The organism is Ensifer adhaerens (genome assembly GCF_002940685.1).
Taxonomy (GTDB): Bacteria; Pseudomonadota; Alphaproteobacteria; order Rhizobiales; family Rhizobiaceae; genus Ensifer; species Ensifer adhaerens_E.
Map to the genome: position 1 here is coordinate 55,982 of NZ_PNFP01000019.1, position 57,671 is coordinate 113,652.

A 57,671-nucleotide genomic window follows, 5' to 3' on the forward strand; every position below is an offset into this window, starting at 1 on the left:
AGGAAGCTGCTTCAAGCGCAGATCGCCGGTGACGAAACGGCCGACGAGGATGGCCGCGACCACGCCCATGGCTGCGGCTTCCGTCGGGTTGGCAATCCCGGTCACGATCGAGCCCACGATAATGAGCGGAATGATCAGTGTCGGCACGGCCTTGAGCGTAATCGCCACGCGTTCGCGTATCGGCAGGCTGTCCCCGCGCGGATAGTTGTAGATGTATCCCATCAGCGCAATCACGATGCAGAAAGCGACGAAGAGAATGACGCCGGGAATAATGCCTGCAGCGAGCATCGTTCCGACCGGCACCTGGGCGATGACGCTGTAGACGACGAACATGATCGATGGCGGGATGATCGGCCCAAGCATGCCGGCATAGGCGGTCAGCCCGGCGGCAAAGGTCTTGTCATAACCCTTCCGCTCCATTTCCGGCACGACCATCTGGGACATCAGGGCGACCTGTGCGGCCGCCGAGCCGAGGATCGAAGCCACGAACATGTTTGCCAGCAGGTTCACGTAGGCGAGCCCACCCTTGAGCGCACCGACAAACGACATCGCCATGTCAATGATGCGTCGGGTGATGCCGCCGCCGTTCATGATCTCGCCGATGAGGATGAAGAGCGGAATTGCGATCAGGCCATAGCTGTCCAGGCCGGTAAACATCTGGGTCGGGAAGGAAGCAAACAGAACCGTGTTGTCGGTCTGCCAGATGTAGGTCGCGGCCGTCAGGCACAGCACGATGGAGATCGGCAGGCCGATCAGCATGAAGGCAACGAATGCACCGAAGGTAAACATCATGCGGCTCCTTCGGCAGTCGTCAGCGAAACCTGCTCGCGCTTGCTGGCAATTCCGAGATCTTCAAGCAGGTTCGCGGCAGAGTGGACCGTCAGGGTGAGCGCGAAGACCGGGAGGATCAGGTTGACGATCCAGGTCGGCCATTCCAGCGTCTGGGTTTTCTCGGTGTAGAGGAAGTTGAAGGTCTCGGCCGCATAACCCTGTGCGTCAAACCCGTGGGAAGCGATGCCGACGGGATCCATCCACAACCAGCACATCACGAGAAACCCGATGGCGAAAGCCAGCGAAATCGCGGTAGCGAACGCCCGAAGGCGTAAGACCCATTTCGGCGGCAGATGATCGGAAAGCAGCGTGACCGCAAAATCGATCCGGAGCCGGGTCATGACCGACGCTCCGAGGAAACCCAGCCAGATCATGGAGAAGATCGAAGCTTCATCGATCCAGTAGATCGGCACTTTGGCAAAGCGCGTGACCACGTTCACCAATATCAGGGCCAAAAGCACCGTTATGAAGACACCGGCCAGGAATTTTTCCCCCCGCAGGACGGCCTGGGATGCCCCCGTAACCTTCTTTGCCCAACCAGGCTGTTTCATCGGCTCCGCCGAAGATGACATCGCACACCCCTCTTATTGCATACTTGTTGTATTTATAGAGTATACAAGAAAGTGCCATGTCAACAGCTTTCCGAAGCGAAACGCGAGAAACCCAACGCCAGGCTGCTTGAGAGCAACGCTCACGACATCGTTCGGCAACGCCGCTCGCGATACCGGGGCACCGACTGCGAGAGACGGCGAGCAGAGCTTGGAGAGGAATGGGAACTGATATCGAGCGGTTTGCCGATCGGGTCGGCCGAGGTGCCCTTGCCGCCCGTCAGGTCGTTGCCGAGATTGGCGCTGAAGGCTAGTTCAACTTGTTGTCGGAGACGAGGCCCGATTAGCCAGGGAGGCCGCCTTTTTCAATCATCCGTGACACGCTTAAATACTGCTCCGGTCACATCTGCCGCCTCGAAACGGCGCTTAACCTCTTCGCTGACGATCACTTCCGACCCGCTCTTAGCCAGCCTAAAGATGTCTTTTCCAGCAGTCCGATTGGGGTCGATGATGAGCTTGAAAAAACTGCTGTAGTGCCCCGCCAGGTCGGGTCGAATTGGATCGTTCGGCTGAAACTTCTCAAATTGTGACTTGTCTTCATCCACGCAGTCCACCTCATCCCAAAAGTGCAGGATGTGATACGAGGTCCTTTGCGAAAAGGCGCGTATCGAAGCCGGAAGAGCCGTAAAGCCATCAAGGCCGGACAACGCGCGCACGACCTCAAAACTTGCAATCGGCACGCTGCGGAAACTTGTCGTGGTGTAGTCCATGGCAGTGCCATCGACCTGTAATTCCACCTCATAGGCGCGCTCACGGACCGGGTCGCCAATTGCAACCATCGGGGGGCGGGCGAACTCAGCACCATCGATCCCCACCAATCTCCGCAGATGCCATCGGTTCGGAAAATTTAGTTCATCCAGAAGTCTGAAATATTGCATCGAGTTGATCTTCTTGGGGAATACTTCGAAGCCCGTTTTCGTCCACACGCGACGAGTCCGACAGGTACGGACAATTGCTTTGCGTTGAGGATGCCAAAGCAATTCCCACCTTATGGACAACACTCAACCGTATAGCTGCTCCCTAATTGATGTTGTATCGATTTCGCCAATTGTTCCCCCTCGGCCATATGTCGAAGCTGCGCCTCAGACGTAGAGAAACCAGAATCGGGCGGGTAGTCGCTGTTGAACGTAGCCTGATACTCACCGTCCCACACGATGATTCTAGCCCTCAGTTCTTGAGAAAGGGGCAAATCTTCGATGTCAACGTGCCCCATTCTGTCTGGATCCGGACCAAATATCGGCCCTGCCAAATACTCACTCGTTAGTCGTAACTTGATCACGACGTCTGCCCCATCTTGGCTGTGGTGGCATCGACCTGGCTCTCGATCTTCAGGCCACCGCCGATGTCTCCGGCGAGCACTCGATCCAGTCATTTCAAATCGGGATAGCCGTCAAACCGGCGTTGATAGTTTGGCGACAAACTAGCCCATATGCCACGAACCTTACCAACGATCCGTGTACGCGCTGTTGGACCGTAAATACGTGCATCAGCTGAATTATCCCGATTGTCACCCATTATGAAGTACTCATCCGGACCCATTGTCTTTGGTTTGGTGTTGTCGAAGCGGGTCTCGTCGACGAGATCGAGTGTTACATAACTGCTGCCCTCAGGAGTGATTTCCCGAAGGAATCGGCACGTCCCGAAGCTGGAGTCCTTCGGGCAGTCTTCATCGGCTCTGGCAAGCAAAGGAGATGTTCCAAACGGTTTTCCATCAACAACCACATTGCCATGGCGCATCTCGATCGTTTCTCTCGGCAGACCGATGATCCGCCCCACGAAGATCACATCGGTCGGTGCGCTTTGCAGCAGTTCCTTTACGCGAACCTCGTAAGCGACGAGATCGCCCCTCTCGATGGGTTCATTAGGGGCATAGGATGCAACTCCGACGGCATCACCTACCTGCAATGTTGGCAGCATGTTTTCACTGCCGATTTTAAAGGATCTAAACTCTGAGTAGGCCGGAGATATCGCCACAGAAACCGTGAGTAATGTGGCCAAAGTAGCCGATCGGAAAAACGGACCGCAAGTGCTCAATGTATAAACCATGATTAGAGGTGTAATTTAGCGGGAAATCGTACCGACAAATCTGCGGAGCGTTAAATTGGTGAAACTATCATTCGACCTGCAAGAATGTTATACAAACCCCATACTCGTCTAGTATATTGTCTGCGACTTCAAACTTAATAGATCTACCAGGAAAACAATCTGCCAATGCTATTTTCCAATAGCGCTCAAGTTGGTCGGCGAGCTTGTCGGCGATGTCGCCCACCAGGCCGGCCATGATCGCCGAGGCTTCCTGATAGGCCTCTTGCGTCTTGTACTGCTGCTGCAGGATGTTCTGCAGGCCGGGCAGCGAGGTGTTGGTGATACCGCGCCTGAGATCGTCGACCTCCTGCGTTTGCCGGGTTACGATTATGCCGATGAGGTGTCCGGCAGCCAAGAGCTCGGGAAGTACCCTGGATCAGGACAGGCCAGCTTCCATACTTCATTCGACGACTTGCACCTAAATCGCCGATCGTTCCACTGACCAACTAATTTCTCTGGATCCCGAAGCTCTTCGCAGACGCCGTCCCGCGCTTGAGCTTCGATCCAATAAACAAAGCGGCGGTACTCACCGCCTGACCACCGAATGGTACTAATTCCTCCTAGAGAATTCCAGGCAATCTTGTATCAATCGCCTGAAATGCTTTGGCATCTTTTTATTAATACGAATGTACTCTGGAAGATTCGTTATTTCAATCATGTGATGATGGTCGTCGATATCAATCTCTGCTATAAAATTCGAGTTTACGAGAAAGATAAATATATCTTCACCCTGATCTTGGTGATGATGAAGTATAAAAGCATTCTCAATACTCGGAAAACCATCATCAAGAATCTTCCTGACGTTCGCTCCATCCGGCTTTCCCAGCCATTCCATTGTAAAACGTAACCGATCCGCAGGGGAAAAATTACCAACCATGCTACTACCTTCCCGGAAATGCGGTCACGATGTTCCCGAATTTATCAGTTTGTATTGTCAAGATCGACGTTGACTGATGGCCCTTGAGATAATCCGTTCCTATGGGCTTCAATACATCGGCTTGCCGCACGTATAACCTCCCATGATCTCTACTTTCTAGAATTTTAACAATGGGAGAATTCACCACAGATTTACTCTGCAATAGGGCACGAACCTCACCCTCCGAAATCGTGAATTGGCTTTTATTAGGCTTTCCGCTCATGTGCTCCCGGCGTACGTGTGTCATGCCAAACTTAGTGGTGCCGATCTGCAAGTTGATCCGCGACTGCACTCGACCAGGGACCTGAAGGATGACTTCGCTCGGCCCCCTTGGCACGCCCCCGATGGTTTCTTCGCCGCCTTGTCCACCATGCTCATTCGGTTTCGTTTTACCCTCTCCTGATCCGTTACCAGTGGTCGTCTTGGCATTGCCAACGCCGCCGTAGAGGATGGCGCCAAGAATGATCGGATCACGCAGAATGCCCCAGGTCTGGTCCTTGTTCGCAGTCAGAAGTTTTTTCGCCGCGTCACTCTTCAGACCGTTTTGAGCCGAGGCCAGATCCCTGTTGTCCCAAGCATCATTCGCGTCCGCGTGTTGCGAAGCAGCCAGGAACACGAAGTGCCGATCCAGCAGTGACAGCGCATCCAAATTGTCGCCGCCTTTCGCCAGGGCTGCATCCAGGTACTCCGCAGCGGCGATCCTCAGATCCCTGCGGGCTTTGACGCACTCGGCTGTGGAATTGCCGGCGCAACTGTCCAGTTTCGTGTCACGGCTCGCGGACAGTTGCTGCAACTCTTCCACATGTGCGCAGGCTGCCTTGTCACCGCCCTCGCAAGCGGCAAGAGTCCGGTTGAACTCTCCGCGCTCCTTATGCGTCAGATAGTTGTACTTGAACTCCGCCCCCGCATAGGCCGCCGCATCACCGCCACCGACCACACCGGTCAGCCCCATGACGAGGCCGCTGGAGATGACGTTGGCGAGCGACTGGCCGGCGGGCGTGCCGGCAAGGTTGGTGTCGTTGATAAGGCCCTTGACCAATTGATCGATGTAGGGCGCGATCAGCACTGACGTCGCGCCGCCGAAGGCGCCCTTGATCATGCCGGAGACGTCGTTGACGCCGCCGAGCAGGCCGCCGCCGACGGCGTGCAGAGCTGCGCGGCCAAGGCCGCCCGCCGCCCACATCTTTTCCTCTTCCTTGTTACCCCGCCTTTGTGCCTCTTCGGCAAGCCCATCGGCGATGTCGCCGACCAACCCCGCCATGATCGCGGAGGCTTCCTGATAGGCCTCTTGCGTCTTGTACTGCTGCTGCAGGATGTTCTGCAGGTCCGGCAGTCCGGGCAGCGAGGTGTTGGTGTTGGCGGTATCGCGCCTGAGATCGTCGAGGTTCTGCGTCTGCCCGGAAGGATCGGTGATGACGATCGTTCCCGGTGCAACGGCGGTCAGCGCCTTGCCGGTCTCGCTCTCGCCGGCCTTTTGCGGCGGCGTCATGGTCGCGCCACCCGACGAGATCATGCCGCTATAGGATTCGGCTTTCCACTTCGAATGGGTATCGACATCCTGCCATTCGAGCTTGCCGGTCTCGATCCGGTTCTTCTCGGCGGCCGCATCGCTCGTGACCAGTCCGCCTTTCAGCGACGTGGTGCCCTCGACGTCAATGTCGAAGCCGCCGGTGCCGGCGTGGATGCCGGATTGCTCGTTGACGACGGCAACGTCGCCGCTTGCCTTCTGCTTCGATCCCGAAGCCTCGAAACCGGTGCTGGTGACGGTGATACCGCCCGACGTCTGCTTCACCTTGGCCGTGGTGGTATCGACCTGGCTCTCGATCTTCAGGTCACCGCCGACGTCGGCCGTCACCGACCTGCCGGTCACGGTCGCGCCCTTGAGGCTGGTGTCGGTGCCGGATTTCAGCGTGACGTCGCCTGTGCCCGTCACATGGCTGTTGACATGCGCGGTGGCGTTGTCGTTGGACGAGCCCTTGTTGCCGCCCGCAAAGGCCATCAGGCCCAAGTTGTCGCTGACACCGGCCGGACCGATGCCGATGCTTCCGCCGATGCCGACGCCGGCGCTGACGCCCGAGTTCTTTTGCGACGAACTGCTGGTTGCGACGGCGCTCTCAAGGTTGATGTCCTTGCCCGCCTTGAGGGTGATGTCGCCGGCGGTCTCGCTGCCGGATAGGTTCGGCAGTCCAAGCGCATCGCGCCCGGCAACAATCTGCGCCCCCGTGCCGTTGATGTCGCCCGACACTGCATCGATGACGACAGACTGCCCTGCCCGCACCGCGGAGACGACCGGAACAGAACTCTCGGCCTTGCTCGAATTCTTCGAGTAACTGAAGCCGGCGGTCAGGGACGCGGAGAGCCCAACCTCGCCGGTCTTCGATATCTCCGACAGATCCTTCAAGGCCTTATAGGCCTGCAGTCCTGCAAAGGCGGCGTTGGCGACCGAATAGGTGCCACTACCCGAAGCCACCTGCTCCGCGGCTTCGCCGACGCTCTGACCGGCGCTGACCAGGCTGCTCGACACCGACAACGTCACGCCGGCAAAGAGCTGTTCGTGTACCTCCTCGAAGTTCGACCGGTCCTGAGCCGAAAGCAGGTTGACGTCGCGCTGAGCGGTGATCGCCACATCGCGTTCGGCCTCGACTTTCGCCGCCTGCAGGTTGGCGTCGCGGCCGGCGTTGATAGTCACGTCCCGGCCGGCGGCCAATTGCGAGCGCGAATTGGTCTCTGCGCTCTGGCGGACTTCGTCCTTCTTCGAGCCATAGCCGATGCCGATCGAAGCGCCGCCATTGCCGGAGGAATAGGCGATGCCGAAGCCGGATCGCTTTTCCTTCTCCTCGGATGAGGAGCTTTCAGCACCCGGCGTGATGTTGACGTCGCGGGCGGCCTCCAGCCGGATGTCACGCTCGGCCTCGATGGCCGAGCCGATCACGGCGACGTCACCTTCACGCGCCTTGACGGTCACGTCCTCGCCGGCGGTGATTGCCGACCCGACATTTTCGGTCGCGGTCTTCCGGCTGTCCTTCTGCTCCTTGCCCCAGAGCGATATGAAGCCGTCGCCCGAACCGGCAAAGAGGCCGGACTTCTTCTTCTGTTCGGCGTCGGCGTGTTTTTCCTCCGCGCCGATGATTGCGACATTGTCGCCCTCGATCGACACGGACTGGCCGGCATCGATGTTCGAGCCGGCGATCGCGACATCGTCGCCGGCGTTCAGCGTGACATTGCCGGATGCGCCGAGCTCAGAGGCGACTGTCGTTTCGTGTTGGCGGTCTTCCGAGGCGCTGGTCTTCGACAGGAAGCCCTTGCGCTCCGACTGCGCGTGTTTTTCGTAAGTGTCCTTGCCTGACGTGACGACCAGGTCGCCGCCGGCCGAGACGGTGAGGTCGGCCTTTCGGTCTTTGGTGCCGGCTTCGAGCGTCGTAGCGGAGACCAGCGTGTCGCCGCCGGAACGGGTGGACACCCCTCCTCCGCCGGAAACGGACGAACGGACCGAGGTTTGCGCGGCTTCATGGCTCTTCGTCTTGTCGCCGCCGCCGTCCCAGACGTAGTCTCCCGTCTCGCTGTTGCGCGCTTCGGCGATCGTCAGGTCGCCTTCGGCCTTGAGGGTGACACGCTCCTTCGCCTCCAGCTTGCTGCCGACGATATTGAGATCGTGATCGCCGGTTCCCTCACCGGCATTGGCCGTGATCGAGCCCGCCGCCTTGATTTCGGACGACTGGTGCCGTTCGGTCGAAACCTGGCTCTTGCCAAACCGTTCCGACGTCGTCTCCTGGGCTGCGGTGATGTTGATGTCATCGGCCGCCTTGAGGGTGACGTCGGCACCGCTGCGGATCGACGAGCCGGAGATGAGGATGTCGCTGCCGGCATTGACGGTCGTCGAGCCGCCGGAGACGAGCTGCCCGTCCTGCTGGCGTTTCACGATCACCGTCTTGTAGCCGTCATCGGTCTTGCCGGTGACATCGGTACTGACGACGTTGACCGACCCTTGCGAGGTGATCGTGAGGTCCTTGCCGGCTTTCGTGCCGCTGCCGATGATCGAGACGTCGCTGTTGCCGGCAATCGTCAGGTTGCCGCCGGCCTTGATCGCGCTGCCGGTCGCATTTTGCGAGCCCGCATTGTCGACCTTCAGGGCATCGAGAGTGATGGTACCCGCCGAAAGCGCGACGTTGCCGGCCGCGTCGATGGTCGCGCCCTGCAGCTTCAGGCCGTCATTGGCAAGAAGCGTCGCATTTCCGCCGGCAACGATCGCGGCATTCGGATTGACGACATTCATGCCGCCGATGTCGAGCGATTGCGCGGTAAAGGTGAGGTCGCCTGTCGAGGCCAGCTGAACGTTGCCGCCAGCTTTGAAGCTGCCGCCATCAACCTTGATGTCGGTTGCCTTGATCGAAAGATCGGTTCTGGCGGCAATGGCGCCGGAATTGTCGAGCCTGCCGACATCCATCGTGACGGAGCCGCCGGCGATGAGCGCGCCACTCGCCGTCAGCTTCGCCTTGTCGGCATTGGCGAGATAGACGACCGGGGCGAGAACTTCGACGCCCTGAACGACCTGCTTCTCGTAGAGCACGATCGACTGGGTGAGCCGCGCGATCTGTTCGGGCGAAAGCCGCTCGCCGATCGAAAGCTTGTTCTCCTTGACGTAGGCGATGCCGTTGTCGAGCAACAGCTTCATTTCCTCGATCGCATCCTTGGCGGGGTCGAAAGTGCCGCCGAGACCAAGACCCGTCTGCTGCCGGATCTGCCGATCGATCAGCTGGTTCTCGAAATAGGCGTCGCCGAGGAACGGCACGCGCGTGTCGGGCTGATAGCCGACGCGGTCGAGGTAATAGCCCGAGCCGTAGAACTTGCCGACGTCAAGGAATGCAGCCCGCGTTTCGAACAGGAAGACCTGGCCGGGGATCGTTCCGCCGAAGCCTCCGGACTCCGGCTTGGCAAGGCTTGCGAGCCGGTCGACATCGACCTGGGGCGCCTCCTTGAGGTTGCCGGAAAGGGCGTCTGCGACGGGCGCCGTCGCGCCTGGCGTGTTGGACTGAACCGCGGCGACAACCGTGGCGCCGGTAGTGGCGGCCGGACCGCCCCCGGAAACCTTGCCCCCGTCCGCCGACAAGCCGGAAGCGGCGGAGACTGAACTTCCGCTGGCCGACAGCGCCGGCCCCATGGCAACCGTCGTGCGTTCTCCCGCAAACGTCGTGGTCGGCGCCGCGAGCTCGCTGCCCGCTGTCAGCCCGGCGCCTTGCGCGACGCCGAGCAGCGCGGCGTTCGGCGTGAACAGCGCACCGCCGGCCGTCAGGCCGGCGAGCGCGGCGAGCGGATCGCCGGATTTCGTCGTCGGTGCCAGCTTCGCCGATCCCGCGACAGAGCGGTCCGCAGCGGTGTTGCTAAATGTGGCAAAACCGCTGATGTCGAGATGCCCGCCCGCCTTGACCGTTCCCGCTTCGACACCGGTCGTCTCCACTTTTGAGATGATAGAGGTGCCGGCGGCGATATCACGGGACGGATCGCGATTTCCCTGCGCATCATAGGCCTCGCAGGCACCACGCGCGTTGCATGTCGTCTGCACAGTACGATTGAGCGCCAGCCCCTCGTTGCTGAAGGCCGAGCCCCTGAGTGTCGCATTGCCGTCCGCTTCGATCGCGCTGTAGGAATTCGTCAGATTTGTTGCCGTGACATCGAGGTTACGGCCTGCCCGGATCATTGCTTGTGGGCCGCCGGCATCAGCGATCCGATCCTCATGGATCGTCTGGCTGATGTTGGCGTCAAAGTCCCAGCTATAGGTTGTGCTGCTGTCGGCGCCGGGGTTGACATATTGCACGATGAAGTGGCGCGACGGGTTGTCCGAACCGTAGATCGGCACCCCGTTCGCATCCCTGGGAACACGGTCGCGAATCCAGCGGCTGATCTCTCCCACCCATTTCGGTCCGTTTCCGGATATCCAGGTCCAGGCCCGGTAGGACCCGCCATCGGCCGTCTTGGCCTGGCTCCACAACTGCGGTTCGTAATCCGCCCAGAACTGAGGACCGATGCCGGGATAGAGCTCACGGCCATCGGAGCTGCGGCCGAAGAGAAACGCGTAGGGTTTGCCGGCGACATCAGGATTGAGCTCGAAGCCGGTCTTGACGTCCGATGCGACTACGACGTCCCGGGTAAAGGTCGGATTGGCGATGCGCCTGTTGACGAGACGATCGGTCCTGATCGAAACGTCGGATGCGGCCTGGATCAGGCCGGAAATGTTGGTGAGGCTCGCGCCGTTGCGGTCGGCTGTAGCACCGGCAATCGTGAGATCGCCGCCGGCCATGATCGCGCCGCGGTCGTTGAGGATGTCACCGCCGACAAGAAGATTGATGTCGTTGCCGGCGTAGATCAGGCCGGTCGGCCCGTTGCTCAGATTGCCGGCCGAGACCGAAAGATCGCGTCCCGCGGCGATTTGCCCGGCATTGTCCAGCCGGGCAAGCGTCAACGCGATGTCGCGCTCGGCAAGCAGGATCGTCGCTGCATTCTGGTCGATGCCCGAGGCCACGATCTTCACGTCGCCGGAACCACCCGACCGGCGAACCGCGTTGATCGACGCGCCGGAGAAGTCTGCCCTGCCGACCAGCCTGAGGTCGAGGCCACCGAACGTATAGGAGCTGCCCGCAAAGCTGGCATTGTCCGCGGTGATGGCGAGCGTGCCCCCGGTCGCGATGCGTCCGCGATTGCCACTGAGATCGACGCTGCGGGCAACGAGCGTCATGTCGCCGGCGGATCGGGTTGTGCGATCCAAGCTGATCGAACCATTGGCACTTGCGAGGCGCGCGGAGTTGAAACTCTGGAGGCTGCCGTAGGAAACGTTCCGGTTTGCCGAAACATCCATCTGCCCTGCGCTGACGAGGCTCGACGCCGCCACATCGGCAGAGGAAGCCGCAAGGGTCAGCTTGCCTTGCCCCTTCAGCGCAAGCGTCCCGTTCGAAGAGGCCTCGGTGGCGGCAAAATCGACGCCGGAGACCAGCGTATCGACGGTGACGGCATCGGCCCGCAGGGAAATGTCGGAACCGGCAAGTGTCTGGCCGGTCAATCGGATGCTGCCGTTGGCGTCGACCGTCAGGTTGCGACGGCTTGTCGCCTGGGCCGAAACACTGTTTGCGGCTGAGACGGTCAAATCGCCTGATGACAGCAAGGTTCCCGCCGTCACGTTGCCCGCGGTCGCCGCAAGCGTCAGGGTGCCATCGGCGCCAAGCACGATGTTGCCGGACGGCGAACGCTTCGTCGCCGCAAAGTCGACGCCGGAGACGATTGCGCCGGCGCTGATGCTACCGCCGCGAATGTTCACGGCATTTCGACCGAGCAGCGAACCGCCGATGACGGTGGATCCGTCGATCGACACGGCGCCATGGGCCGTCACGCTGTTGGCAGCAAAGGTGGCGGAACTGCTGGTAAAGTTGCCGGCCGTCAGGATCGAGCCGGTTTCGACCGGCCCCGCGATCGCGTTGATCGTCAGGTTACCCCGATTGGAAAGCGCGATCGCGCCGTTGCCGGTTTCGGTTGCCGCAAAGTCGACGCCGGCGGCAATCGCGGTTGCCTTCACCCGGTTGCCGGTTATCGCAACATCCCGGCCGCCGAGAATTTGGCTGCTCTCGAGGTCGCCGGCAAGGCGGATGTCATTGCGACCGGTGATGTTCGCGACAGCCACCTTCGACGCGGTTGCGACCAGGTCACCGGCCGACAACAGCGAGCCGGATGTCAGATTGCCGGAGGTCGCAACCAAGGTCAGCGCACCGCCGGCGCCGAGGACGATGTTGCCCGCGGCCGAACGTTTCGTTGCGTCGAAATCGACGCCGGCAACGATCGCGCCGGCGCTGATGCTGCCGCCACGCACCGTGATGCCGTTTCGAGCAAGCAGCGAACCATCGATGGCGGTCGATCCTTCGATCGATACGGCGCCATGTGTCGTCACGCTCTTGGCTGAGAAGGTGGCTGAGTTGCTCGTAAAGTTGCCAGCCGTCAGGATCGAGCCCGTTTCGACCGGCCCAGCGACCGCGTTGATCGTCAGATTGCCCCGGTCCGAAAGCGCGATCGCGCCGCTGCCGGCTTCGGTTGCCGCAAAGTCGACACCGGCAGCAATCGCGGTTGCCTTCACGCGGCCGCCGTTTATCGCGATATCGCGTGCCCCGAGGATCTGGCTCGCTTCGGTCTCCCCGGTCAGACGGATGTCCTTGCGCCCGGTAATGTTCGTGACCGCGATCTTTGATGCGGTCGCGGCGAGATCGCCGGCCGACAGCAGCGAACCGGATGTCACATTGCCGGAGGTCGCAACGAGGGTCAGCGCACCATCGGCGCCCAGCACGATGTTGCCGGAGGCCGAACGCCTGGTCGCGGCAAAGTCGACACCGGAGACGATCGCACCGGCACGGATGCTGCCGCCCCTGATCGTCACGTTGCCCTGGCTGAGCAAGGAGCCGTCAATCGCCGCGGATCCTTCGATCGACACGGCGCCGTTCGCGGTCACGCTCCGGGCGGCAAAGCTATCGGATTTGCTGTCCAGCGACCCAGCAGTCAGCACGGTGCCGGCGTCGACGCTTCCCGAGGCCGCCTGGATCGCCAGATTACCGCGCCCGGCAAGCGCGATCGCGCCCGTTCCGGTCGCTGCGAAGTCGACCCCGGCCGCGATCGAGCCTGCCTTGACCTTCGAACCGGCAATCGTGATATCGCGACCGCCGAGGACCTGGCCGGCCTCGGTCTCGCCGCTCAAGCGGATGTCCTTGCGCCCGGTGATGTTGCTGGCGGCGATTTTCGATGCCGAGACGTCGAGGTCGCCGGCCGACAGCAACATGCCCGTCGTCACATCCCCCGAAAGCGCCGTCAGCGTCAGCGCCCCGTCGCTCGCAAGGATGATGTTTCCTGAGCCTGAACGCTTGATCGCTGCGAAGTCGACACCGGAGACGATCGCGCCTGCGCGAATGCTGTCGCCGCGGATCGCGACGTTGCCCTGACCAAGCAGCGAGCCGTCGATAGCCGTCGTACCGTCGATCGAGACCGCGCCGTGTGCCGTAACGCTTCTGGCGGTGAAGGTTTTCGACCGGCTGTCCAACGCGCCCGCGTTGAGCACGGTGCCAGCATCGACATTGCCGGAAGTCGCGTCGATTGTCAGATTGCCGCGGTCAGAAAGCGCGATCGATCCGTTTCCAGCCTCGGTCGCCGCAAAGTCGACACCCGAAGCGATCGACGTTGCCTTCAGGCCGCCGCCGATCACGATATCGCGGCCGCCAAGGATCTGCCTGGCCTCGGTCTCGCCAGTCAGGCGGATGTCCCTGCGGCCGGTGATGTTCGAGGCAACGATCTTCCCAGCCGTTGCTGAGAGGTCGCCTGCCGACAACAGAGTTCCGGCCGTCACCTGGCCGGAGGTCGCATTAAGCGTCAGCGTTCCCTCGGGCCCGAGCACGATGTTGCCCGAAGCGGACCGTTTCGTAGCAGTGAAGTCGACGCCGGAGGCGATCGCCCCGGCGCGGATGCTACGGCCATGGATTGTCACATTGCCCTGAGCGAGAAGCGATCCGTCGATCGCAGTGGAGCCGTTAATCGCGACCGCGCCGTGGGCAGTGATGCTTTTGGCTGTGAGGGTGTCGGAACGGCTGGTAAAGTCGCCCGCGGTCAGGACCGCGCCGACCTCGACACTGCCTGATGCCGCATCGATCGTCAGGTTGCCGCGATCCGAGAGGGCAATCGCCCCGCCGCCGGCATCCGTCGCGGCGAAATCCACGCCGGATGCGACAGTCCCGGCCTTGATGGTGTTGCCCGAAACGGCAACGTTGCCCGACGCCAGCATCTCCTTGGCGACGTCGGCATTGCCAGACAGTTCGATGTTGCCATGGACCTTCACGGTTCCAGCGACGAGCCCGCCGACGGTTGCGGAGAGGTCTGCTGCCGACATGAGGGTGGTGGCTTTGACCGTGCCCGAAGCGGCGTTGATGATGATCCCGCCGTCACCGGCAAGCATTGCCTTGCCACCGGCAGCATCGGTGCGATCAAAATCAAGACCCGCGATCAAGGTCTCGAACGTGAAGTTTCCGCCTGAGATCCCGAGATTTTTGCCGGCGAACAACTGCCCGACCGTTGCGTTACCGCTGGTGACATCGACATTGCTGCGCCCCGCAATGGTGCGGGCCTCAAGCTGCGCCGCATCGACCGTCAACTGGCCGGTGCTTTCGAGCACATCGGCCTTGATGGATCCGTCGCGCGCGACGAGAGAAAGGTCAGCTAGCTTCGACGCACTGCCCGCCGCAATGGACGTGGCCGCAATCGATCGGCCATCGATATGCACGCGGCCAGCGCCGGAGATCCTGCCGCTGACGGCCACGTCGCCGCTCAGATCAACATTGCCGCGGCTGCTCAGGTCCTTTGCGGCAATCTGACCGGCCGTCGCCTTGAGCGTGCCGGCGGCGAGCATGGTCCCGCCACGAACTTCGCCAGACGCCGCGTTGATGGTGATGTTGCCCCGATCCGTCAGTGCGATGCGTCCGCCAGCCGTGGTGCCGGCGAAGTCCACGCCGGACACCAGTGTGTCGACCGCGATACGCTTCCCGGAGACGACGATGTCGTTTCCTCCGAGTATCTGGCCGCCAACGGTCACGTTGCCCTTGATGTCGATCGCACCGCGTGCGGAGATGCCTTGCGAGGAAAGCTCCCCGGCTGTGACAATCAACTGCCCTGCGCTCGCAAGGGCGCGAACGTTGACGTTTCCGGTGTCAGCAAGAAGACTGAGAATGCCGCTCGCGCCGTGGGACAATCCGGCACCGGGCTGCGTGCTGGCCGCGAAATCGACGCCGGAGGCAATCGTGTCAGCGACGATCGTGCGCCCGTCGATAAGGACATCGCCGGCTCCGAGGATCTGGCCGCGGGCATCGACGTCTCCCACGATCCTGACGGCGCCATGTCCGCGGACCTCGCCGAGCTTGAGGGAATTGGCCGTGGCGTCGAGGTGACCGGCTGCGAGAAGGCTCGCAGACTCGATCGTCTCATTCGCCGAAAATGTCAGGTTGCCCGCTCCGCCGAGAACGGTTTTTCCGGCTCTGCTGGCGGTGAGGTCGATGCCGCTGACAACGGCGCTGGACCGAATGCTGCGCGCCGCCGCGCTGATATTGCCCTGGGCAAGCAACTCGCCGCTGATGCCGATATCAAGGCCGGCGTCGAGCGTAAGATTGCGGAAGCTGACGAGCGATCCTGCCGAAAGGGCGCCGGATGCCGCCGACACGGTGATGTCTCCGCCAGCCTTGGCCGAGCCGCGCACCTTGACGTCGCCGGCGTCGCTGCGAACCGACACCGAATCCCCGGCATCGAGGTTATCGACCGAAATACCGCCCGACGAATTCAGCATGATGGAGCCGAGCGCGCTTGTGTCGCCGGCGACACTGAGGAGGCCGAGGCCGCTTGCAAGCTCGATATCGCTGTCGGCCGCGACCGACTGCAGCGTGATGCCGCGATCTGCCTTGGCGACCACGCGCTTCTTCGACGTGACCTTGCCGGCCTCGATCTTCGCCTTGGAATTGAGCTTCACGCCATCGGCGCCCGACGCGTTGCCGATCGAAATCTTGCCATCAGCGGAAAGCGACAACTCGCCGACATTGGCGGCCATGTTGCCGCGCATGCGGACCCCTGCGCCCTTTTCGGTAACGACAATCTTGATCCGGTCCGCCTGCATGGCACCAAGCGCCGAGCCATCGATGGCAAATTCGGGCGTGCCGGTCGTTGCCTCCAGCGGGGTTATGTCGCCCGAGGCATAACCGACCTTGTTGCGCCCGGCCGTAATCCTCAGATCCCTGGCATGAACCGGGCCATCGATCCTGACGGATCGTGAGACGATGTCGAAGAGATCGACCGCGCCCTGGCCTGCGGCAAAGTTGCCGCCCTTTGTTCCGATGGTAACGTCGCCGTCCCTAACCGTAACGCCGTTCAACCGCCCGTCGGCGCCGATATCGGGCGTTCCCGTCGTCAAGGTCGTCCGGGGCGTGTTGATGAAGCCGCAGCCATCGCAGGTAATCCCGTTCGGATTTGCGATGATGACGTCGGCCCTTCCGCCAAAGACCTCGGTCGGACCAAGCAACTGGCTGCGGCTGCCGCTTGTCACCTCATTGAGGATAACGGTGGCGGGACCGCTCTGCCTGAGATTGGCGTTTCCCGGCGTCACGCCCCCGAGCAGCGACGTGCCAACCTCGCCATTGTAGTTGTTGAGGATGAGGCCGGGTTGGCCGACATTGAAGCGGTCGTATTTGTTGTGGGAGAGCCCTTGGGCGTTCGGCGTCACGATATCGACCAGTGGCACGCCGTTGGGTGCCGCACCGATGCCGGGCTGATTGGAACCCGGTGCCGCAGCACTCGCAGACACCGATTGGGCATTGACGAGCACCGGCTGCATGAACAGAACGGCACTGAGCAGGATCGAGACGCAGCGTTTCAAGAACGAGCCTGCCCACGGACGCCGTTGGGGACCGATCTCAATATGCGCAATCATCTTATCCATTGTGCACCTGTTCGTGAAACGTACCGGATCTCGACTGACGCCCGCTACGCGGCCGGCGTCAGGAAGCTTCAGCCGGCCTGAGCCGGACAGGATGGCGGACCTATTTCTGGGTCAGCCATGCCTTGACTTCTTTTGTGAAAGACGTGGCGAGCCGCGATGCCAGGGCATCCTTTTGACCGGATATGGTGGCCGCATTGACCGCGACGGCGACGATCACGCCCAATCCACCTCCCTTGACACCGTTGTCCTGCGCGCGGACCCTCGGTTCCACCGCGATCAACGCGCCCGTGGCAGCGTTCTCCAGGCGCACCGTCCCCTCGATCGAACTGTCACCGCCAACGAGGATGCGTTCGCCGTCGCTGCTGACATCGACGAGGTTCAAGGTGACGACCAGACGGCCGCGGACAGGCCCACCGGGAAGGCCGACGAGTTCCTGACCCATCTTGCTCTTCAATGCGCTGACGACCGCAGACAGTTGCGGATCGGGCTGCCCCGATTTGAAGAGATTGCTTCTGCGCACATCGGGAGCCGTTTCGACGCGGACCTCGGAGACGGACGTGCCTTTCAGCGCCTCGACCAGGCGCTTGTCCGTGGTCGTGCATGACGCCAGGGCAAACACCATCAGGCCAAGGGCGCCAGCACGCAGGACAAGCCGCCGCGCAAACCCAGCCGGCCTCGAAAAAGATCCTCGTGAAACTTCAGATATCATTGATCACCACCGTACAGATGTGCTGACGAAGAAAAGGCCTGCGTCAGCTTTGTTGTCTCCGCTCGCTTGCGCGTCGGAGTAGCCCATATCGAGATTCATGCGCCCGCCCACCAGGCGCGCGCCGACTGTCCAGCCGAGCATGTCGCCGCCCTCGATCCGGTGGCGCGCCTGCTTGAAGATCCGGCCGTAGTCGAGGCCGAGATACGGCCTCAATTCGCCAAGCAATTCGGCGACGCCGCGGCTCTCCTGCCACGGCATGGTGCGCCAGGTGATTTCGTTGCGGATGAAGAAACCGTTGTTGCCGAAAAGCACTCCGTCCCTGGTTCCGCGCACGTTGGAGTAACCGCCAAGCGACATCTGCTCGGCGCCGAACAGGTTGTCGGGCGAGTACTGGCCATTGACGAGGGAACTGAATTCGAACTGCTGTCCCTGGAACTCGACCGGCAGGCTTGCGGTGACCGTACCGGAGAACTTGGTAAAGGCCGGGTCGGCATCGCCGGCGCCAGGTGCACCGGGCTTGACGGCGCCGAAGAGGTCGAGGCCCTGGTCCGTCGCGACATCGAACGTCCAGAGCCCGCCGAGCATCCGCTGCGAATGGGACAGCCCGAGAGATCCGACGGTATAGCGCCGGCTTCCGACCTCGATGTGATTGCCGAGGAGGAAGTTGTCCGTCTCCTTGTAGGTCAGCCCGCCATGAAGCTGGGTGAGCGACTCCTTGCCGCGGTGAATGACGCGCTCGACGGTGGTGCCAAACTGGCCTGATGTGCCCGACGTGTTGACACTAGAGAAACTGCCGGGAACCGAGCTTTCATATTGGTACCAGGAGCCGTTGGTCGTGAATGTCCAGTAGCCGTAGGGAACACTGAAGGAGCCTGAGAAACTGTCGCTCGTGCCCCAGCCATCGTTATCGCCCGGATAATCCGGGCCCGTCCGCTCGTAGGTGAACGACGTCAGGTCGTTGAGTTCGAACAGATTGTCGTTGCGCAGGGAAAAGGAACTCTTCGAGGTCCCGGTCTGCTTCTGGCCCAGATTGTTGTTGCTCAGGGAGAAATGCCAGGGCCGGCCGCTTTCGATGCCGACGTTGAGGATCGAAGCCCCCTCCTCCGCCCCGGGCAGCATCTCCGTCTTGGCCTTGTTCGATGGCAGCCGGTTGATCTGGTCGAGCCCCTGCTCGATGTCGCGAATGTTTGCCGGCCTGCCGAGAACGCCCGGGAAGGCCGACTTCACGATGCGGGAGTCTTGAGCAGGCTTGCCGTTGAGATAGATGTCGGAAAGCGTGCCTTCGACCACGACGAGCCGCAACGTGCGTGTTGCTGCGATATCCTGTTCAGGCACGTAGGCCCTCGATGCAATGAAGCCGCGATCGAGATAAAGGTGCGTGATTTTGCGCAGAAGATCGTTGATCTCAGCAATGCCGACACACTGCCCGGCATATTGGCCGGTCAGGGTCGAGATCTTGTCGGAAGGGATGATGCTCGCCCCCTCGACGGCAACCTGCTCGACGACGAAACAGGGTCCTGTCGAACCGGCTATGGGAGAGGCGGGAGCCGCCTCGGCCTTGTCCGCCCCAGGCGTTTGCGCGCCGAGCGCATTGAGCCGTTCCAGACGGTCTTCCTGAGCCTGATTGCGCGAGAAGTCATCGGCAGGCGTTTGGGCATAAGCGGTGGATGCGCCAGGCGACAGCGCAGAGCCGATCGAAACCGCGAAGATAATCAGCCCCCTCATGCCGGCGCCTGATCAGTTCGATGCGGTCGGTTCTTTGAGCTTGTTCAAGGCTGCCGTCAGCCCTTTGAGCGAAAAGCGGATCGTGACGTTCTGGCCGTTCATCAGCCGAAGCCGCGCGGCTCCCGTCTGGCCTTTCTGCAAAGCCGCCAGCGTGGTGGGCTCAAGCCGCTGCTGCACCCAGCAGCCTGCCTGATTGCAGTTGCGGTAGGCGGTGTCGGTGACCGCCTTGCCGTCGACATCAAGCCCGAAACCGGCGGGCAGGAAGATGTTGAGCGGGACCAGGGCCGTCAGCAACAGGGCAGCGTCACGCTCTTGCTTCCCTTTCGCCTCGGCCTCAGGAACGGTCTTGGCGATTGCAAGGGTCAAGAGGATTACGTCCTCTTCCCCTTGTTTGACGCGCGCAACCTGAACGACCTCGCACTGAGCGGCGGTTTTCCCGTCTTCAAGCGCGACCTCGCCGCAGCGATAGCTCCAATCGTCAAATCTTTGGGTGGAAATGGCCGAAGCTGCGTCTGCCGGCTGGGACGGCGCTTCTTGTGCACCCGCGGCATGTGCCAGGAAAAGAGAAAGCGAAAGAACACCTGCAGACGCGAATTTCATGCCCATTCCTGACTAAGCCATTCCGTGCCGGCCACGGCCAGACACACCAATTGATTGCGTATTCGATGCCGCTAATTTCTCCGGGCATCAAAGTCAACGCACTTATGAATGGTTGCAGGGATCATCCTTCGATTAGTTTGCACGGGCTTTATCAAACCCATAAAATTCAATTGGAATTGGATAGGCCACACCGCTCCACTCTACCTTGCGGCTGTGAACTGGAATCTGCTCGATGAACCGCAGCAACCGGCTCGTGGCGAGGCCGACCATCGTTCCGTCTTCGGTCGTTCGCCTGGCTGTGATCCCGGCTTCATCCGGCGTTCAAGAATTGGCCAAAACTTCGCCTCTGTGCGTCGGCCATTTCCGTATGCTCGCAGCCTCATCTTTGGGAGGCGAGCATGACTTTACACGAACCGGTCCTTGATGTCGTATCGACCGAAGAACTTCGTCGTCTCGGTGCCGAGCTGACAGTGGCTGAGACCCATGAGGCCGTCGCAACCGCATGGCGTGACATCCGCAGCGGATCTGCGGTTGGCGAAAAGGCGGTCCTTTCTCTTTCCGAGGACGAATTCTGGTCCATCGCCGAATTTAAGGCTGAACGAGAATCCTTCGCTGAACGGCTCGGGTGGAAGCTTTCGTCCCTTTATGGCGTCAATCCGCGGTTTGGCGGGGTCAAGATCATCGGCGCCAACGCATTCAATCGCCGGCGCGGCCTGCCCCGGTCGACCTCAACCTACCTGCTTCTGGAAAAGACCACGCTGAGGCCCGTCGCGCTTTTCGATGGAACTGCGCTGTCGGCCGCGCGGACAGGAACCTACGCGTCGCTGGTACTGGAAACCTTCGTCGAGACCCCGATGAAGATATCGGTCTTTCTCTTTGGTGCCGGGCCGGTCGCAAGAAGCGTCATTGACTGTCTGTCGTTGACCGGCGCGGAGCGCATAGAGAGGATCCTTATCCGAAGCCGGCTCCCGGAGAACGCCGCCCGGCTCGCCGATGAGGCAGCCTCGTCTACGCCGATAGCCTTGGTACCCGTGACCGACAATGCCGCGCTTTGCGACTGTGCTCTCGCCATAACGGCAACGAATGCGCGCGCACCGATATTCGAGGATCACGAGCTTGCAAGGGAGGCCGCGACCTTGCACCTCGGCGGGGACGAAGTCCCTGGGGCCTATTTGAAGCGTGCTCTTCGCACGGGCACCGTCATCTGCGACGATCTGAAGACCGTCTCGCGCCGCAACTCCCAGAGCATTTCACTCTACTTTTCGCGCAAGGGCCTCAGCCTCGAGACTGCGGGGCCGCTCTTGGGAATAGGTGAAATGTCGGCGCCAACCGGGTGGCAACAATCCCGCCCAGGGCCAGTTTGCGTGACCTGCGTCGGGCTCCCAACGCTTGATCTTTACGTTGCCGAAGCGACCTGGGCGAAGCTCCTGAAGGCGCGCGGTTAGCGAAAAGGTGTCGAACGCAGGCCTACGCGGAGGCGACCTTGCCCCTGATCACCGAAATCCTGGCAAAGCACATTGTGGCGGCCGAACGCAGTTTGCCGAGCTGTGACGACAGAAACATGGCCTTAAAGTGCCTGCTTGACCTCATCGGCGCTGCGGTCGCCGGCCGCGACATGCCGGGGCCGACGGCCGTCAGGCAGGCAGCGTGCGCACTCATGGGAACCGGCTCAAGTCCCATCTGGGCGACAGGACAAACGGGCTCGCTCGCAGGCGCCTTGTTTGCAAACGCTTCGGCCGCATCTGCGCTCGATCTCGATGACGGCCATCGGCTGGCGCGCGGGCATCCAGGAGCGGCAGTCATTCCGACCGTCCTCACGCTGCTTCCCGAGACCAATGCCAGGGCAGGCGATCTGATTTCGGCAATTTCCGTCGGCTATGACGTCGGCATACGTATCGCATCGGCGCAAATGCCAAAAATGATCGCGACCCGTCAGACCGGGCGTTGGGCGTCGGTCGCCGCGGCGGCGGCAGCGGCGCGACTGTTGCGTTGCCGCGAAGATCAGATCGCCCATGCGCTCGCAATCGCTGCAGTGCTTGCGCCAAACCAGCAGGCCAATGGCAGCTCTGGGTACTCGCAGCTGACAGGCAACGACGTCAAGGAGGGCATTGCCTGGGGTGCCGTCCTCGGGCTCACGGCGGCCCATCTGGCAATCGGCGGGCATACCGGCCCGGCTGACGTTTTCGATCACCCGGATTACTATGATCGGCATGTAATCCTGTCCGGTCTTGGGGAACGGTCACACCTTGCCGGAACCTACTTCAAGCCCTATGCCTGCTGCCGCTACATCCATGCGGCGCTCGACGCCTTCTTCTTGCTCACCGAAAAGAGCAAACTGGACGCCCACCGGATCCTCAGCGTCGAAGTCGAGACCTTCGGTTGGGCGCTCAGGCTTGGCAACAAGCATCAGCCGTCCACGCTCGTCGACATGCAGTACAGCCTCCCATATTGCATCGCGATTGCCGCTATTGAGGGGCGTGACGCACTTGCACCTCTTGGCATCGATCTCCTCAAACGCCAGGACCTCTCAACATTCTGTGAAAGGGTGCGGCTGTCGATAAACGACGAGATCGATGCGCTTTTCCCGGGCGAAACGCTTTCGCGGGTCACGATCACGACCCATTCCGAGCGATTGCGTTCCGAGGTCCTGGGGCCGCTCGGCGACCCACAACGCCCGATGTCGTTCGAGGCAATCGAAGAGAAGTTCCGCGGCGTAACACGCCGTGTGCTTACCACTGAGCGTCAGTGTGCAATCGTTGCTGGCGTTCTGGATCTACCGGATGACCATGGCTCCGGCCTGCTGATGGCGCTACGCTAGCCTGCTGCCGTCAAAGGATGCGCGCATTTTCAACGACAAGGCGGCCCTTCGCGATGACATGCCGAACGCGGGCAAGGTTGTGGGCGTCGCATATGACGATGTCTGCCTGCTTGTTCTTCTCGATCAATCCACGGTCGCCGGCAAGCTCCGGGATTGCCCTGGCGACGTTGCCGGTCGCAAGCGCCACGGCCTGCGGCGCCAGCATCTCCTTCTTTGCGATGATGCGCTGGATCGCTGAGAGGATCGTGTCCCAATCGCCGCCGGCATAATCCGTGGACAGCGTATCGATCAGTCCTTCGGCCGCCAGAAGATCAAGGTTTTCCGGGCCGTTGCGCCATCTCGTCGTGACGCAGTCGAGCGTCGATGCATCGATCGTTACGCCCCTTTCTTTGAGCAGTCTGGCCGTTGCCACGGCCTCTTCAGGCAGGAACGTCGGGTGGTTGGAATGCCCCGCGATCATCCGGGCGCGCGGGTAGGTTTCGGCGAGGCGCACGAGGATTGCTGCCGTTGGTGGGGCATTGTGGAATATCGCTGCCCTTTCGACGCGCTCGGATTGGGCGGCGACTTCCTCAAGGCCCTTCATCGCGAGGTGAACGGGTGGCATGACAGTGTTGATGACGAGCCCGCGAAGCTCCGCGGCGGTCAGGCGGCCGGCCAGGGCATGGCGCTCAAGAAGCGCTTCAAGTTCATCGTCGGTCCCAGCCTCGCCACCATCCAACCTGCGCCCGAGAACCGCCTCCTTGAACAATCGGGCGACCTTCGGGTGGATAGCGACGCCGATCGCCTGCTCGATGGCTTGCGGCAAATATCGATAGTCCTGGGCGCCACCGCCGAGCGTTTGACCGCCGCCTGCTTCTCCAAGCGCCTTTGCGCCCTTCGCAAGCATGTCGTCTATCGTCGCCGAGAGATGGTGCGACGACAGCCCCGCGCCGTCCGCCACCTTCGCGGCGTCGATGCTGCTTGCGGTATGGGCGGTCGAAACATGGATGTCCAACGGATGAGGCGCGAGTGCTTCGGACCCGATCTCATCCGGAGTGGAGAGGCCGCAAACGTTCAGCAGCGTGGTCGTGCCGCTCAAGAGATGGCGGTTGCGTTGATAGGAGACGTCCCCCGCTGAAAGTGGCAATGCCCCCGATGGCATCGAAGGGCCGGCAATGCAGCCATGTGCGTGCGCATTGATGATGCCGGGCAGGATAACTGCTCCGGCGGCATCGATAATACGGTCGCCAGCGCCTCCCGTCGTTTCGTAAGGCGTCACGTCGAGGATCGCCGTTCCTCTAATCCTGACGCTCGCCCTTTCAAGGAAGGTGATGCTGTCTCCGGTGATCAGACTGCCATTGACGATGACCGTGTCCATGTCATGCCTCCAGGAGCTGCTAATAGTCCGAGGGGTGATCGAGGCCGGGAGCAAGCGCCGCCCATCCGTAGCCGACGCCGCGCACAGTGCGGATCCACTCGTAGCCGGTCGTGGCAAGGAGCGCTTTTCGAAGCCTGGCGACGTGAACGTTGACAGTTCGTGGATCGACGAAGATCCCGCTCGGCCAGGCCTGTTCGATCAGTTCGCGCCGCGTGTGCACCTTGTCGGTTCCCCCGATCAATGTCGCGAGCACTCGAAACTCGAGGAGGCCAAGATGAAACGGCTCTCCGCGCCACGAGGCGCGGTGGCCTTGAAGATCGACCGCAAGCCCGCCGGCATGGCGCGATGCAGTCCTGGCGCGCGTGCCATCGAGGGCCGACAGATGGTGCTTGAACGCATCGAGGTAGCGTTGAGGTTCAACCGGGCAGACGAACACCTCGTCAGCACCGGCGCGGATGAGTGCCGGAAATGCCCCGGCCGCTCTGGCGCGCAACAGTGCGACGATCGCAGCCGGCCTTGTTGAGGTGTCCTGCCTGAGGCTCTGGCAGAAGCCTGCCGCACCGGCATCAGTGGCATCGATCAGCACGGCCCCGACGGATCTTCCAACAGTGATCGATGCGAAATCTTCGGTGCCGAGCGACAGGTCGGTGGCGTATCCCGCTGCCGCTAGAATGTGGCGATGCGTAAGGCTGAAGCCCGCATCACGCGAGCTCACCACGATCAAGGGTCCGTTTTCGGCGATAGGCATCGCTTGCCTCCGGTCGCGGTGCTTGACGCAATGGCCAAGGATTGCACGCACTGGTTTTATTCACAACGGTTTGCGGCTCGAATTTCCATTAAGAATTGTTGCGAAAAATCGGAAGCGCTTTCCCCTGAGGCGAAAATTGATCGCCGTGCCGCATGAATGCAGTGCGCGTTCGATTGGAGGCTTCAAACAGGCTGATCGATGATCGAAATGCTTGGAAGGAGAAACGCGATGTCGAACCACGAGCTTGCGACGGGTATCGGGTCAGCCAAAGCAGGTCTATCGAAGCTGAGCGGGCCGGACTGTAATTCGGCGCCGGCAAGGCGGGAGCCGGGACCGTTATGTCTTCTGTGTCCGCATTTCTTGGCCGGATCCTGCGCAAATGCTTCGACCGATGCCGGTATTGGCGATCGGAATGAAACGCTCCTTCCATCGGCCGAGGAGACCATGGATTAGATCGCGGCCGACCGCATGTTTGGCGACGACATCCTTCCGCGTAGAGGCACATCGCTCAACCCGGGCATAGGGAGAGTTGTAATGGTTCCGCGAAAACATCAGAACGTAAGCGCCTCTGCCATGCGGGAATAGCTTCTGTCATCAAGCCTCGTCGCTCTTGCAGGCGATGCAACAGACGCGACAGGCAGACATACTTGCCGACGCCTGTTACGAGGCGCGGGAGCGTGGCCCGTCGTGGCAAGAGGTCGTACGTCACGGGGCGTGATGCCCGTCAGAAGGGACCGGCAGCGCTTCGATCCTGCATCGGCGAACTGCCATAATCTGTGCCGAATTTGTCGTCAGCGATACCGTTAAGGAACACTTTTGTGCATTGAGCCCGGCCTTTTTGCAGCGTTAGCTCCCCAACAGGTTGCATGGCAATCACAGCCGATGCCGACTTTGCGGGAGGTTCGTTGCCCAGAAAAAAGCGGAACGCGGGCCGTTCAAGACCCGTCCTGGCAGTCATTGAGGACAAAGATACGCGTCGACGATTTGCCTCGCTCCTCACCAGCCATGGTTACGACGTCCAGGTCACCAACGCCACAATGGCCCTTCGGCTCTTGACGATCCGCAGGTTTGACCTGCTTTTGCTTGAGGGACGAACGCCTCCAATGGAATGGCTGAAGTTTTGCCGGCAGGTTCGTTCCGTAAGCGACATCGCGCTCGTTCTTATCGCGGACAGACACGACGACACTCTCGTTGTCGAAGGCTTGAATGCCGGTGCCGATGCCTCCGTCTTGAGGGTCGGCGAAGAAGACGCCACGCTCGCCCGGTTGCACAGCATCCTGCGCCGGACCAGGTCCGGAACGGGCGGCATCGAGGACGCGAGAGTGTTGGTGTTCGATGGTTGGCGCATAGATCCGCAAAGACGCACGCTTCACAACCGGGACGGGCAGTCGACATCGCTGACCGCCGGTGAATTTGATATTCTGCTCGCGCTCGCCCGCAACTCCGGCAGGGTCCTGTCGCGAAGGGAATTGCTCGAAGCGACGCGATTTGGGCTTGCCGGACCCTCGGAGCGAAGCGTTGACGTTCATGTTCGGCGTCTGAGGCAAAAAATCGAACCGGTGCCGGATGATCCGATCTACGTGAAAACGGTACGACTGGGCGGCTACATGCTGACCCATACCGTGGAGATTCAATGAGTTAGCCAGGAACTGCGTCCGGAGAGCAATGTTAAGTTTTGTTGCGCGACTGTTACAATTGATTGCAGCGCCATTCCTCCGCATCTAGACCGTGTGTCGTTGCACGCCTGCGAAAGGCTCAATCCGACCAATACGCGCCGGAGGCGAAATCGCATGAACGAACGACGCATTTTCGAAAGACTGATTGATGTTTGCCAGGTCCAGGCATCGTCAGACATGAACGAGTTCCTCGCACATTTGGCAGGAGGCGCTGGGTTTGACCACTATGCCTATCTCCGCGCTCACCCGAACGACAACTTTGTCGCCACCGATTACCCCGCCGAATGGCAGGAACGCTACTTTGCTCAGTCCTACATGATGATCGACCCCGTGGTGACGGCGGCCAAGCGTGGCACTCAGGTTTTCCGCTGGTCGGTCGACGACCTGCGGCCAAGAGCAAGCCGCGAGTTGCGACGCTTCTACACGGAGGCTGCCGATTTCGGGCTGAAGAAAGGTCTAACCGTATCGGTATCGGCCGGCTTCGGGCGGTTCGCCATCCTCACCTTCACATCATCATCTCTAAGCGGTGCAGGTGGCTGCATCGTGGGTGAGACATCAGGGCTCGGTATCACTGCCGCAGCCTACCTGCACTCAAGGATGCGGCATATGGAACATCTGCAAAGCAATGGCCTGCCCCCGTTCAGCGCCAGGGAGCTCGCCTGCCTCAAGTGGGCGTCTGAGGGGAAAACGACGATCGAAATCGCCAAGATTCTCGATCTCTCCTATACCTGCGTGCGCCGCAACCTCAGGAGCGCCATGGAAAAACTGGGTGTCTGCAGGCTGCCCCAGGCAACCGCGACCGCCACACGGCGCCTTTTGATCTGAAATCCTTATCCCCGCGGTAATGCAGGCACGTCCAGACATGCCTGCATTACCCCCTCCGCCTCATCGATAGGCACCGGGAAAGACGATATCCTGGTCGACGAGGACGTTGAAAATGAAGCCCGGTCTGATGCGCAGAGTGGGCTGGACATCAAGGTTCTTGCCAATGGTACGCTCGGCGACCCGTCCGAATGTCTCGGCGAAGCTGCGGCGGGCGGCATCTGAGGCCGTGTCGCGTCCTCTGTCGCGTTGATCGGATGGAAGAGACATGTCGATGCCAGCGCCAATCAGGGCGACAAGCGCCGCAGAACCAAAGGTTCGAAGGACGTGTCGATCCACTTTGTCCTTAAAGCCGCCGTAGCCCTCAGCATCTGTCCCCGCCATCCCGCCAATCTGCAAGGTAGAACCGTTCGGAAAGATGAGATCGGTCCAGATCACGAGTACGCGAGACTGTCCGAAGGCAACTTCTGCATCATAGCGGCCGAAGAGCTTCGTGCCCTGCGGAATGATCAGATGGCGCCCGGTGGCGCTGTCGTAGACTGGCTGGCTGACCTGGGCTGCGATACGACCTGGAAGGTCGGAATTGATGCCGGTAATCAAGGTTGCCGGAATAACAGAGCCGCGCTTCAGCTCGAACGGCGATTGCGCCGGCACGACGGCCTTTGGCAAATATCCAAGCTCCTTGATATCGGAGTTGAAAAAGGCACTCTTGGAAGCTTGGAGGTTTGGGTCTCCTTCCCTCCCCTCAAGTGCCCTCGCGTAAAGCTCTGCGGGATGGCGAGAAGGAAGCGGGCTCATGGCTGCGGCATCGCCAGGCCCCACGTCTGCATGATGCCTGCGTTCGATATCGACCGTAAGCGGCGACTCAAGCGCTGCGTTTCTCGCCTGAAGTCTCGCCATGTCCTGCCGATGGCGTTCCCGAAGGAGTTGTTCGCTGCGTTCACGCTCGAGCTGTTTCAGCCAATCATCTTCGTTCACTTCGCCCTTCCGATCGGCAACCTCAGGCGACGTCTCGATTGTCTTCTCCACGCTCTTTAAGGGAGCGTCGGTCGACGGCTGGGACACAGCACTTGCATGGCTTCTCGTCTCGAACGGTTCCGCGATGATGCCGTCGGCAACGCCACGCTTGATGTTTTCGGCAAAGGACGATGCCGAACCGTCCGAAGACTTGTCCGGCCCCAGATCGGCCCGGTGCCCAATTCCGCGCGATGCGAGGCCTGCGACAATGATGGCGAAGAACAGGACCATCATTGCGCCGGCGATAAAAAGCGGAAGCCGATTGACCCTGCGAATGTGTTTTGGAGGGTGTGAGAGCTGCAGCGATTGAGCCATGTCGCATTTCCTATCGATGACGTGAGACCGCAAGCGGGGTCGCGGGCTGCGCACCTTCAGCACTCGTTCGATAGGCCCGCGTCAAAGTAAGGGCAGGCGTCGATAGGTGCACAAGGACGACATCCTCGAAGGCCGTTGCGCCGTAGGTGACCTGAACGGCAGGGGTTTTAGTGAGAGCCTGTTCATCTTTGCCAACCACCGCGTACCCGAAGAGCCTCAGTGCATTTTCGAGCGCCTCGGCCGATTGTCCCGCGGCCGGCGACAGCGAGACCGAACGCGGCTTCTCGCTACCCATCGCTTCGACGAAACGGCTCGCCATATCGCCGGCGATTGCTGTTTCAGCACGCATCGAGATTGCTTTAGGAGCCTCGTCGCTCGTCAGCGAAGGGCCGCCGCCCTGGCAGCCACTGACTAGGACGCAGGCGAAAATGGCTGCGGCCGCATGAGCCTGCATCACCTACCCTCCCCTTCTGATCGTGATTTTCTCCTGACGCCATCCAACGCCTAAGACGAGGACTGCGCGTTCGACGTCAAAATCGACGATCATCACGCCGTCCTTCAGTCTGTAGTTGACGACCCGGTTCTGGCCGCCGGAAACGATAAAGAGAACCGGCGCGTCCTGGCTGGCAATCGACTTCGGGAACTGGATGTAGGTTTTCTGTCCGTCCGAATAGACGCGCGTCGGTTTCCAGCGGGCTCGGCCACTGACCGAATATCGAAAATCGAGGCGTTCGGCCGAAACGCCGCCAGCACCTGCTTCCACCCGGGCATTGGCATCGGCGATGCTTGCCGAGCTGTCCTCCGGATAGGCAAAGCCGATACGCGCCATGTATTGGGTCGGGTGTGATTTCAGCTTGAGGTGGTAGGTGCGTCTCGACGTCGTCACGACCATGGACGTCGTTATCGAAGGCTCCGACGGCTTGACGACAAGATGGATCGCCTGCCCGCCGGCAGCACCAGACGTCGCGGCTTCGACCTTCCAGCGAACGGTATCGCCCACAAGCACGTCACGCACGACCTCTCCCGCCTGAAGCTCGATATCACAAACCTGGAGCGGGGCGCAGACGACCGATGGCTGGCTTGCGCCATAAAGGAAGATGACCTTGCCGTCCGGTCCGGTTGTCGTGATGCCGGCAGCAGCCCGCCATTTCGCCGACAGCCGCGTCGCGTTTGCTTCCTTCGTCGAAATCTCTTCGCCGCGGACGGTCACGCCCGACATCAAACCGAAAATCAGTGCCGCTATCGCTGCTCTACTGTAAGTCACGACTTTCCCTTCCCCGTCAAAGCTGTGCCGTCCAGTCGAGATCTCTAAGGTAGAGACCGATCGGGTTGAGACGGATCACCGCCTCGTCCTGCGGTGCCGTCAGAGTTACCGTCCCGATCCCGCGAAACCGCCTGACGCCGGTCTCCTTGCCTGCGCGGTCGCGCTCGAACTCGGTCCAATCGACCTGATAGGTCTGGTCGGAAAGCGCGATGACGTTGTTCACCTCGACCGCGACGGTTGCGCGCCGCGCTCTTTCAAATGGCGAATTGTCGCGAAACCAGTCATTGACCTTGCCCGTCGCCGGATCGGCGTTGCGAAGAAGCGCATAGGTTCGGTCGATGTACTTCTTTTGCACGACCGCGTCCGGCGTCACCGACCGGAAACTGACAAAAAAGCCCGCTATCAGGGCGCGTACGACACGCTGGTCGGCATAGTCGATCTGCTCGGGAAAGCCTGCACTGACGGCCGTTCCGAGCTTGTCGACCTCGACGATATAGGGCACGAGCTTGACCTTGGAGCTTTGATACAGCCCATAGCCGAAGCCGATGATCGCAATCGTCATGGCAGTCGAGCCGATGATGCGCCAGGCGACCGCTGCCCGAACATAGGAGCCGTAACGCTCAGTCCACTCCTGTCGGGCGGCGATATAGGGGTTCTCGGGGCCATCTCTAACAGCCATTGATCGTGATCCTCTTCGAAAGCTTCAGGGGTAGCGCCGGGCGACGTTCACCGGCTTGTGTCTGAGGTCTTCTTGTCGAGCTTGTCATTGGCAAGGCCCATCAAGGAGGCGGCGCGGGCGCCTGGGGCGCCGATCGCCTTGTCCTTTGCAGCCGATCCCATCGCCTGTGCGCTTATGGCGGCCCCTTCGCGAATGCCGCGAAGTGCCGAGGACGCCGCCGAGTCACCGCCAGCGCGGGCCGACTTTGCCGCCGTCATGCCGGCAGCCATTGCGCCTGCCGAAAGAAAGGCGGCGCCGGCGGCAAAGGAGGCAGCCTGGCCACCGTGTCGAATGGCCTCCATTCCGCCCGTCACGGATGCCCCCTGGACGACGCCCTGCAGTATGTTTGGAACGTAGATCGCAATGACAAAGACGACCACCGAAATACCCGCAATGGCAAGCGTCGTCACATAGTGCTGTGTTTCTACAGTCGGGGCGCTGGCAAGACCGAGCAGCACTTCCGATCCGATGCGGGCGATCATCACCAGCGCCATCAGCTTCAGTCCAACGCTGAAGGCGTAGACGAGATAGCGCACGGCAAAATCCTTCGTGTGGGAAGAGCCGCCGAGCCCCAGCATGATCATCCCCGCCAACAGGCCGACATACATCTCGACCATGATCGCGACGAAGATTGCCGCAACGAGAGAGAAGGAAATCACCACGACGACCATCGCAAGGACGGCAGCTATCGCCAGTGCATTATCCTCGAAGAGCCCGAACTGGATCTGCTTCGACATGTGCGAAGCGACGCGGATCCCCGAATCGAAGATTCCCGCGGGAGAGGCCGTCCCACCGCCGGCGCCGATCTGAAAGAGGCTGTCGACGATCCCTTTTGCAAAGACGGGGCCCTGTTCGAGGGTAAAGGCGAAGAGGCCTATGAACATGATCCGGCGCACGAGTTCGGCAAACCAGCCGTCAAGCGAAGCTGCCTGCAGGGCGAGCCAGACGGCAGCGATCGCCACTTCGATACCAGCAAGGATCCAGAATAGAGAGCGTGCCGCCGAAAGCACCCGCGCCTCCCAACCCTTGGCCGCGACCGCGACCCGGTTTTCAAGTTCGGTCAGCACGCTCCCGTCCTGTGCCTGGACATCGATCGCGGACGAAAGCAGCAGGCAGCAGGTGACAAGAGCCAACGGCCAAAGGGATCTGCCCGCGCTAAAACCGCAGTCAGGCCCCATGCGGGCAAGGGAAGCGGCACTCACCAGCGTGGCTCCATTTTTTGACCCTCTGGTATGAAGTCGCGCCCGCCACCGAAGAAGCGTTCCCGTCTGGCCTGGGCGAGATCTCGGTCCGTCTGGTCGCTCTGATACCAGGTCGCCATCATCGTCATCTGCTGGGAGACGAGGCCCCGAAGCTTCTGGATTTGCCCGACCTGTTCGGCTGCAATCTGGTGGCCGACCTGGAGCGCTTTCATTTGCCCGTCGGACGTTTCCGAGAGCGACCGAAGCGAGCGCATCGTCGCCTCTTCGCTTGAAAACTGCTCCGCCGTCAGGTTTGCCGCCCTTAGCGTACTCGTGATGGTATCGCGATTGGTGTCAGACCATGTCTGATAGCGCTCAGAGAAGGATTGACCGTCCGGAAGACCCGTCTTGAAATCGGCATAGCTTGCGAAACGCTGACGAAGGACGTCGTCGGCATTGCCCATGGAGAAGGAAATCCCCCGGCCGCTGTCGACGATCTTTTGAAGGCGCCGAAGATCCGCTTCGATCTTCCCCCAGGCATGATCAGGAAGACGGGCGGTGTTTTGCAGCATGTTGTCGTAGATCTTCAGCTGGTTCTGGATCTGCTCGGCAAGCTGACTGATCTGCTTGACCTGGTTTTCGATCTGGACGCCGGATTTTCCAAGCAGATTGATAAGTTCTGCATTGTTGGCAAGCTGGGTCCATTCGGTGGCCGCACCCGTGGCGCCACCAGCGCGGGCAGGGCCGCCGTTGGCAGCCATCGCCAGCAGCAACAGGACCGCCAGTTCAGCCGTCTGCAAGAAGCGTTTCCGCATCGGTAATCCCTTTCAATTTAAGCCATTCGATCGACCAGTCTCGGCCGTAATCATGATAAAGCGCGCGAATGCGATTCAGATCGTCCTTGCCGGTGGCACCCGTGAAGGCGAGCGCGAGCGGGCCAAGTGCCATGTCGAAGAGACGCCTGCCCTCCGGTGACGTGACGTAGTATTCCTGCTTGGGTGTCGAGGCGGCGATGATCTCGATCTGGCGTTCGTTGAAGCCCATTCGCTCATAGAACTCTCTGGCCCCTGGCTGGCGAGCGGCAGCATTCGGAAGGCATATCTTCGTTGGGCAGCTTTCCCTCAGCACATCAATGATGCCCGATCGTTCGGCATCGGAAATCGACTGGGTTGCAAGCACCACGGCGCAATTCGATTTCCGCAACACTTTCAGCCATCCGCGGATGCGATCGCGAAAGACCGGATGGCCAAGCATCAGCCAGGCTTCATCAAGAATGATGAGGCTTGGGGCGCCCGTCAGTCGCTTCTCGATGCGGCGAAAGAGGTAGGTGAGCGCCGGTACGAGGGTGCGTTCACCGAGGCTCATCAGTTGCTCGATCTCGAACGTCTGAAAGGCGCCAAGAGACAATGTGTCTGTCTCGGCGTCGAAGAGGCTGCCCAGGGGACCGTCGATCGTATAGTGCCGCAGGGCATCCTTGATCGCTTTCAGTTGAACGCCGCTTACGAAATCGGACAATGACCTGCGGGGCGATGCGGCCATCAACTCGATCTGCCGAGAGATCGCATTTCGTTCTTCAGGTCCGATCGACGCGCCCTGCAGTTCTGCCAGCGTCTCGATCCATTGGCCCGCCCATGCCCGGTCCCCCTCCCCCTCCAAATCAAGAAGCGGGCAGAAGCAAAGAGGTGCTTCCTCCCCTTCTCCACCGATATCGTAGTGGCTACCGCCGACGCCAAGCGTCAGGGGCAGCATCGAGTTGCCCTTGTCGAAGGCAAAAATCTGGGCGTCGGCATAGCGGCGGAACTGCGCGGCGATCAGCGCAAGCAGCGTCGATTTTCCAGATCCCGTCGGTCCGAACACGAGCGTGTGGCCGACGTCATCGACGTGAAGATTGAACCTGAAGGGCGTGGAACCGGACGCGACCTGCATCAAGGGCGGCGACGCCTTTGGCAGGTAAGGGCACGGAGCACGTGGACTGCCTGCCCACACGGTATTCAGCGGAATAAGGTCCGCAAGATTGCGGGTATTTATCAAGGGTTCGCGCAGATTGCAGTACCAGACGCCCGGAAGGCTGCCGAGGTAGGCTTCTGTCGCATTGAGCGTCTCGATCCGTGCCCCGAAGCCCTCTGCCTGGATCGCCTGCCTGATCATCTCGCATCTGTCGCGAACGACGGCGCTATCGGTGCCAAAGATGACCACGACGGGCGTATAATAGCCGTAGGAAACCAGTTCTGACGATGCCTGGGCGATCGCATCCTCGACCTCGGCGACCATGGCAATTGCATCCTGGTCGACAGATCGACTGTCCGTCTGGAAAAGTTGATCGAAGAACGGGCGGACCTTTTGCTGCCATTTCTTGCGGGTTCGCTCGAGCCGCTCGCGTGCCTCCTCCGGATCAAGGAAAATGAAACGTGATGACCAGCGATAGCTAAGCGGCAGGCGGTCCAGATTGTTCAAAATGCCGGGCCAGCTCTCCGACGGTAGCCCGTCGATCGCAACCACGCCCACGTGGCGATTGTCGACGATCGGATTTAAACCATGCTGGAGCTCGGCTGTCGCCAGCCAGTCGAGATACATGGCAATATCCGGCAGTCTGACCGGATGGTTCTCACCGGTGATGCAAAAGCGAATGAACTGAAAAAGCTCATCGAAGCGATGCCGGCGCGAACCGTTACCCGGATCGAGTTCTCGCGTCGCCATGCGGCGCAACGAAATCCAGTTCGCCAGGTACTGCTCGACCTCGCGCACTCGGGCCTGAAAACGATCAAGCGCTATATCGGCAAGGCCCTGGTGACGGCTTTCAGGGTCGGCATAGACATATTTTCCGAAACCGCGCCGGCCAGCCTCGATCGGGCGCTGCGTGAGAATGAGTGCGTGCCGGCTTTCGAAATGGGCCCCTTCCCTTTCGAAAAGCGCCCTGCGCTCAGCGTCGATCGCTTTCGTTATCGGATCGGGAAAGTGCGATTGGTCGCGGTCCGGATATGTGGCGGCGTCCACCCGGAGCGCTTCAACCTGGACCATCCAGCCGGATCCGAGCCGCGCGAGAACCGCGTTGATCTGACGGGAAATTTCGTTGCGTTCGAGGTCCGTGGCGCTTTCGCTGTCGGGGCCTGCAAAGTACCACCCGGCCATCAACGAGCCGTCTTTTAACAGGATCACCCCATTGTCGACGAGTGCAGCATAGGGCACGAGGTCGGCAAAGGAGGGTTCAATTGAGCGGAAATGCGCCAGTCTGACCATTGGATAACCCTCAGCCCCTTCGCCAGGGCGTCGAAGTCGGCCGGTAGATCCGGCGATAGCGGACGTGCCGCAGATAGACCTTGCGCATGAGGGGATCGGCCTTTGCCATGCGCCGCAAGATGCCGATGGTAAGGGCCCAAAACGTGAAGCCGATCAGCGCCGAATAGATGGTCAGGACGACGAAGATCAGAATGACCGTCGCAAGCCCCGTGACAAGGACGAGCTCTCGGTCGGCGCCGAGCAACAGGCTTGGGCGCGAGAGGGCACGATGGATACGGTTTCGCTCAAGGAGTGAGAGCGCTTCATACATCTCCGGCACCTCTCGTTTCGAAGTGGAAGACAGAAGCTTCGTTGCCGATCGATGCACCGGTTGCGCCAAATAGCTGCACGATCTGGGTGGCTCCAAGGAGGAGCCCGGCGACCAGAACGATGTACATCAGCCGTCTGGCGAAATCATTGAGCTCGCCGCCGAAGATCAGCATTCCGCCCGCGACAGCCACCGCGCAAAGAGCGATAAAGCCGGCGACCGGGCCTGTGATTGACTTTTGAATTTTTTCGAGCGGGCCCTCCCAGGGCAGACCGCCGCCCGATCCGGCGAACGCCGGTTCCCCGCTGAACACAATTATGAGACTTGCGAAGGCCGCAGCCGCAAGGTGTAGATCACGTCGCATGTCGTTCCCCTTCCCGATACTGTTCCAGTCGATAAGCAGTCCCGTCGTGTCCAAGGACACGCATAGGATCTCCAAGCCGCCGGCCGGTTGCCGTTCGTTCGATTGAAACGACGAGATCGACCGCTTCTGCGATGACGTGCTGCATCGGCTGCCGGCTTGTTTCGGCGGTCAGTTGCTCAAGCCTGCGAAGTGCCGAATGCGCGCAATTGGCGTGAACCGTCGCGATACCGCCGGGGTGACCGGTGTTCCATGCTTTCAGAAGAGAGAGCGCCGCTGCATCCCTGACTTCGCCGACGATGATGCGGTCCGGGCGTAACCTGAGCGTGCTTTTCAGCAGGCGCGACATATCGATCTCGTCGCTCGTTCGCAGCGAAAGCACGTTGTGCGACCCGCAGCGGATTTCGACGGTATCCTCCAGGATGATCAGGCGATCATCGGGTGCGATGGCCGCTATCTCTGAAATCAAGGCGTTTGCCAGGGTCGTTTTGCCGGAGCCGGTCCCCCCTGAAACCAGGATGTTGAGCCGCTCGGCGACAGCATGAGCCAGAAGGCGAGCCTGCTTGCCGGTCATGACGCCATCGTCGACATATTGCGCAAGCGGGATGAGCCGCGAGGCACGCCTGCGAATGGAGAACGACGGTGCCGCGACGATCGGAGGCAGCACCCCCTCGAAGCGATGCCCACTGACCGGCAACTCGGCCGAAACGATCGGCCTTCGTTCGTCGACCGAAGTGCCCGTCGCATGCGCGATGCTGCCGATTGCGATCTCAGCAGCGGCGGCATCCATGTCTCCCAACCGGCGGATCGCCTGACCGAGGCGCTCCACGTAGAGGCTTCCATCCGAGTTCAGCATGATTTCCACGACGCTCGGGTCATCGAGTGCCGCGCGAACGGCTGGACCGAACGCGTCCTCGAGCTTGCGAATAAGACGGGGAAGAGAGCGGCTCTGCGTCACGACGACACCGTGGGCGTTGGAGCGGAACCGCCACCGAAGTTCGAGACATAGCCGGCCGGCTTGACCAGTTCGAAGGTTGCTCGATCGACATCAAGAACGCCGGCCAGGGCATTGCCCCGGCCTATCTTTTGCGGTGAACCCAGCCGCCGAAGGGGCCAGCCGGCCCGCTGAAGGATGCGCTCGACACCGATATCAGTAACGGTGACAACCTCGGTGTCTTCGCGCAAAAGGCACCACTCGAGGATGCCTGCAAACATCCAATGGCTAATCTGGTGGAGAACTTCGCCGCCGGTTCGTTGAACGGCTGTGTCGACGCAAAACCTTGAGCTCTCGACCATTCGCGCGTGCGGGAGAAACGTCTGATCGGTGACAAGTTGCGGAAACACCGACAAGAGCATCGTCGGGCCAAGCGCAGGAAGAAGACGCGCACAGCCGACCACGTTATCGCCTGCAGTCACGGCCAGGATGTAGACGGGATCAAGATCGTCAAACGCGTCGCGCTCACGGCCGTCGCGCGCAAGCACCTGCCAGCGAAGGCGATCCTTGAACACCTTCGCGCGGAGCGCATGCATCTGGTCAAGGAGATACTCCTCGCTGCCCGAGCTGCCATTCTCAATGGCCATGATCATCATCGCTCACTCTCCTCCGCTGGTTGGAGGAGAAGTGCTACGATTGAAGACCCCGTTGCCAGGGTGAAAAATGTCCCCCAGATTTCGCCACATCGATTCTAGGGGTGATTGAAACCCAAGGCTCTGCGCAGAGGAGATCGTCCGCCGCGATGGCAGAGAGGCCGGCTCGTCATGGAAGGGCGACGGGTCGTGTCAGCTTGCCGCTGCTGATTCGGGTATCGGGAACGAAGGGACGAGACGATCGCGCTTGCAACGAGGGCGTTCAGCTGAACAAATGTGTGCGCAATTTCCTCTCCTGGTTTTGTTTTGTTTGGCAAAAAGCGACGCGATTCCAAGGACTAGTGCCGATTCAGGCGCGAAGGCCCTGCAAAGGGCGTTAAAGCTTTGTTAACCCTATAATTCTGGACGGTTCGGGAGAATCGTGTTCTATCTCTTGGCGGATAATGGCCGTCAAACCGGTCTTAGACCGCCAAGAGGGAAAAATGGCGATAGCTCAACGCGCAGAAAATGATGTTCAACTCAAGGAAGACGCCGCCGCAAAGATCTTGCGGCACGCCGGTCTTTTGTCGAACCAGCTGCAGCAGCTGCGGACGCGGATGTACCCGCCGAGATCAGAGAAGGCCCTGCGGTCGTTTCTCACGAACGAAGTCTCGAAGCTGACATCCATACCGGATTCGACCCTGAAGCTGATGTCATCGGAAGGGCGCGGGCCGACGCCGAGCCGCCTTGAGAACAACCATCGGGTCTACACGCTCGCGCAGATCAACGAACTTCGGGAGCTGTTTGCAAAGCAGAAGCCTGCAGAAGCACTCCGCTTTTTGCCTCGTCGCCGCCCTGGCGAGCACCTGCAGGTCCTTGCGATCGCGAACTTCAAGGGCGGTAGCGCAAAGACCACGACCTGTGTTCATCTTGCGCACTACCTCGCGCTCCAAGGCTATCGCGTTCTCGCACTCGATCTCGATCCCCAGGCATCGCTGTCTGCAATGTTCGGCGCGCAGCCTGAACTCGATGTCGGCGCCAACGAAACGATCTACGCAGCGCTTCGCTACGACGATGCCGAGCGGCGTCCGATCAGGGACATCATCCGCAAGACCTATTTCGATGGCGTCGATCTCGTTCCCGGCAACCTCGAAGTCATGGAATATGAGCACGAAACCCCTCGGGTCCTGGCGAACAAGTCGGGCTCCGGCGCGATCTTCTTCGAGCGCCTGAAGCTTGCATTGGCAGAGGTCGAACAGGACTACGACATCGTTATCCTGGACACCCCGCCCTCGCTTGGCTTCCTGACCTTGAGCGCGATCTATGCGGCGACAAGCATGGTCATCACGGTCCATCCCGCCATGCTGGATGTGGCCTCCATGAGCCAGTTCCTGCTGATGATGGGTGACCTGATCAGCGTCCTGAATGAGAGTGGCGCCCAGCTCGACCAGGATTTCATCCGTTATCTCGTGACGCGGCATGACCCGAACGATGCGCCGCAGTCGCAGGTCGTTGCAATGCTGCGACACATGTTTGGCACCGACGTTCTCTTGCCGACCGCCATCGAAAGTACCGCCGTGGAAGCGGCTGGCCTGGCAAAGCGTTCGATATACGAGCTCGAAATGGGCCAGATCGGTCGCGATACCCATAAGCGCGCCCGGGAAGCCGTCGACGCGGTCAATGAGGCGATTGTCCGCCTTGTCAATGATAGCTGGGGACGGACATGAGCAAGTCTTCTCGCAAGTCGATTGTCGCAAGCTTCGGTCTGCTGTCTCAAGAATTGGAGAACAAGCTCGCAGACGATCCGCAGCCCGCGCCCCCTGCCCCGTCGCCGCGTGTTGGCGCGGGCGTTGTCGGCGCAGCACATCGCGCTATCGATGATATCAGGGCCGAGCGCGACCGTTTGAAGGCGATCGTCGAGGCGGGCGGCGGATCAATCCTTGATCTCGACCCCGCGCTCGTCGAGCCCTCCCCCTACCCCGACCGGCTGTCAGATGATGACAGCAGCGATTTCGAGACGTTCAAGCGTTCGATCGAAGCCGAAGGGCAGAAGGTGCCGATCCAGGTCCGGCGCCACCCATCATCGGCAGGGCGCTATCAGATTGTCTACGGTCATCGTCGCTGGCGCGCTGCCAAAGAACTTAGACGCAACGTTCGCGCGCTCGAGGTCGATATCTCGGACCTCGATCTCGTCGTCGCGCAAGGCATCGAGAACGCGAGCCGGCAGGATCTGACCTGGATTGAGCGCACGTTGTTTGCATCGCGAATGGATGATGCCGGCATCAAGGCGCGCAACATCTATGCGGCGCTGTCGATCGCGGATGCAGAGCTCGCTCGCATGCGCGGCGTTTACCGGACGATCCCGGCCGATGTGATCGAAGCGATCGGACGAGCACCTAAAGTGGGTCGTCCGCGCTGGATAGAGTTTGCAAAAACGATCGCCAGCGATCCAGGTGCTCTTGCCGTGGTGCGTCAGGTCCTCTCGCAAGGAACGAACGGTGCCGCGGTGTCGGATCAGCGCTTCCAGCGGGCTTTTGAGGCGATCAAGCCATCGAACCCGCCGCGAGAAAACGGCAGTGATCTTTTGGACAGCACCGGAACGAAACTCGGCGCTTGGAAGATCTCGGCAAAGGAGCTTCGGATCGCGGCAGACGGCCCGCTCGGTCAGGATTTTGTGAAGTTCGTCGGCAAAGAATTGCCGGCCCTCATCGAACGTTTCTCTCGTGAGAACGAACGTTAGAAGTCGCTGACAAGCTGTCAGTTGATCTCATTCGACAAGGAATACGGAAAGGAATACCGCAAAAGAAAAAGGCCCCCTAAACGTTGCCGTCGTGGAAGCCTCTCTCATATCTGGACAATCTGAGAATCGCATTTCCACGAATCCCCGTCAAGAGTTTTTGGCACCGAATTGGGTGAGCGGACGTCTTTTGCCTTCTGAAAGGTGAAAGAAGATGCAGAGTGGAAGTGTGACGACGCCTTTTGGGCGGCGGCCGATGACGCTTGCGCTGATAAAACAGCAAGTGGCGTCCACAGAGATCAGGTCGAACAAATCAGTCGACAAGTGGAAAGTGTTCCGTGACGCCTGTGAAGCAAGGGTGCGTCTTGGGCTGCAGGATCGTGCGCTTGCCGTCCTTAGTGCGCTTTTGAGCTTCTATCCCGAGACCCATCTCCGGCAAGGAGATGCTCTCATCGTTTTTCCGTCGAATGCTCAACTGTCGATCCGCGCGCACGGTATTGCCGGCGCCACGTTGAGACGGCACTTGGCAGCGCTGGTTGATGCTGGTCTGATCATTCGCAAGGACAGCGCAAACGGGAAGCGCTACGTGCGCAAGGACAGGGCCGGCGCCATCGAGGATGCCTTCGGCTTCGACCTTTCTCCACTGCTTGTGCGCTCGGAAGAGCTTGCGCAAATGGCCCAGCAGTTGGCAGCCGACCACGCCTTGCTTCGCCGGACCAAGGAAACGCTGACGATCCGTAGGCGCGATGCGCGCAAGCTCATCTCTGCAGCAATTGAAGAGGGCGCAAGCGGCGACTGGGGCAAGGTCCAGGACATCTATCAGGCACTTGTCGCCCGCATCCCTCGCTCTCCAACGATCCACGACCTGGCGCCGATCCTCGAAGAGATGGACCTGCTGTGCTCGGAGATCGTCAATCAATTGGATCTTTTGGATAATTCCGAAAATGTGAGCAGCAATGATGTCCAATTTGAGCGCCACATACAGAATTCACATACCGAATCCTTAAATGAACTTGAACCTAGCTCTGGAAACGAGCTGGAAGCGAAAATCGAGCCGGAGAAACGGCCATCGGCGGAGCCGCCTAAGGCATTTCCGTTGAGCCTGGTGACGCGCGCCTGCCCCGAGATCGCCATGTACGCACCTGGTGGAGTGATCTCGAGCTGGCGTGATCTGATGGCCACCGCCGTCGTGGTGCGTTCGATGTTGGGCGTAAGCCCGAACGCCTATCAGGATGCTTGCGAAGTGATGGGTCCTGAAAATGCTGCAGTAGCGGTCGCCTGCATCCTGGAACGGGCAGGACATATCAATTCGGCTGGAGGTTACCTGCGCGACCTGACGTCGAAGGCGCGGCGCGGCGAATTTTCTCTTGGTCCAATGCTGATGGCCCTGTTGAGAGCGAATGGGAGCGCGGAACGACGCGTTGGGTGAGGTTTGTCGGCGAACTCGATCTCTCTCGTTGTACATCGAACTCGACCCGGCCAAGAGCAGCAGCAAGCCTGATCCGCGCTGAGGCCGAACGGACTTGGGGCAATGGATCGACCGGTTCATTGGTATCTGAACATGAATCCGGAAGGCTGGCACAGAAATTTTGATGCGATGCGTGTATGGTGCCGGATCATTCTTGTCGCCATCGGACGTTGTGCCCGTGCTCGTTTGACGAGCGGTCTGGTCTGTTTCTGCAATGGGGCGCGTGGGGTCCCCTGCCCACTCCGTAGAGGCTTGCCATTTCTCGACTGCATTCGGTGCACCCGGACTTACCATTAGGGAGCGCCAAGCAGGCATTCCGTCCGCCTTCCTTCTTCTTGGGGACAGGAGGCGGACGGGTAGCGAACTCAGCATGGCTCACGTCATGCGCAAAGCGCGAACTGGTCTCGCGCCGCCGGGTTGATCGATTTTCTGGGCGGATCTTCTCTACAGTGGGTCGTCTGCTTGGTCCTAAGAGAAGCGCTAACTGGCGGTGCCGCGTGATGATCAGCGTCGAGGACTGAGCAAGCTATGGTTGAGCGACAGGATGTGTGTTGCTCGCTCCGGAACCCTGACAGCTGTCAGGGTTTTTGATCCGGCTATGCCTGAAACGCGATGAAGGACTGCGCCTCATTTCGCATCGAGCAGGAGCCGCGCACGGAGGATCAGCCCCTCCCCCCGTTCGCCGGAGGACGCCTCCCAGAAACCCTGACAGCTGTCAGGGTTTTGGCTTATCCAATTCATCGATAACCGTGAACGTTCGAGTGTGCGGATGTTCCGCGCAAGAGGTCCGGCAAGTGGTGCCCTGTCGTGCGCAACGAGCTCACCCGTGCCACTCAAAGGCTTCCCCGTTATTCCCTGATTGCTGGCGAATGCTTGGTGCTCGAATGTTCGCCGGCTGACCAGGCCATTGCACTCGCTGAGTATACGTATCTCGTTCCAACTGATCATGGTAACGGCCCCGCAGCGAAGCGTGGGGACTCCATCACCGCGGCGGCATCCGCAGAACGCTATTTGACGTTTTCAACCCTCGCCGACGGGTGCCAGGCCACAACAGTCCATTGACCTCCTCCAGTTTCTCGTGTGGCACGACCCGACGCCCATGTCTTTCGACGTGGTTGCCGGCCATACCCTCACTCGCCTCCTTGGTGCTGCGACCGCGGACGGGTTTCTTGGTGGCTGTGCTGGCCCTTGCCTTCTTGGGCTGCATGTCCGCCCTTTCGCGGAGCGCTTCGATCTGACCAACGACGTTTCGCGCTTCGGCCCCTTGCGCGGCTCGGTCTGCTCGCCTTCGAACTTGGCCTTGACCCGTTGAGCCAAGGCAGCCTCATGGCGATCATCGAATTTGCTCGCAATCGAGCTTACGCATCTTGGTTTTGATGATGTGTTCGGAGTTCGAGGATTTCGCCGCCGATCTTAGCGCATTCTTTGCCGAGCGCATCTCGCGCCAATTTGAGTGTCGTTGCGACGAGACCGCCTTCGCAAGCGCGGATCAGCACCGTGCGAGCCCGCCCGGGACAAGGCAGTCCCGCGACCGCTGCCGCATGAATCCTGTAAGACCCGTCGCGACCAAGTGCATAGGCCGCGGCTGCAACTCTCGCGGCCGGTGCCCAAAAATCGGGTTTATCGAAGCAGAAAAGGGCGTGGTCGCCGCATTCGCCAAGGGTCTCCGCGGCGACCTCGAACGTGGCTATCTCGTCTCGACGACGCAGGGGTGATCGCACTTGGGGACTTTAACGAGGGTGGCTTCGACCGCAGAGGCGATCGCTGATGATCTGCCCGAAGGTTAGCGCGAGCGTTTCAGGACATCTGGCTTTTTGGCTGCGGATCCCATTCGGTAAGGAGATGGGCATCGACCTCGCAAATGACGCCTTGTGGATCATAAGAGATGTTGACCGTGCCGTTCAATTCGGCCGCCAACAGGCTCTCGATCAGCCGGGAGCCAAATCCTCTGCGGGTCGGTTGTTTCACCAGGGGGCCTCCGGTTTCCTCCCATCGCAGGATCAGTCTGGCAGGAGACCCGGCTTCAAGCGTCCAGGTGATTGAGACGCGGCCCTTATCGACCGAAAGGGCGCCATACTTGGCTGCATTCGTGGCAAGTTCATGAAGTGCCAGGCAGATCGAGACGACCGCCCTTGGAGGAACCTGGATCGATGGGCCGGAGACTTCGAAGCGGTCCGGTGAATAGGGTGAAATCGACTGTTCGACGATCGCCCGCAATTCGGCCTTCTCCCAGGTCCCGTGGATCAGAAGATCATGGGCGCGCGCCATCGAGGAGAGCCGCGCTTCAAACGAGCGCACGTCTGCGGCGTCCAGCTGGCCGTGGCCGAGCGTTTGTCGGGAGATGGCAAGCACGGTTGCAAATAGGTTCTTGACCCGATGGTTCAGTTCACCAACGAGAACGCTCTGGAGACGTTCTGCGTCTTTGCGCGCCGTGATGTCGTGTGCGAGCTTCGATGCCCCGACGATCGCGCCGTAGGCGTCATAGATGGGCGAGACGCTGAGGAGCACATCGACGTTTCTGCCGTCCTTGTGACGCCTCACCGTTTCATAGGGTTCGACCTTTAGGCCGGCGTTGACCTGGCGCAAGATGGCAGGCTCCTCGCCCTGGCGGTCCTCAGGAACCAGCGCCAGGACGGATCGGCCCACCATCTCGTCGGCCGTGTATCCGTAGAGCCGTTCGGCTCCGGCATTCCAACTCGTGATTTTCATGCCGAGGTCGATGCCAAGAATGGCATCGTTGGACGAAGCGATGATCGCAGCCAGTCGACGTTCGACGTCTTGTGCACGCTTGCGCTCGGTGATGTCGACAATGATCGCTGTGGCTTGCTGTTGACTGCCATGCTTGTCGCGAAGCGCCGAGACTGAGCTTGCTACCCAGACCAACGTGCCATCCTTTCGCATGAACCGGCTCTCCAACTCGAAACCCTGGCCGCTTTCAGCCAACATGTTGAACAGCCGGTCGCTCTCGGGGACGTCCCGGGGAAGGCAGATATCGCGCATTCGCATCGTCAGCAGCTCGCGCTCGCTATAGCCGACGATTTCGCAGAAGCGATCGTTGACGAGGAGAAAGCGGCCCGTCAGGTCCGTCTGGACGATCCCTGCAGCCGACTGCGAAAAAATCGCGCGCAGTCGCTCTTCGCTCGCCTGCAAGGCACCCTCGAATTTCACGCGGTCCGTCGTTTCACTGACGATGCAAAGCACCCCCCGAACGCGGCGCTCTTCGTCGCGCACGGGGGAATAGGAGATGTCGAAGTGGACCGTTTCCGGGTAGCCGTGGCGTTCGATATAGAAGGGACGGTCCTTCGCAAACACCGTCTCTCCGTGGTCCAGAACGCTTCGAAGCAGGGGTTCCAGATCACTCCACAGTTCACCCCAGTTCTCTCTGGCGGGACGTCCCAATGCGCGCGGGTGCTTGTCCCCGATCGTGGGTGCGTAGGCTTCGTTGTAGAGGGCGACGAATTCCTCGCCCCAGAACATCACGATCTGGGCGCGCGCAGGCAGCAGAATGTCCAATGCGGCGTTAAGACAGTGTGGCCAATTCTCTCTGGGGCCAAGGGGGCTGTCTTCCCAGTTGTAGGCTTCGATCAGGCGCTCGATAGCCCCAGCTGCTATGAAATCGTTGCTGCTTTTCAGGGCCAGACTCCTCACCGACGTGCCTGAGCACTTCAGCCTTTTCAGACGGATGGGTCAACACGCAAAGTGAGAGAGGACCTCGGCATTCCGCTTGAGCCGCTTGGGGAGATTTGCACGCGCAACGGGGCGGTCAATACCCCGTGCTTCGGGGAGGGAGATCGGGTTCGTCCCATAGCCGGGTTGAAGCGATGGAGCGACGCCAGATGATCAACCCCGCTGCGCTGTTTGCTTGCGTTCCGAGACGCTTGTCGTCGCCGCACCGTCTGTGTGACGAACGCGGACGGTGCGGCTGCATGGCCTCGTCGCTCGCCCGTTGTCTTGCTACGGCCAACGCACATTGACGGGCGGGGGAGGGGAGGGCAGTGGCCGTAGGTCGCTGTCGGTATGAGCGCGCTGCTCATCCATAAGATCGGGGTCGCGCAAGCCTCCCACTTCCGATCGACCCAGCATCGGATGCAATGCGGATAAGGAGCAATGCCCGATCGCGCAGGTCGATGGCGCTCGCTGGCGCAGCCCGCAGTCGGGAGAATGGCGCCATGGCGCCCGGATAAAATCCGGCTCAGCGGCGGATGAGGCCAAACCGGTGGGCTTCATCCAGCAGGTCTCGAACGGAGGAGGGCTGCCATTTTCTGCCGCCGCCTTTCGGCGGTTCTCCCATCAGGTCCAGTTCAGCGGCGATGCCGCGGAGCGACAGATCGGGATCGGCAATGGCGATCGCCGCCACCAGCTGCATCAGATGGTCCTCGGGGGCGCGTCGCGGGGACCGGGCCAGGAGATCTTTCTCCGCGCGCTTTTCGCGGACCAGGCGATGAACCGCGCGACGAAGGCGCTCGACCGTCCAGTCCTGGCCGCGGCGATTGAGGACGCGCACGACATTCTCCCAGCTGTGCTTGGGCCGGAGTTGCCGCACCATGGGCAGCCAGGTCTGCGACGAGGAGAGAAGCTGATCGAGATAGAGTTTTTCGCGCGCCTTCGAAACCGCCGCAATCGCCTCCGGCCGTCGTTCCCTCAGGCCCGGGTTGCCAGGAAGCTTGCCGCGCGCCTTCGCTTCTCTGATGCCGGCCTTGGTGCGCTCGGCGAGCAGCGAACGCTCAAGCTGGGCGACCGCGCTCAGGACCTCAAGCGAAAACATGCCCTGCGGCGTCGAGGTGTCGATCGGATCGTGGATCGACCGGAAATGGACACCGCGCTTTTCGAGATCCTGGATCACCTGCAGCAAATGGCTTACGGATCTCGCCAGCCGATCGAGGCGGACGACGACGAGGACGTCTCCCGCTGTGAGCTCGCTCAGCAATTTGTTCAGCACCGGGCGCGCGTGCGATGGCCCCGAACCGTGCTCCTGATGGATGCGGTCGCAGCCGGCCCCCCGCAGCTCGTCGAGCTGGGTATCGTGGGCGTGATCATCGGTCGACACGCGCGCATAGCCAACCAGCCTTTGCTTAGGTTGGTCGTTAACTGGTTGTTGCTTCGCCATCGCGCTTTTGGACCACCCGCTTGGATATGATTTGCAAAGATTAAAAAATGCGCGAGAAATAGATATGTTGCAAGCGTGTTTTATGACGTAAACAGAAGCCCGTCAGGAGCAAAACGGAATCTCGGGCGACCAACTGACCATATGCGGTGAAGAAATCGCTCCAGCGGGCTTCCCTGGGCAAAATTGTGCGACACGAGGGGCAGCAAACGACCGCCGTTTCATGGAAGCCGGAGATTGGAGAAACCAGCCGGGGAAAGGACGCTCGGGGTGGACCCAAGGATCGGGTCAGGCCATTCTATGTAGTAGGTGATTCTCCCGTGTCGATCCGTGGGATCGAAGCTTTATCCGCCCGGGCCTGATGACCACCGATACCTGATACCTATCGATAGCGATGAGGCGCAAAAATTGGTGTCCGGATGACGGAAGTATCAAGCTAAATGACTTCCGATTGAGAAATTTATGATGTTAATCCACATGGTTAATGATCCGCTAAGGCGGTCAAGTGCGATTCAATGGCGGGTAACAGGGGTACACTTGTGGCTTTTGCTTTCCGACTTCAATCGAAGAGGTAAGATGAGAAAATGACGATCGATTTTGACCGAACGACTTCACGCCGAAGAGGGAGCGCGGTTCAAAGCGCGAGTGCATAGGGGAAATTGCGCGGGAAGCGGCAGCCGACGTAGCGGTTTGTGTCGCGCTGTCACGCCCGATCTTCAGAATTTAGGCTCATCGATTATCGATGCTCGTAAAGTGCCTGAGTTGCGATTGATGTCCGATATTGCAATGGCCTGGCAAAAGTGGCTCGCTGAAATCGTCAACGGAAAAATGTACGCCGTTTAGCGTCTAAACCCAACGGACATATGACAATTTTCGGTTTGAAACGGTATAGCAACTCCGAAATTGAACGATGTCGGCGGCGGTGCCTCCTTTTCGAGGACTTCGGTTTTGATGGGACCCGAGGAGCCCGACGTGCCTATTTCTGCGCCGACAGTGCAGGCAGCGATCCGGCCGTGTAAGCGAGGTCAGGCGGAAGCCAACGCATTGACTATAGCGATCGCCATGCGGAACGTTGCTGTTTAGCTCGTTGACGTTGCAATGACCGACGTTGTTGGCGGGTCATGCCTTCGAACGCAGGATCTGGGGGAAAGCTGCTCGCTCGTATAGCCGTCGCGTTCAACTCAAGGGGCGTTTGGATGACCTCGAAATTCTCGCGACCCAGGCGCAAGTCTTCGATCAATTCCGATGTCCACTCCTGCTGTGGATAGGCAACGAGATCCTCGGATTCGCCCTTATCGGAGATCGCCATGACCGCGATTCCGACGCAGAGTTTCAGGTCGCGATCGTCGTGCAATACAGCGAGGCAATATGTCTGCAGCATAGTTGCCCTGACGCGGCGATAATCCTCCTGGGCCATCGCGTCAGTGGCGGCGAGAACAAGAAAAACATAGGCAACCTTCTCGCCCGTCGCCCGATCCCGTGTAACGGCAATCCGGGCGATCCGAGCCAATTTCTGCGAATCGAGCGCCTCCCGCGCGCCGATGAGCGCCTCAGCAAGCACGCGGCGCTGTACACGGTCCTCTCTCGCCATGATGCGCAGCGCACGTTCGGCGAGTTCAACGGTGGGATCAGTGTCCAGTATGCGGAATTGGGTGTCGTTCAGGACCCCGTGGGTGAAAAGACCTATCAGCCGGTCCCACTCATACGAAACACGGTTCGCAGCCCATCGCCGCTGATATTCGGGGGAGCGGATGAGGTAGGCATACTCCCCCTGCACGAATGCTATTGCCGTGTCAGAATCCGCGTTGGCACCCTTCACATCCGAGACCGCAGGGAACCGATGTTCCCCATTCGGCTCCATCATCAACAGATAGTTGGCGACTAGCTCCGCTTCACTCGGCGAAAACAACAACCTTCCCGAGCGAATGAGGTTGGCCCGCGCGTTTAGGTATTTCGTAAAGTCAGTGATAGTATCGAATTCTGACATGACGATATCAAGCGTTGCCATGTTGAAGACATGAACGAACGGGCCATCAGGATCGACGTCGCCGATACAGAACGGCCGATGATGTGGCAAGCCGAAGTCGACATGATCCTTCCCGCGCAGGTGCGGCATGATCATGAATGTGCCGTCCGGGTCATTGAAGTAGGCAGAGGCAGCTACCTCCGCGCCGCTCGCGACGCAGATTCCGTGGACACGCCTTCGTCCGATCGGAGGCAATTCGAGGGGGATCGGTTGCTGGCATTTGCCGTCCGCAAAGATTGCATGAGGATTTGATTTTAACCAAAGGTCAGCTTTGCGGATCTGATCGGCTGATTTTTCAATCGCGCGATTGTACCAACGCTTCCATGCGAGTTCGAAGGGGTCATCCGGCCACGTGTTGTGCTTGTCGCTGAACATAAGCACATCGTCACCGCAGACAATCAGAAGGTCACACAACTCCTTGCCCGGCTTCTTAAATACGTTGGGCCAGGACCAAAGATCCAGAAACGTATCATCGGCCAGTTTAGCTAGATGTTGTTCGGTGGGCGTGAGGCCTGTGGCTTTTTTGATCGGCGGAATGGGAAGTCACCCGAGAAATAAGCAGCGGAACCCGTATAAGATGAAGCACGTATTGCATACACGTTAGTGTTTAATCGATATGTTCCATCTTGAAAAGGAGGAAGGCTCCCGGGGAGAACGTTGCGATGTATGACCATTCTTTCCGAGCGCAAAGATGGCAGCTTACGTGCATCGGGTGCTGCCGCGATCGAAAGGGCGATTGCCGGGCAGGGCGCGGTGCGTGAAAACGACCCGCTGATCTTGGTGCGGCGGATTGTCGGCGAACTTGGCCGGCGTGAGATGACGAGGAGGGGGCGGTTTCGCGCGTGGGGTTCCTATGAGAAAGGAAGGAGCTCCTGACATCTATTCTCAATGGGCACCCCGAATCAAACGGATCTTAACGGATTTCGTGCGATCTCCGTTCGGTGACGCTGACGGTGTTTCGAAGCCGAGCCCAATGAGTGGCACAAGTGGAAATGACGTTGACGAGAAGATCCGCAGCGTGAGCACAAAGGGTTGAAGGAGGACTGAGGGCGCGTGAGTAACGATCCGATCGAGATTGCGAAGGAGTTCTTCGAGTCGGTGCGGCGTGTCCACGCCCTCGGCGCCGGCACGCCCGAGACTTCGTATTATCCTGCGCTTCACACGTTATTCGAACGCGTGGGGAACGGCCTCTCCCCCAAGGTGCTGGCGGTATCGCAGCTCGCCGACATAGGCGCGGATAGTCCTGATTACGGGCTCTTCGCCGTCAGCCAACTGCAAAAGGGCGAGCCACGCAAGGGTCAGTTTCCGGAGCGCGGCGTCGTCGAGTTGAAGCCAGTCGCCGACGATTCTCTCTTCAAATCCACGCCGGCTCAGGTCAGCAAGTATTTCGGCGTCTATCGCCTCGTATTGGTCAGTAATCTGCGCGCATTCCAGCTCATCGGCGAAGGGCCTGGGGGCGATGCCCTACGCCTTGAAGGCTTTCGCCTCGCCGACAGCGCAGCAGAGTTCTGGAACATGGTCCAGACTCCTTCCGAGACGGCGCAGGCGGTTGGGCGCGCGCTTGTGGAATATCTGCGTCGGGCGCTAACGCAGAACGTAGCCCTCGTCCGACCGAAGGATGTCGCTTGGTTTCTGGCGTCCTATGCGCGGGATGCCTTGTCACGCGTCGAGGCGGCTGGCGATCTTCCCGCGCTTAAGACCGTTCGATCGGCCCTCGAGGATGCGCTCGGCATCACCTTCGACGAGGAGAAGGGTGACCATTTCTTTCGATCCACCCTCGTCCAGACCTTGTTCTACGGCCTCTTCTCGTCATGGGTGATCTGGGCGCGTTCAACGCCGCGGGTTCCAGCCAGATTCGACTGGCATTCGGCGGCGTGGAACCTTCACATACCCTTCGTCGGAGCGTTGTTTCAGCAGCTGACTTCTCCCAAGAGCATCAAGCAACTTGATCTTGTCGAGGTTCTCGACTGGACCGGCAACACCCTTAACCGTGTCAACGCCGCTGAATTCCTCAAGCGCTTCGAGGAAGGCCAAGCCGTTCAGTATTTCTACGAGCCGTTCCTCGAAGCGTTCGATCCCCAACTCCGCAAGCAATTCGGCGTTTGGTATACGCCGGCCGAGATCGTCGACTATATGGTTGCGCGGGTCGATCGAACACTGAAGGACGAACTCGGGATCGCCGACGGTCTGGCGGACGAGCGCGTTTACGTGCTCGATCCGTGCTGCGGAACGGGAGGCTACATCAATGCTGTCCTGCGCCGCATCGAGTACAACCTTCAGCTCCACGGCCTCGGAAGCACCCTAGCGGATAAGCTACGCACTGCGGCAATGGATCGGGTCTTCGGCTTCGAGATCATGCCCGCGCCGTTCGTCGTGGCGCATATGCAGGCCGGAATGACGTTGGCCCACATGAATGCGCCGCTGGCGGACGACCAGCGTCCTGCCATCTATCTGACAAATGCGCTGACCGGCTGGGAGCCCCATACCAACAAGCCGCTGCCTTTCCCGGAGCTCGAAGCTGAGCGTGCTTCGGCCGATGCCGTGAAGCAGTCGCGGCCGATCTTGGTGGTGCTCGGCAACCCGCCTTACGACGGCTTCGCCGGTATCTCCGACAATGCCGAGGAGCGCGCGCTGTCGGACGAATACCGTAAGGTCAAGAAGGTCGCCGCGCCCCAAGGCCAAGGCCTAAATGAACTTTATGTGCGCTTCTTCCGAATGGCCGAGCGCCGCATCGCCGAGAAGACCGGCGCGGGCGTGATCTCGTTCATCTCCAACTACGGGTGGCTCGACAGCTTGAGCTGTACGGGCATGCGCGAGCGGTATCTAGACGTGTTTGACAGCATCACGATCGATTGCTTGAACGGGGACAAGTACAAGACTGGCAAAAAGACGCCGGAGGGCCTGCCTGATCCCTCGGCCTTCTCAACGCCGGCAAACCCGACCGGCATACAGGTCGGCACGGCGATCGCGACCATGGTCCGCAAGCTGGATCACCAGCCGACGAGTTCGGTCGAGTTCCGGAATCTCTGGGGTGTTGCTAAACGAGCGACGCTGGCCGCGACCGCTGAAGCCGATCCGCATCAGCTCTACGAGGCGGTTCAGCCCTCGCTCTCGATGCGCCTGCAGTTCATGCCATCCTCAGTCGGCGCAGGTTACTTTGACTGGCCCACGCTGCCCCAGCTCCTTCCGGTCAGCTTCCCCGGGGTGAAGACAAGCCGGGACGAGTTTTTGGTCGACATCGACAGCGACGTACTGGAAAAGCGGATCGGACGGTATCTCGACCCGAAGGTCAGCAACGCGGAGCTGGCGAAATCCTTCCCGGCGCTGATGAACGCTTCCGGCAAATATAAGCCCACGAACACCCGCGCCATGCTAGTTGCAGCGGAGCATGATGACGGACAGATCATACGTTACGCCTATCGTCCTTTCGACGTGCGCTGGGCGTATTGGCGGCCCGACACAGATCTCATCGACCGAGAGCGGCCCGAGTTCGCCGCGAATGTGAGTGCTGGAAACCGCTTCCTCACGGCGGGCGAGCGCAATCGGATGGGAGTGTTCTATCGCCCGCAGATGATCAGCGTTCTCGGCGATCACCACTTGGTGGAGAGTAATGTCTCTATCTTCCCGGCCCTGGTCCGACAGGACAGTCAGAACATCGGGCCGAACGTTTCACGATCGATCAAGGAGGCCCTCGAGAAGCGTGGCCTTACCGCCCAACAGCTATTCGACCACATCATTGCGACCCTGAATGCTCCGAGCTACGAAGCCGGAAACATGGATGCGCTCCGCATTGACTGGCCTCGCATTCCGTTCCCGGGTGACGATGAGGTGTTCAAGTCGTCTGCAGATCTTGGTGTCGTCCTCAGTGCGCTGCTGGATGCCGAAGTAGAAGTCGATGGCGTTACACGAGGCTCGCTGCGCCCGGGGCTTGCAACGTTGGGACTGCCACATGGATCGACCCACGAGGTCACCGTCGGCTGGGGATCGGTGCAGCGCAAGCCGAACGGCACGCGTCTCGTTATGCCAGGTGCTGGGGCTGTGACGGAGCGCGCGTGGTCTGATAAAGAGCTAGAGGCTCTTGAACTGCTCGGGAGTAGACACAACCTCGATCTCGACACCGTGCTGACCCTGCTCGGCGGCCGTGCCGTCGATGTTCATATAAACGGCATGGCCGGCTGGTTAGCTATTCCTGCGAAGGTTTGGACCTACACCCTGGGTGGTTACCCGGTGCTGAAGAAGTGGCTCTCCTACCGAGAAACCGACGTGATGGGACGACCGCTTCGCGGGGACGAGATGTTGCACTTCGCCAAAACGGTCCGCCGGATCACCGAGATCCTGTGCATGGGACCGGCGCTTGACGCCGTTCACGCCCTCGCTCGGGAAAGCGCGGTCGGGCTGTGACGTGCACCGAGAGGCGCGATGGCCGTGGGCCGCGCGTCAATCGGAGCGAGCTGCGTTCACGCCGGAACACAGCCATGGGGCCAGGATCGCTTTAGGTTCTTCACAGAGCCTAATCGCTGCTGCCAGCGCGGGTTGCGCATCCACTGATTGGCGTCTCCCTTAGATCCGGGCGACGACTGACTGTCGACGAAACATTCCTCGCCGTGAAAGATTCGACCGCGGCACTCATGATCTCGAACTCAGTCTGATGTAGTTGTAGCATTGCAATTAAAGGTGATGACGCGGCTGTTTTGGCTAGGCCCGGTGCAACCTTAATGATCGGGACTATCGGTTAAAGAGGTCCAGCGTGAGGTCGTCGCGGCCTCGGCCGAGACTTTCACCAAGGTGAAGGCACCAGTGTTTCGTACTCGTTAAACCGTCTCCGCTTTCGAAGTGGACCCAACCACCCCTTCTCATATGAACGCTGACGATGGGTGTACCGCAGCGTGGGCAAGGATGACGGTAGCGACTGTTCTTCTTTTCTCCACCGGTGGTGCGACAGACGATCGTGCCGCAGACCGATGTAATCTTGCCGGACGCTAGCCGGCGTGGATGTGATTTGCGGGAAAACCATCGATTGCCCATTCAGAACACTCCTCTGTGTTCGACGCGGCTGCCCGAAAGATCCTTGCGAACATAGAAGCCGTTGGGAATGGCTTCTTGGACCAAGGGAACGTGCGAGATCAAGCCGACCGATCGGTTTTGACTGACGAGCGAACTTAGCGCTTGAAGCACCTGATCGAGAGTTCCGGCGCCGTTCTCCGTGTCGAGGCTTCCAAACCCCTCATCAATGAAGATGGTGTCCAACCGCACCTTACCGTTTAAACTCTCTACCACGTCGGAAAGGCCGAGCGCGAGCGCAAGCGCGGCAATAAAGCTTTCGCCGCCTGAAAGGGTGGTGGTCGATCGGGGCTTGCCGGTGTGGATATCATGAACCTGGATGCCAAGACCACGTCGGCCGCGCCCGGTTCCCTCGGTGGCGCGTTCGAGACTGTACCGTCCATTGGACATGGGGCCAAAGCGCTGGTTTGCGGCGATCAGGACCTTGTCGAACATGGCCCCGATCGCGAAAGTCTCGAGGTCCAGATTGAAGGCATTCTTCGCGTCCATAAGCGCCGCTAGTTCTCGCAGTGGGCCACTTTCGGCCTCGGCTCGATCGAGACGATCAATTGTTTCAGCAAGTTCGTCGAGCAGTTTGTTCAATTGGCCAAAGCGTGCAGCAGCATCGGCACGAAAGTCCTGTGCCATTAGCAGTGCCCGTTCGGCGTCACTAACGTCGCGTTCCAGTGGGGCCAGATCGGGGCGCTCGCGACCGGCAAGCGCGTCCTCGGCTTTGCGAGACGCATCGTTTGCGGCGTGCATTTGGCGCCGAAAGAGCTCGACGGCCGCACGGTCCTGTTCAATGCTCGCGACAGCACTCTTCAGCTCTTGAAAGGCATCTTCCGTGAGGCTCGCCTGTGACAGACGTGCAGAAAAATCTTCGTGGGCCTTCGTCAGCCGCTGCTGGCGGTCCTTTAGAAGAGCTTCGGCGGCCTCAAGATCCTTTCGTGCACCGAGCGCGCGTTCGCTGGCCTTGACGACATTCTCACCGATCGCCCGACGCGCATTCTCACGCTCCTGTAGGGCTTGCTGCTTTGCCCTAAGTTTGTCGTCGAGCATCTTGGGATCGCGTAGGTCCGCCGGGATTTCTGAAAGCATCGCACTAAGCGCGGCGGCAGCGCCCGCAACCTCCTTTTCTGCTTGCTGGACTTCTATCCGATGCTTCTCACGCGTGGCCTCTTCAGCGAGTAGTTCCTGGCTTAGCTTTTCCAGAGTCGCTTCTGCCAATCGGATGTCGACCGTTGGGCCGAGCGCTTCCAAGGCTGCTTTCGTCGTGGCGACTTCGCCGCGCAGTTGCGTCAATGGCATATGGGGCCGTTCGAGACTTTCGAGCCGTTCTTCTCGCTCCGCAAGTATACCTCGAGCGGAGGCGAGTTCTGTATGAGCCTCGTGCTCGGCGATCTGCCGCTTTTGCAGCTCCGTTTTCGCGTCCCGAAAGGCGATGTCGAGACCTACGTGTTCGACGCCGCCCGTTGCCGGAGCCGGATGATGCGTTGCGCCACAGACCGAGCACGGCTGCCCCGGCTGCAGCTTTTGTGCTAAATAAAGTGCTTGCACGTCCGAAAGCCGGCGTTCGGCATGTTCGAACCCGAGTCGCGCCTGGGTGGAAGCGTCAAGCGCTTCCTGGTGCCCAGCTACCAGGCCATCGATGCGAAGTCGGGAAGAAGCTACGTCCCGTTCGGCTCTGTCGACATGCTCAGCAAGCTTCAAATTGAGGTCGAGCGTAGCGAGCTGGCGATCAAGGTCGAACCGCTGTGCCTCTAACCGTTGAGCGACCTTCAACGACTGGGTTTCGGTCTGGTGTTTTCGCAACAATGCGGCAAGCCGATCGCTGGTTGTCCGAAGCGTTTCGCTTGCGAGAGTAAGCTTACTCGCTGACGACTGCGCTGCTACCGCCGCTTCGCTCGACTTTTCGAGACTGGTCCGATAGTGCTCAAGCGTGTCCACCTCGCGCGCCATCGCGACAACTTCATTGGCGCGGGCCTCCTCGTTTTGACGAGCAACGGAAGCGGCTTCGGCCTCTTTGGCAGCACTTAGGGCCTGTTCTTGTGCTTTGACATGGGCAGCATCAGCTTTCGCGAAATCCTGTTCCGCCTCGGTTACGAGGTCTTTGAAACCGAGCAACGATGCGGCCTTTTCGGCTGAGCGAAACCGAAAGTCCAAGTCATCGATTTCCTTGCTTCGATCGCTTAACGTTTCGAGTTCCGTCGCTGCGCGCTCTGCTGCTTTGAACAGGCCTTCGACGTGCCGAGCGCCCTCAAGCAAAGTCTGGTTCTGTTTTAGACGGACACGCTGTTCTTCTTCCTTTGTCTGGAGTGCCAGAAGCTCGCCATCGACTTTCGCGATGCCGCCCTTTAACGCCTCAAGGCTTTCGAAGCCCTCCAACGACAACCGTCGGGCGAAGATTGCTCGTTCCTCTCGAAACTGTCTCTCTGAAATTTCGGCGTCATTTTTTAGCGTGGCCGCTAGATCTCGATAAAGAGAGACGTCGAAGAGGTCGCGCAGAATGCTAAGCCGTGTTCTCGTGTCCGCGGCAAGGAAGGCTTCGAACCGGCCTTGTGGTAAGAGTACGATCTGGCGGAACTGTTGTGAGCCGTAGCCGAGGAGTTCCTCAATCGCCTTTCCGACCGATGCGACCTTCTTTTCTTCAATTATCTTTCCCGGGTGATCGGGGGTGATCGCATCCAGCGCGAGACCGGTGGCATCGAACAACCATGCCTCATGCGCATCACGCGTCTCACCCGTGCCCCGCTGCTTCGGACGGCGTTGTTCTGGCCGGCGGCGAACCACGTAGCGTTTGTCGGCGAGGTCGAACACCAACTCGACTTCAGTGGGGAGATCTCCGTCAGCGCTGTCGCATCGTAGGGTCGGCGCATCTTGCTCTACCTTCGCCGCCTGGCCGAAGAGAGCGAAGGTCATAGCGCTGAAGATCGTCGACTTTCCGGATCCGGTCTGGCCATAGATACCGAACAATCCAGCATCAACTGCACTGCGAAAATCGACGACTTCGCGCCCTGCATAGGGGCCGAATGCCTGCATGGTCAGCCGTACCGGTTTCATGCTGCCTGCTCCTCCGAACTGATCTCATAAAGGGCACTCGCGACGATCGTTCGCTCCACCTCTGTTATCGGTGTCGTGCGCACTTGCTCGACGAATTCGCCGATAAGGGACAGCGGCTCGATAGCGCTTGCTGGTGACGTAGGGAGGTGCACTCCGATCGGGGAACGTTCATCCCGCTGGTAGGTCATCTGGCAAGCATGGGGGAAGACGGTTCTAAGCCGTTTCATCGCCTCGATTACGGGCGTTTCGTCAGTCAGCACGATCTTGATGAGATCCGTCGATCTCTCCGCGGCCATTAGTTCAGAGTGTGGTCCTGTGAGAATTCGAACCTTCCTCGTCGGGCGGAAAGCGATTTGTTCGACGGCAACATTGCCCGCGCCATCCAGTTCGACGAGACACATCGATTTGTCGTGATCGGCTTCGTCGAAGCCGAACGCCAGTGGAGAACCTGGATAACGGATGTGCTGCGCGCCGACGGTTTGCGGCCGGTGAATGTGCCCGAGCGCGACATAGCAAGCGCCTTCGAAAAGCTCGGCAGAAACAGTCTCGATGCCGCCAACTCTTGCAAGCGGGCGCTCCGATTCACTGACGCAAGATCCGGTAACAAAGGCATGGGCTACTACCACCCAGCGTGTGCCGACTGGCACGTGCTGGCGGGCCGCCACGATCTGCGCATTCAGCACATCCGCCGGTGAGGCGAGCGACTCGTCGCCGAAACATTCGCGGGCCGCGTATTCGTACGAGAACGGGAGGCCCGAAAAGGCGACTGGACCGTGGGCGTCGTAAAGGACGAAGGGATGTTCATTGACTGAGATCGCGCCGCGAATCATGGCCCGGTTCCTATCGGGCATTGTCGACATCGCTTCTATCCGATCTGCGGAATCA

General features: G+C 60.3%; 37 protein-coding genes (2 of these 37 running past the window's edge). 9 read left to right on the forward strand and 28 right to left on the reverse strand.

The window, feature by feature from the left end; genetic code table 11:
- The 10 genes from C1A35_RS29675 to C1A35_RS29720 form a co-directional block, all read right to left on the reverse strand.
- Nucleotides 1-789: the 5' portion of a TRAP transporter large permease gene (locus C1A35_RS29675; RefSeq protein ID WP_104667888.1), read on the reverse strand. The gene continues 474 nt to the left of window position 1, outside the view; 789 of the gene's 1,263 nt are visible here — the first part of the coding sequence; it begins with the start codon at nucleotides 787-789; its stop codon lies off the left edge, out of view.
- Nucleotides 789-1,382, reverse strand: coding sequence for a TRAP transporter small permease (locus tag C1A35_RS29680; protein ID WP_234823054.1), 594 nt, complete (start codon nucleotides 1,380-1,382; stop codon nucleotides 789-791). Before C1A35_RS29680 ends, C1A35_RS29675 begins: the two co-directional genes overlap by 1 nt.
- A gap of 362 nt (nucleotides 1,383-1,744) precedes the next feature.
- Complete coding sequence (locus tag C1A35_RS29685) at nucleotides 1,745-2,365, reverse strand: imm11 family protein (RefSeq protein WP_104667831.1); 621 nt, start codon at nucleotides 2,363-2,365, stop codon at nucleotides 1,745-1,747.
- Between the two features lie 442 nt (nucleotides 2,366-2,807).
- Nucleotides 2,808-3,485, reverse strand: coding sequence for a signal peptidase I (lepB, locus tag C1A35_RS29690; RefSeq protein WP_104667832.1), 678 nt, complete (start codon nucleotides 3,483-3,485; stop codon nucleotides 2,808-2,810).
- 67 nt (nucleotides 3,486-3,552) lie between these two features.
- Nucleotides 3,553-3,879 (reverse strand): hypothetical protein, encoded by a 327-nt coding sequence (locus tag C1A35_RS29695; RefSeq protein ID WP_104667833.1) that lies wholly within the window; start codon nucleotides 3,877-3,879, stop codon nucleotides 3,553-3,555.
- Between the two features lie 195 nt (nucleotides 3,880-4,074).
- A complete protein-coding gene (locus C1A35_RS36120) occupies nucleotides 4,075-4,401 on the reverse strand; it encodes a hypothetical protein (protein WP_158665196.1) in 327 nt (108 codons plus the stop codon).
- A 4-nt stretch (nucleotides 4,402-4,405) separates the two neighbouring features.
- Entirely contained in the window at nucleotides 4,406-16,921 is a 12,516-nt protein-coding gene (locus C1A35_RS29705; protein ID WP_158665197.1) for a hemagglutinin repeat-containing protein, read from the reverse strand.
- 109 nt (nucleotides 16,922-17,030) lie between these two features.
- Nucleotides 17,031-17,552, reverse strand: a complete 522-nt coding sequence (locus tag C1A35_RS29710; RefSeq protein ID WP_104667836.1) for a hypothetical protein — start codon at nucleotides 17,550-17,552, stop codon at nucleotides 17,031-17,033.
- Nucleotides 17,553-17,642: 90 nt separating this feature from the next.
- Nucleotides 17,643-19,364 carry a ShlB/FhaC/HecB family hemolysin secretion/activation protein gene (locus tag C1A35_RS29715; RefSeq protein ID WP_104667837.1) on the reverse strand — a complete coding sequence of 574 codons (1,722 nt, stop codon included), beginning with the start codon at nucleotides 19,362-19,364 and terminating at the stop codon, nucleotides 17,643-17,645.
- Nucleotides 19,365-19,376: 12 nt separating this feature from the next.
- Entirely contained in the window at nucleotides 19,377-19,964 is a 588-nt protein-coding gene (locus C1A35_RS29720) for an invasion associated locus B family protein (RefSeq protein ID WP_234823055.1), read from the reverse strand.
- 398 nt (nucleotides 19,965-20,362) lie between these two features.
- Between C1A35_RS29720 and C1A35_RS29725 the strand changes: the two genes are divergently transcribed.
- Both C1A35_RS29725 and C1A35_RS29730 read left to right on the forward strand, forming a co-directional pair.
- A complete protein-coding gene (locus C1A35_RS29725) occupies nucleotides 20,363-21,409 on the forward strand; it encodes an ornithine cyclodeaminase (RefSeq protein ID WP_104667839.1) in 1,047 nt (348 codons plus the stop codon).
- A 38-nt stretch (nucleotides 21,410-21,447) separates the two neighbouring features.
- Nucleotides 21,448-22,782, forward strand: coding sequence for an MmgE/PrpD family protein (locus C1A35_RS29730; protein ID WP_104667840.1), 1,335 nt, complete (start codon nucleotides 21,448-21,450; stop codon nucleotides 22,780-22,782).
- A 10-nt stretch (nucleotides 22,783-22,792) separates the two neighbouring features.
- Here the strand turns inward: C1A35_RS29730 and C1A35_RS29735 are convergent, their stop codons facing one another.
- Nucleotides 22,793-24,139 (reverse strand): amidohydrolase family protein, encoded by a 1,347-nt coding sequence (locus C1A35_RS29735; protein ID WP_104667841.1) that lies wholly within the window; start codon nucleotides 24,137-24,139, stop codon nucleotides 22,793-22,795.
- A gap of 19 nt (nucleotides 24,140-24,158) precedes the next feature.
- Entirely contained in the window at nucleotides 24,159-24,887 is a 729-nt protein-coding gene (locus C1A35_RS29740) for a winged helix-turn-helix domain-containing protein (RefSeq protein ID WP_104667842.1), read from the reverse strand.
- 866 nt (nucleotides 24,888-25,753) lie between these two features.
- Here C1A35_RS29740 and C1A35_RS29745 point away from each other — a divergent pair.
- Together C1A35_RS29745 and C1A35_RS29750 are read left to right on the forward strand one after the other, a co-directional pair.
- Complete coding sequence (locus tag C1A35_RS29745) at nucleotides 25,754-26,524, forward strand: response regulator transcription factor (protein WP_104667843.1); 771 nt, start codon at nucleotides 25,754-25,756, stop codon at nucleotides 26,522-26,524.
- 153 nt (nucleotides 26,525-26,677) lie between these two features.
- Nucleotides 26,678-27,388 carry an autoinducer binding domain-containing protein gene (locus C1A35_RS29750; protein WP_104667844.1) on the forward strand — a complete coding sequence of 237 codons (711 nt, stop codon included), beginning with the start codon at nucleotides 26,678-26,680 and terminating at the stop codon, nucleotides 27,386-27,388.
- A 60-nt stretch (nucleotides 27,389-27,448) separates the two neighbouring features.
- On the opposite strand, the gene trbI is transcribed toward C1A35_RS29750, so the two are convergent.
- The 11 genes from trbI to C1A35_RS29805 are packed head-to-tail and all read right to left on the reverse strand — an operon-like array spanning nucleotide 27,449 to nucleotide 37,375.
- A complete protein-coding gene (gene trbI, locus C1A35_RS29755) occupies nucleotides 27,449-28,717 on the reverse strand; it encodes an IncP-type conjugal transfer protein TrbI (RefSeq protein ID WP_104667845.1) in 1,269 nt (422 codons plus the stop codon).
- A 10-nt stretch (nucleotides 28,718-28,727) separates the two neighbouring features.
- Nucleotides 28,728-29,171 (reverse strand): conjugal transfer protein TrbH, encoded by a 444-nt coding sequence (locus C1A35_RS29760; protein WP_104667846.1) that lies wholly within the window; start codon nucleotides 29,169-29,171, stop codon nucleotides 28,728-28,730.
- Between the two features lie 3 nt (nucleotides 29,172-29,174).
- Nucleotides 29,175-29,981, reverse strand: a complete 807-nt coding sequence (gene trbG, locus C1A35_RS29765; protein ID WP_440271575.1) for a P-type conjugative transfer protein TrbG — start codon at nucleotides 29,979-29,981, stop codon at nucleotides 29,175-29,177.
- A gap of 16 nt (nucleotides 29,982-29,997) precedes the next feature.
- Nucleotides 29,998-30,660 carry a conjugal transfer protein TrbF gene (gene trbF, locus C1A35_RS29770; RefSeq protein WP_104667848.1) on the reverse strand — a complete coding sequence of 221 codons (663 nt, stop codon included), beginning with the start codon at nucleotides 30,658-30,660 and terminating at the stop codon, nucleotides 29,998-30,000.
- Nucleotides 30,661-30,707: 47 nt separating this feature from the next.
- A complete protein-coding gene (trbL, locus tag C1A35_RS29775; protein WP_104667849.1) occupies nucleotides 30,708-31,877 on the reverse strand; it encodes a P-type conjugative transfer protein TrbL in 1,170 nt (389 codons plus the stop codon).
- 20 nt (nucleotides 31,878-31,897) lie between these two features.
- Nucleotides 31,898-32,695: a P-type conjugative transfer protein TrbJ gene (gene trbJ, locus C1A35_RS29780; RefSeq protein WP_104667850.1), complete on the reverse strand. Its 798-nt coding sequence runs from the start codon at nucleotides 32,693-32,695 to the stop codon at nucleotides 31,898-31,900.
- Nucleotides 32,667-35,117, reverse strand: a complete 2,451-nt coding sequence (locus C1A35_RS29785) for a conjugal transfer protein TrbE (protein ID WP_104667851.1) — start codon at nucleotides 35,115-35,117, stop codon at nucleotides 32,667-32,669. The genes trbJ and C1A35_RS29785 overlap by 29 nt, the downstream gene beginning before the upstream one ends.
- A 10-nt stretch (nucleotides 35,118-35,127) precedes the next feature.
- The gene (locus tag C1A35_RS29790) at nucleotides 35,128-35,427 is read right to left on the reverse strand and encodes a conjugal transfer protein TrbD (protein WP_104667852.1); all 300 of its coding nucleotides are present in this window, start codon (nucleotides 35,425-35,427) and stop codon (nucleotides 35,128-35,130) included.
- A complete protein-coding gene (locus C1A35_RS29795) occupies nucleotides 35,420-35,788 on the reverse strand; it encodes a TrbC/VirB2 family protein (protein WP_104667853.1) in 369 nt (122 codons plus the stop codon). Before C1A35_RS29795 ends, C1A35_RS29790 begins: the two co-directional genes overlap by 8 nt.
- Nucleotides 35,778-36,743 (reverse strand): P-type conjugative transfer ATPase TrbB, encoded by a 966-nt coding sequence (trbB, locus tag C1A35_RS29800; RefSeq protein WP_104667854.1) that lies wholly within the window; start codon nucleotides 36,741-36,743, stop codon nucleotides 35,778-35,780. The genes C1A35_RS29795 and trbB overlap by 11 nt, the downstream gene beginning before the upstream one ends.
- Entirely contained in the window at nucleotides 36,740-37,375 is a 636-nt protein-coding gene (locus C1A35_RS29805) for an acyl-homoserine-lactone synthase (protein ID WP_104667855.1), read from the reverse strand. The genes trbB and C1A35_RS29805 overlap by 4 nt, the downstream gene beginning before the upstream one ends.
- A gap of 440 nt (nucleotides 37,376-37,815) precedes the next feature.
- On the opposite strand from C1A35_RS29805, the gene repA reads away from it, so the two are divergent.
- The 3 genes from repA to repC all read left to right on the forward strand — a co-directional run bounded on the left by repA (nucleotide 37,816) and on the right by repC (nucleotide 41,517).
- Nucleotides 37,816-39,078: a plasmid partitioning protein RepA gene (repA, locus tag C1A35_RS29810; RefSeq protein WP_104667856.1), complete on the forward strand. Its 1,263-nt coding sequence runs from the start codon at nucleotides 37,816-37,818 to the stop codon at nucleotides 39,076-39,078.
- Nucleotides 39,075-40,091 carry a plasmid partitioning protein RepB gene (gene repB / locus C1A35_RS29815; RefSeq protein WP_104667857.1) on the forward strand — a complete coding sequence of 339 codons (1,017 nt, stop codon included), beginning with the start codon at nucleotides 39,075-39,077 and terminating at the stop codon, nucleotides 40,089-40,091. The genes repA and repB overlap by 4 nt, the downstream gene beginning before the upstream one ends.
- A gap of 211 nt (nucleotides 40,092-40,302) precedes the next feature.
- Nucleotides 40,303-41,517, forward strand: a complete 1,215-nt coding sequence (gene repC, locus C1A35_RS29820) for a plasmid replication protein RepC (protein ID WP_104667858.1) — start codon at nucleotides 40,303-40,305, stop codon at nucleotides 41,515-41,517.
- A gap of 1,836 nt (nucleotides 41,518-43,353) precedes the next feature.
- Here the strand turns inward: repC and C1A35_RS29830 are convergent.
- From C1A35_RS29830 to C1A35_RS29840, 3 genes are all read right to left on the reverse strand, one after another.
- Nucleotides 43,354-45,069: a PAS domain S-box protein gene (locus tag C1A35_RS29830; protein WP_440271576.1), complete on the reverse strand. Its 1,716-nt coding sequence runs from the start codon at nucleotides 45,067-45,069 to the stop codon at nucleotides 43,354-43,356.
- Nucleotides 45,070-45,748: 679 nt separating this feature from the next.
- Nucleotides 45,749-46,663, reverse strand: a complete 915-nt coding sequence (locus tag C1A35_RS29835; protein WP_104667860.1) for a recombinase family protein — start codon at nucleotides 46,661-46,663, stop codon at nucleotides 45,749-45,751.
- Nucleotides 46,664-47,708: 1,045 nt separating this feature from the next.
- A complete protein-coding gene (locus C1A35_RS29840) occupies nucleotides 47,709-49,061 on the reverse strand; it encodes a hypothetical protein (RefSeq protein ID WP_158665198.1) in 1,353 nt (450 codons plus the stop codon).
- 291 nt (nucleotides 49,062-49,352) lie between these two features.
- On the opposite strand from C1A35_RS29840, the gene C1A35_RS36830 reads away from it, so the two are divergent.
- Both C1A35_RS36830 and C1A35_RS29850 read left to right on the forward strand, forming a co-directional pair.
- Nucleotides 49,353-49,562 (forward strand): helix-turn-helix domain-containing protein, encoded by a 210-nt coding sequence (locus tag C1A35_RS36830; RefSeq protein WP_234823056.1) that lies wholly within the window; start codon nucleotides 49,353-49,355, stop codon nucleotides 49,560-49,562.
- A 177-nt stretch (nucleotides 49,563-49,739) separates the two neighbouring features.
- A complete protein-coding gene (locus tag C1A35_RS29850) occupies nucleotides 49,740-53,087 on the forward strand; it encodes a type ISP restriction/modification enzyme (protein WP_104667862.1) in 3,348 nt (1,115 codons plus the stop codon).
- A gap of 624 nt (nucleotides 53,088-53,711) precedes the next feature.
- Here C1A35_RS29850 and C1A35_RS29855 read toward each other — a convergent pair.
- Nucleotides 53,712-56,786, reverse strand: a complete 3,075-nt coding sequence (locus C1A35_RS29855; RefSeq protein ID WP_104667863.1) for an AAA family ATPase — start codon at nucleotides 56,784-56,786, stop codon at nucleotides 53,712-53,714.
- A protein-coding gene (locus C1A35_RS29860) for an exonuclease SbcCD subunit D (protein ID WP_104667890.1) crosses the window boundary here: on the reverse strand, nucleotides 56,783-57,671 show its 3' portion. Its footprint extends 254 nt past the window's final position; only the last 889 of its 1,143 coding nucleotides appear in the window; the start codon falls outside the window, past its right edge; the stop codon is at nucleotides 56,783-56,785. Before C1A35_RS29860 ends, C1A35_RS29855 begins: the two co-directional genes overlap by 4 nt.

Bases quoted from the DNA above. Each gene is read 5' to 3' on its own strand.
- trbF (WP_104667848.1), bottom strand. From the start codon at position 30,660: ATGGCTGTTAGAGATGGCCCCGAGAACCCCTATATCGCCGCCCGACAG.
- C1A35_RS29750 (WP_104667844.1), top strand. From the start codon at position 26,678: ATGAACGAACGACGCATTTTCGAAAGACTGATTGATGTTTGCCAGGTC.
- repB (WP_104667857.1), top strand. From the start codon at position 39,075: ATGAGCAAGTCTTCTCGCAAGTCGATTGTCGCAAGCTTCGGTCTGCTG.
- trbJ (WP_104667850.1), bottom strand. From the start codon at position 32,695: ATGCGGAAACGCTTCTTGCAGACGGCTGAACTGGCGGTCCTGTTGCTG.
- C1A35_RS29720 (WP_234823055.1), bottom strand. From the start codon at position 19,964: ATGAAATTCGCGTCTGCAGGTGTTCTTTCGCTTTCTCTTTTCCTGGCA.
- trbI (WP_104667845.1), bottom strand. From the start codon at position 28,717: ATGGCTCAATCGCTGCAGCTCTCACACCCTCCAAAACACATTCGCAGG.
- C1A35_RS29735 (WP_104667841.1), bottom strand. From the start codon at position 24,139: ATGGACACGGTCATCGTCAATGGCAGTCTGATCACCGGAGACAGCATC.
- C1A35_RS29785 (WP_104667851.1), bottom strand. From the start codon at position 35,117: ATGGTCAGACTGGCGCATTTCCGCTCAATTGAACCCTCCTTTGCCGAC.
- lepB (WP_104667832.1), bottom strand. From the start codon at position 3,485: ATGGTTTATACATTGAGCACTTGCGGTCCGTTTTTCCGATCGGCTACT.
- C1A35_RS29680 (WP_234823054.1), bottom strand. From the start codon at position 1,382: ATGAAACAGCCTGGTTGGGCAAAGAAGGTTACGGGGGCATCCCAGGCC.
- C1A35_RS36830 (WP_234823056.1), top strand. From the start codon at position 49,353: ATGACCATTCTTTCCGAGCGCAAAGATGGCAGCTTACGTGCATCGGGT.
- repC (WP_104667858.1), top strand. From the start codon at position 40,303: ATGCAGAGTGGAAGTGTGACGACGCCTTTTGGGCGGCGGCCGATGACG.
- C1A35_RS29740 (WP_104667842.1), bottom strand. From the start codon at position 24,887: ATGCCTATCGCCGAAAACGGACCCTTGATCGTGGTGAGCTCGCGTGAT.
- C1A35_RS29805 (WP_104667855.1), bottom strand. From the start codon at position 37,375: ATGATGATCATGGCCATTGAGAATGGCAGCTCGGGCAGCGAGGAGTAT.
- C1A35_RS29855 (WP_104667863.1), bottom strand. From the start codon at position 56,786: ATGAAACCGGTACGGCTGACCATGCAGGCATTCGGCCCCTATGCAGGG.
- trbL (WP_104667849.1), bottom strand. From the start codon at position 31,877: ATGGGGCCTGACTGCGGTTTTAGCGCGGGCAGATCCCTTTGGCCGTTG.
- C1A35_RS29725 (WP_104667839.1), top strand. From the start codon at position 20,363: ATGACTTTACACGAACCGGTCCTTGATGTCGTATCGACCGAAGAACTT.
- C1A35_RS36120 (WP_158665196.1), bottom strand. From the start codon at position 4,401: ATGGTTGGTAATTTTTCCCCTGCGGATCGGTTACGTTTTACAATGGAA.
- C1A35_RS29835 (WP_104667860.1), bottom strand. From the start codon at position 46,663: ATGGCGAAGCAACAACCAGTTAACGACCAACCTAAGCAAAGGCTGGTT.
- C1A35_RS29795 (WP_104667853.1), bottom strand. From the start codon at position 35,788: ATGCGACGTGATCTACACCTTGCGGCTGCGGCCTTCGCAAGTCTCATA.
- C1A35_RS29840 (WP_158665198.1), bottom strand. From the start codon at position 49,061: ATGTTCAGCGACAAGCACAACACGTGGCCGGATGACCCCTTCGAACTC.
- C1A35_RS29705 (WP_158665197.1), bottom strand. From the start codon at position 16,921: ATGATTGCGCATATTGAGATCGGTCCCCAACGGCGTCCGTGGGCAGGC.
- repA (WP_104667856.1), top strand. From the start codon at position 37,816: ATGGCCGTCAAACCGGTCTTAGACCGCCAAGAGGGAAAAATGGCGATA.
- C1A35_RS29760 (WP_104667846.1), bottom strand. From the start codon at position 29,171: ATGCAGGCTCATGCGGCCGCAGCCATTTTCGCCTGCGTCCTAGTCAGT.
- C1A35_RS29710 (WP_104667836.1), bottom strand. From the start codon at position 17,552: ATGGTGTTTGCCCTGGCGTCATGCACGACCACGGACAAGCGCCTGGTC.
- C1A35_RS29715 (WP_104667837.1), bottom strand. From the start codon at position 19,364: ATGAGGGGGCTGATTATCTTCGCGGTTTCGATCGGCTCTGCGCTGTCG.
- C1A35_RS29790 (WP_104667852.1), bottom strand. From the start codon at position 35,427: ATGTATGAAGCGCTCTCACTCCTTGAGCGAAACCGTATCCATCGTGCC.
- C1A35_RS29745 (WP_104667843.1), top strand. From the start codon at position 25,754: ATGGCAATCACAGCCGATGCCGACTTTGCGGGAGGTTCGTTGCCCAGA.